The sequence below is a fragment of the Pseudomonas sp. ADAK7 genome (assembly GCF_012935675.1).
Taxonomy (GTDB): Bacteria; Pseudomonadota; Gammaproteobacteria; order Pseudomonadales; family Pseudomonadaceae; genus Aquipseudomonas.
In genome coordinates this window covers 4,582,532-4,638,877 of sequence record NZ_CP052861.1, presented here as the reverse complement: position 1 = coordinate 4,638,877, position 56,346 = coordinate 4,582,532, and the positions used below count along the sequence as shown (strand labels likewise).

At 59.5% G+C, this 56,346-nt stretch carries 57 protein-coding genes (2 of these 57 only partly in view); 20 read left to right on the top strand and 37 right to left on the bottom strand.

Annotated elements, in window-relative coordinates:
- The 18 genes from HKK53_RS21225 to HKK53_RS21140 form a co-directional block, all read right to left on the bottom strand.
- Nucleotides 1–102, bottom strand: the 5' portion of a protein-coding gene (locus HKK53_RS21225) for a hypothetical protein (RefSeq protein WP_169372451.1). 285 nt of this gene lie to the left of the window's left edge; the window shows 102 of its 387 coding nt (coding positions 1–102); it begins with the start codon at nt 100–102; the stop codon falls past the left edge of the window.
- On the bottom strand, nt 99–389 hold the full coding sequence (locus HKK53_RS21220; RefSeq protein ID WP_237150585.1) for a hypothetical protein: 291 nt from the start codon (nt 387–389) through the stop codon (nt 99–101). The genes HKK53_RS21225 and HKK53_RS21220 overlap by 4 nt, the downstream gene beginning before the upstream one ends.
- 62 nt (nt 390–451) lie before the next feature.
- Nucleotides 452–847, bottom strand: a complete 396-nt coding sequence (locus HKK53_RS21215) for a hypothetical protein (RefSeq protein WP_169372450.1) — start codon at nt 845–847, stop codon at nt 452–454.
- On the bottom strand, nt 844–1,200 hold the full coding sequence (locus HKK53_RS21210) for a hypothetical protein (RefSeq protein WP_237150806.1): 357 nt from the start codon (nt 1,198–1,200) through the stop codon (nt 844–846). Before HKK53_RS21210 ends, HKK53_RS21215 begins: the two co-directional genes overlap by 4 nt.
- 118 nt (nt 1,201–1,318) lie before the next feature.
- A complete protein-coding gene (locus HKK53_RS21205) occupies nt 1,319–1,696 on the bottom strand; it encodes a hypothetical protein (RefSeq protein WP_169372449.1) in 378 nt (125 codons plus the stop codon).
- Nucleotides 1,693–2,091, bottom strand: a complete 399-nt coding sequence (locus HKK53_RS21200) for a hypothetical protein (protein WP_169372448.1) — start codon at nt 2,089–2,091, stop codon at nt 1,693–1,695. Before HKK53_RS21200 ends, HKK53_RS21205 begins: the two co-directional genes overlap by 4 nt.
- Nucleotides 2,084–2,884 carry a hypothetical protein gene (locus HKK53_RS21195; protein WP_169372447.1) on the bottom strand — a complete coding sequence of 267 codons (801 nt, stop codon included), beginning with the start codon at nt 2,882–2,884 and terminating at the stop codon, nt 2,084–2,086. Before HKK53_RS21195 ends, HKK53_RS21200 begins: the two co-directional genes overlap by 8 nt.
- Nucleotides 2,881–3,390: a hypothetical protein gene (locus HKK53_RS21190; RefSeq protein ID WP_169372446.1), complete on the bottom strand. Its 510-nt coding sequence runs from the start codon at nt 3,388–3,390 to the stop codon at nt 2,881–2,883. Before HKK53_RS21190 ends, HKK53_RS21195 begins: the two co-directional genes overlap by 4 nt.
- A gap of 58 nt (nt 3,391–3,448) precedes the next feature.
- Entirely contained in the window at nt 3,449–3,832 is a 384-nt protein-coding gene (locus HKK53_RS21185) for a hypothetical protein (protein ID WP_169372445.1), read from the bottom strand.
- The gene (locus HKK53_RS21180; protein WP_169372444.1) at nt 3,829–4,812 is read right to left on the bottom strand and encodes a DUF6402 family protein; all 984 of its coding nucleotides are present in this window, start codon (nt 4,810–4,812) and stop codon (nt 3,829–3,831) included. The genes HKK53_RS21185 and HKK53_RS21180 overlap by 4 nt, the downstream gene beginning before the upstream one ends.
- 10 nt (nt 4,813–4,822) lie before the next feature.
- Nucleotides 4,823–5,347, bottom strand: coding sequence for a PAAR domain-containing protein (locus tag HKK53_RS21175; protein ID WP_169372443.1), 525 nt, complete (start codon nt 5,345–5,347; stop codon nt 4,823–4,825).
- A gap of 10 nt (nt 5,348–5,357) precedes the next feature.
- Nucleotides 5,358–5,765 (bottom strand): type VI secretion system baseplate subunit TssE, encoded by a 408-nt coding sequence (gene tssE, locus HKK53_RS21170; RefSeq protein ID WP_133835348.1) that lies wholly within the window; start codon nt 5,763–5,765, stop codon nt 5,358–5,360.
- Between the two features lie 13 nt (nt 5,766–5,778).
- Nucleotides 5,779–7,254, bottom strand: a complete 1,476-nt coding sequence (gene tssC / locus HKK53_RS21165; protein ID WP_169372442.1) for a type VI secretion system contractile sheath large subunit — start codon at nt 7,252–7,254, stop codon at nt 5,779–5,781.
- 28 nt (nt 7,255–7,282) lie between these two features.
- Nucleotides 7,283–7,786 carry a type VI secretion system contractile sheath small subunit gene (gene tssB / locus HKK53_RS21160; protein ID WP_169372441.1) on the bottom strand — a complete coding sequence of 168 codons (504 nt, stop codon included), beginning with the start codon at nt 7,784–7,786 and terminating at the stop codon, nt 7,283–7,285.
- Between the two features lie 32 nt (nt 7,787–7,818).
- The gene (gene tssA / locus HKK53_RS21155) at nt 7,819–9,375 is read right to left on the bottom strand and encodes a type VI secretion system protein TssA (protein WP_169372440.1); all 1,557 of its coding nucleotides are present in this window, start codon (nt 9,373–9,375) and stop codon (nt 7,819–7,821) included.
- A 646-nt stretch (nt 9,376–10,021) separates the two neighbouring features.
- Nucleotides 10,022–10,297 (bottom strand): HU family DNA-binding protein, encoded by a 276-nt coding sequence (locus tag HKK53_RS21150; protein WP_003213368.1) that lies wholly within the window; start codon nt 10,295–10,297, stop codon nt 10,022–10,024.
- A 192-nt stretch (nt 10,298–10,489) separates the two neighbouring features.
- The gene (locus HKK53_RS21145) at nt 10,490–11,638 is read right to left on the bottom strand and encodes an NAD(P)/FAD-dependent oxidoreductase (protein WP_169372439.1); all 1,149 of its coding nucleotides are present in this window, start codon (nt 11,636–11,638) and stop codon (nt 10,490–10,492) included.
- 21 nt (nt 11,639–11,659) lie between these two features.
- Nucleotides 11,660–11,827: a rubredoxin gene (locus HKK53_RS21140; RefSeq protein ID WP_007954349.1), complete on the bottom strand. Its 168-nt coding sequence runs from the start codon at nt 11,825–11,827 to the stop codon at nt 11,660–11,662.
- Nucleotides 11,828–12,027: 200 nt separating this feature from the next.
- Between HKK53_RS21140 and HKK53_RS21135 the strand changes: the two genes are divergently transcribed.
- Both HKK53_RS21135 and ubiA read left to right on the top strand, forming a co-directional pair.
- Entirely contained in the window at nt 12,028–12,579 is a 552-nt protein-coding gene (locus tag HKK53_RS21135) for a chorismate--pyruvate lyase family protein (protein WP_169372438.1), read from the top strand.
- The gene (gene ubiA, locus HKK53_RS21130; protein ID WP_169372437.1) at nt 12,579–13,469 is read left to right on the top strand and encodes a 4-hydroxybenzoate octaprenyltransferase; all 891 of its coding nucleotides are present in this window, start codon (nt 12,579–12,581) and stop codon (nt 13,467–13,469) included. The genes HKK53_RS21135 and ubiA overlap by 1 nt, the downstream gene beginning before the upstream one ends.
- 159 nt (nt 13,470–13,628) lie before the next feature.
- On the opposite strand, the gene HKK53_RS21125 is transcribed toward ubiA, so the two are convergent.
- Complete coding sequence (locus HKK53_RS21125) at nt 13,629–14,015, bottom strand: COG4315 family predicted lipoprotein (protein WP_169372436.1); 387 nt, start codon at nt 14,013–14,015, stop codon at nt 13,629–13,631.
- 152 nt (nt 14,016–14,167) lie between these two features.
- On the opposite strand from HKK53_RS21125, the gene phoB reads away from it, so the two are divergent.
- From phoB to HKK53_RS21110, 3 genes are all read left to right on the top strand, one after another.
- Nucleotides 14,168–14,857 carry a phosphate regulon transcriptional regulator PhoB gene (gene phoB, locus HKK53_RS21120; protein ID WP_008150066.1) on the top strand — a complete coding sequence of 230 codons (690 nt, stop codon included), beginning with the start codon at nt 14,168–14,170 and terminating at the stop codon, nt 14,855–14,857.
- Nucleotides 14,858–14,931: 74 nt separating this feature from the next.
- Entirely contained in the window at nt 14,932–16,218 is a 1,287-nt protein-coding gene (gene phoR, locus HKK53_RS21115; protein WP_237150805.1) for a phosphate regulon sensor histidine kinase PhoR, read from the top strand.
- Nucleotides 16,219–16,341: 123 nt separating this feature from the next.
- Nucleotides 16,342–17,682, top strand: a complete 1,341-nt coding sequence (locus HKK53_RS21110; protein ID WP_169372434.1) for a hemolysin family protein — start codon at nt 16,342–16,344, stop codon at nt 17,680–17,682.
- A 179-nt stretch (nt 17,683–17,861) separates the two neighbouring features.
- Here the strand turns inward: HKK53_RS21110 and HKK53_RS21105 are convergent, their stop codons facing one another.
- From HKK53_RS21105 to HKK53_RS21070, 8 genes are all read right to left on the bottom strand, one after another.
- Nucleotides 17,862–18,758 carry a peptidoglycan DD-metalloendopeptidase family protein gene (locus HKK53_RS21105; RefSeq protein WP_169372433.1) on the bottom strand — a complete coding sequence of 299 codons (897 nt, stop codon included), beginning with the start codon at nt 18,756–18,758 and terminating at the stop codon, nt 17,862–17,864.
- Nucleotides 18,759–18,928: 170 nt separating this feature from the next.
- Nucleotides 18,929–19,885, bottom strand: a complete 957-nt coding sequence (locus tag HKK53_RS21100; protein WP_169372432.1) for a response regulator — start codon at nt 19,883–19,885, stop codon at nt 18,929–18,931.
- Nucleotides 19,886–20,052: 167 nt separating this feature from the next.
- Nucleotides 20,053–20,814 carry a phosphate signaling complex protein PhoU gene (gene phoU, locus HKK53_RS21095; protein ID WP_008150055.1) on the bottom strand — a complete coding sequence of 254 codons (762 nt, stop codon included), beginning with the start codon at nt 20,812–20,814 and terminating at the stop codon, nt 20,053–20,055.
- Nucleotides 20,815–20,883: 69 nt separating this feature from the next.
- On the bottom strand, nt 20,884–21,717 hold the full coding sequence (gene pstB, locus HKK53_RS21090) for a phosphate ABC transporter ATP-binding protein PstB (RefSeq protein WP_133835332.1): 834 nt from the start codon (nt 21,715–21,717) through the stop codon (nt 20,884–20,886).
- Between the two features lie 84 nt (nt 21,718–21,801).
- Nucleotides 21,802–23,472: a phosphate ABC transporter permease PstA gene (gene pstA / locus HKK53_RS21085; RefSeq protein ID WP_169372431.1), complete on the bottom strand. Its 1,671-nt coding sequence runs from the start codon at nt 23,470–23,472 to the stop codon at nt 21,802–21,804.
- 15 nt (nt 23,473–23,487) lie between these two features.
- Nucleotides 23,488–25,521: an ABC transporter permease subunit gene (locus tag HKK53_RS21080; RefSeq protein WP_178117494.1), complete on the bottom strand. Its 2,034-nt coding sequence runs from the start codon at nt 25,519–25,521 to the stop codon at nt 23,488–23,490.
- Nucleotides 25,522–26,008: 487 nt separating this feature from the next.
- Complete coding sequence (locus tag HKK53_RS21075) at nt 26,009–27,010, bottom strand: phosphate ABC transporter substrate-binding protein PstS (protein WP_169372429.1); 1,002 nt, start codon at nt 27,008–27,010, stop codon at nt 26,009–26,011.
- 154 nt (nt 27,011–27,164) lie between these two features.
- Nucleotides 27,165–28,463 (bottom strand): MFS transporter, encoded by a 1,299-nt coding sequence (locus HKK53_RS21070; RefSeq protein ID WP_169372428.1) that lies wholly within the window; start codon nt 28,461–28,463, stop codon nt 27,165–27,167.
- A 365-nt stretch (nt 28,464–28,828) separates the two neighbouring features.
- On the opposite strand from HKK53_RS21070, the gene HKK53_RS21065 reads away from it, so the two are divergent.
- Nucleotides 28,829–29,233 (top strand): acyl-CoA thioesterase, encoded by a 405-nt coding sequence (locus HKK53_RS21065; RefSeq protein WP_007896491.1) that lies wholly within the window; start codon nt 28,829–28,831, stop codon nt 29,231–29,233.
- A gap of 58 nt (nt 29,234–29,291) precedes the next feature.
- On the top strand, nt 29,292–30,191 hold the full coding sequence (locus HKK53_RS21060) for a D-hexose-6-phosphate mutarotase (protein WP_169372427.1): 900 nt from the start codon (nt 29,292–29,294) through the stop codon (nt 30,189–30,191).
- 82 nt (nt 30,192–30,273) lie between these two features.
- Here HKK53_RS21060 and HKK53_RS21055 read toward each other — a convergent pair whose 3' ends face one another.
- The 5 genes from HKK53_RS21055 to HKK53_RS21035 all read right to left on the bottom strand — a co-directional run bounded on the left by HKK53_RS21055 (nt 30,274) and on the right by HKK53_RS21035 (nt 34,097).
- A complete protein-coding gene (locus tag HKK53_RS21055) occupies nt 30,274–30,810 on the bottom strand; it encodes a DUF3299 domain-containing protein (protein ID WP_169372426.1) in 537 nt (178 codons plus the stop codon).
- 88 nt (nt 30,811–30,898) lie between these two features.
- Nucleotides 30,899–31,144, bottom strand: coding sequence for a GlsB/YeaQ/YmgE family stress response membrane protein (locus HKK53_RS21050; RefSeq protein ID WP_149659419.1), 246 nt, complete (start codon nt 31,142–31,144; stop codon nt 30,899–30,901).
- 118 nt (nt 31,145–31,262) lie between these two features.
- Entirely contained in the window at nt 31,263–32,345 is a 1,083-nt protein-coding gene (locus tag HKK53_RS21045) for a 5-(carboxyamino)imidazole ribonucleotide synthase (RefSeq protein WP_169372425.1), read from the bottom strand.
- Nucleotides 32,346–32,356: 11 nt separating this feature from the next.
- Nucleotides 32,357–32,848 carry a 5-(carboxyamino)imidazole ribonucleotide mutase gene (gene purE, locus HKK53_RS21040; protein ID WP_019694319.1) on the bottom strand — a complete coding sequence of 164 codons (492 nt, stop codon included), beginning with the start codon at nt 32,846–32,848 and terminating at the stop codon, nt 32,357–32,359.
- Nucleotides 32,849–33,188: 340 nt separating this feature from the next.
- Nucleotides 33,189–34,097 carry a LysR substrate-binding domain-containing protein gene (locus tag HKK53_RS21035; protein WP_169372424.1) on the bottom strand — a complete coding sequence of 303 codons (909 nt, stop codon included), beginning with the start codon at nt 34,095–34,097 and terminating at the stop codon, nt 33,189–33,191.
- A 180-nt stretch (nt 34,098–34,277) separates the two neighbouring features.
- On the opposite strand from HKK53_RS21035, the gene aspA reads away from it, so the two are divergent.
- From aspA to HKK53_RS21020, 3 genes are all read left to right on the top strand, one after another.
- Nucleotides 34,278–35,702 (top strand): aspartate ammonia-lyase, encoded by a 1,425-nt coding sequence (gene aspA, locus HKK53_RS21030; RefSeq protein ID WP_133835321.1) that lies wholly within the window; start codon nt 34,278–34,280, stop codon nt 35,700–35,702.
- Nucleotides 35,703–36,168: 466 nt separating this feature from the next.
- Nucleotides 36,169–37,626: an alanine/glycine:cation symporter family protein gene (locus HKK53_RS21025; protein ID WP_169372423.1), complete on the top strand. Its 1,458-nt coding sequence runs from the start codon at nt 36,169–36,171 to the stop codon at nt 37,624–37,626.
- 101 nt (nt 37,627–37,727) lie between these two features.
- The gene (locus HKK53_RS21020; protein ID WP_169372422.1) at nt 37,728–38,732 is read left to right on the top strand and encodes an asparaginase; all 1,005 of its coding nucleotides are present in this window, start codon (nt 37,728–37,730) and stop codon (nt 38,730–38,732) included.
- 55 nt (nt 38,733–38,787) lie between these two features.
- On the opposite strand, the gene HKK53_RS21015 is transcribed toward HKK53_RS21020, so the two are convergent.
- Nucleotides 38,788–39,333: a hypothetical protein gene (locus HKK53_RS21015; protein ID WP_101208123.1), complete on the bottom strand. Its 546-nt coding sequence runs from the start codon at nt 39,331–39,333 to the stop codon at nt 38,788–38,790.
- A gap of 146 nt (nt 39,334–39,479) precedes the next feature.
- Here HKK53_RS21015 and HKK53_RS21010 point away from each other — a divergent pair, with 146 nt between their 5' ends.
- The 4 genes from HKK53_RS21010 to HKK53_RS20995 all read left to right on the top strand — a co-directional run bounded on the left by HKK53_RS21010 (nt 39,480) and on the right by HKK53_RS20995 (nt 47,621).
- Nucleotides 39,480–40,475 carry an AraC family transcriptional regulator gene (locus HKK53_RS21010; RefSeq protein WP_169372421.1) on the top strand — a complete coding sequence of 332 codons (996 nt, stop codon included), beginning with the start codon at nt 39,480–39,482 and terminating at the stop codon, nt 40,473–40,475.
- A gap of 285 nt (nt 40,476–40,760) precedes the next feature.
- Nucleotides 40,761–41,792, top strand: coding sequence for a histone deacetylase family protein (locus tag HKK53_RS21005; protein WP_169372420.1), 1,032 nt, complete (start codon nt 40,761–40,763; stop codon nt 41,790–41,792).
- A gap of 12 nt (nt 41,793–41,804) precedes the next feature.
- Nucleotides 41,805–42,905 carry a polyamine ABC transporter substrate-binding protein gene (locus HKK53_RS21000; protein ID WP_169372419.1) on the top strand — a complete coding sequence of 367 codons (1,101 nt, stop codon included), beginning with the start codon at nt 41,805–41,807 and terminating at the stop codon, nt 42,903–42,905.
- 147 nt (nt 42,906–43,052) lie between these two features.
- Complete coding sequence (locus HKK53_RS20995) at nt 43,053–47,621, top strand: dermonecrotic toxin domain-containing protein (protein ID WP_169372418.1); 4,569 nt, start codon at nt 43,053–43,055, stop codon at nt 47,619–47,621.
- Here the strand turns inward: HKK53_RS20995 and pdxR are convergent.
- Nucleotides 47,618–49,168 (bottom strand): MocR-like pyridoxine biosynthesis transcription factor PdxR, encoded by a 1,551-nt coding sequence (gene pdxR / locus HKK53_RS20990; RefSeq protein WP_169372417.1) that lies wholly within the window; start codon nt 49,166–49,168, stop codon nt 47,618–47,620. The two genes, HKK53_RS20995 and pdxR, sit on opposite strands and share 4 nt — an antisense overlap.
- Before the next feature lie 90 nt (nt 49,169–49,258).
- Here pdxR and HKK53_RS20985 point away from each other — a divergent pair, with 90 nt between their 5' ends.
- Genes HKK53_RS20985 through HKK53_RS20975 form a run of 3 tightly spaced genes read left to right on the top strand, consistent with a single transcriptional unit; the run spans nt 49,259 to nt 51,027 of the window.
- Entirely contained in the window at nt 49,259–49,882 is a 624-nt protein-coding gene (locus HKK53_RS20985; protein ID WP_169372416.1) for an FMN-binding negative transcriptional regulator, read from the top strand.
- 9 nt (nt 49,883–49,891) lie between these two features.
- Nucleotides 49,892–50,338 carry a GNAT family N-acetyltransferase gene (locus HKK53_RS20980; RefSeq protein ID WP_169372415.1) on the top strand — a complete coding sequence of 149 codons (447 nt, stop codon included), beginning with the start codon at nt 49,892–49,894 and terminating at the stop codon, nt 50,336–50,338.
- Nucleotides 50,339–50,355: 17 nt separating this feature from the next.
- On the top strand, nt 50,356–51,027 hold the full coding sequence (locus HKK53_RS20975) for a GNAT family N-acetyltransferase (RefSeq protein ID WP_169372414.1): 672 nt from the start codon (nt 50,356–50,358) through the stop codon (nt 51,025–51,027).
- Between the two features lie 108 nt (nt 51,028–51,135).
- On the opposite strand, the gene HKK53_RS20970 is transcribed toward HKK53_RS20975, so the two are convergent.
- Nucleotides 51,136–52,035 carry a homocysteine S-methyltransferase family protein gene (locus tag HKK53_RS20970; protein ID WP_169372413.1) on the bottom strand — a complete coding sequence of 300 codons (900 nt, stop codon included), beginning with the start codon at nt 52,033–52,035 and terminating at the stop codon, nt 51,136–51,138.
- Nucleotides 52,036–52,146: 111 nt separating this feature from the next.
- Here HKK53_RS20970 and HKK53_RS20965 point away from each other — a divergent pair, with 111 nt between their 5' ends.
- Both HKK53_RS20965 and HKK53_RS20960 read left to right on the top strand, forming a co-directional pair.
- A complete protein-coding gene (locus HKK53_RS20965; RefSeq protein WP_169372412.1) occupies nt 52,147–52,968 on the top strand; it encodes an ABC transporter substrate-binding protein in 822 nt (273 codons plus the stop codon).
- Nucleotides 52,965–53,801 (top strand): amino acid ABC transporter permease, encoded by an 837-nt coding sequence (locus HKK53_RS20960; protein ID WP_169372411.1) that lies wholly within the window; start codon nt 52,965–52,967, stop codon nt 53,799–53,801. Before HKK53_RS20965 ends, HKK53_RS20960 begins: the two co-directional genes overlap by 4 nt.
- Before the next feature lie 90 nt (nt 53,802–53,891).
- Here HKK53_RS20960 and HKK53_RS20955 read toward each other — a convergent pair whose 3' ends face one another.
- Together HKK53_RS20955 and HKK53_RS20950 are read right to left on the bottom strand one after the other, a co-directional pair.
- The gene (locus HKK53_RS20955; protein ID WP_169372410.1) at nt 53,892–54,170 is read right to left on the bottom strand and encodes a helix-turn-helix domain-containing protein; all 279 of its coding nucleotides are present in this window, start codon (nt 54,168–54,170) and stop codon (nt 53,892–53,894) included.
- Entirely contained in the window at nt 54,167–55,519 is a 1,353-nt protein-coding gene (locus HKK53_RS20950) for a HipA domain-containing protein (RefSeq protein WP_169372409.1), read from the bottom strand. Before HKK53_RS20950 ends, HKK53_RS20955 begins: the two co-directional genes overlap by 4 nt.
- Before the next feature lie 197 nt (nt 55,520–55,716).
- On the opposite strand from HKK53_RS20950, the gene HKK53_RS20945 reads away from it, so the two are divergent.
- On the top strand, nt 55,717–56,346 hold the 5' portion of the coding sequence (locus HKK53_RS20945; protein WP_169372408.1) for an autotransporter outer membrane beta-barrel domain-containing protein. Its footprint extends 2,328 nt past the window's final position; only the first 630 of its 2,958 coding nucleotides appear in the window; the start codon lies at nt 55,717–55,719; the stop codon falls past the right edge of the window.

Here is a 56,346-nt window from a genome sequence, read left to right as displayed (position 1 = left end):
GCGCAGCGAGATGAACAGCGTGACCAGCGCGATGATCGTCAACACACCGATGGCGCTCAGCACATGATTGAGCCATTTCCACACCTGCATCGAACGCGTCATGGTGTGCACCAGGTGCGCACATCGCGCTTGTCGAAGCCTGCGCACTGATTGCGCTTGGCGATTGAGCGATAAGGCGTGTCGGGGGTGTAGGCGAAGTAGTAATAGCGCTGCGCGTCTTCGCCATATAGCCAGTAGTTGCTCGAACCCTGGTTGATTTCGTAGGGCTCAAAGGTCCAGATCGACGACTCGCTGGGAATGAAATTCGACCGGTCCATCAGCAACATGAAGGCGTTGGAAAACACAGGCGTCGCCCAGGCCAGGATTACCGTCACAACCGCGACGGCCACAGCGAGTCCTTTGACCAGAGGATGTTTGACGGGCGCACGAGGTCCGGTGGATCGGCTCATCATCAGCGACATGCCGGCACCGTCCAGCTTTCCCAGCCTTGCGCGCCGGGGTACAGCACCATTTCGCCCCGAAACTCAGGGCCCACACCTGCGTTGCCTTCGCGCATCCACACATACCACTCGGACGATTTGAGCAGCACGTCGTCCTTTGTATACACGCGGTAAAAATACTGGCTGCTGTACAACTCGATCACTCGCCCGGCAATGCCCAGTGCCTTCTTGTATCCGGGTAAATATCCAGCGACATAGCAATTACCCGACTCACTCCAAACTTTGTACAAGGGCTGTGCGGCCAAACCGATCACAATCTTCAGGCCAATGAAAACCACCAACACCAAGAGCCCCATCAGGGCTGGGATCAATACGAGAGGCGAGGTCAATCGACGGTTGCGAATCACGATCGGGCCACTCCCTGTGCTGCGCGCCAGCGGGTAAAAGCTGCATTGAGGGCGCGGGTAAGCAGGATGGCGCAAAGGGTCAAACCGCCTGCCAGGGCGCAATACGCCATGGCCCGTACGGGATAGCGCGGCAGCAGGTAAACCAGGATCGAGGCCATCATGAAAATCGCCACGCCAAACTGAGCGGCAAGACGCGGTATGAAGACCAAAACAAGATTCAAGAACACGAAAAAGTAATAAACCAGGTACATGCCCATGCCGATGGCGACGCCACGGGAGGTCAGCCCGCCGACCATGGTTTTATAGATCGGCACGGCGAAGTTATTCATCACGATATAGAGCACGCAGGCCATCCCATGGACGACCAACCCGATCACTCGTTGGCTATTCATGTTCAAACGCTGCCACGCAATGCTTCGCCACGATCAATCACCCAAGATCCCTCTTCCCTTTCATCCTGTAAAAAAAACATCAGCACCGCTTCTGTTCAGCTTTGGCCCGGTCGGCACTGAGCACCTTGCATTGCTGGAGGTAAATAACGCCCTCCCCGGCGAACGCGATCACATCATTCGCCGTGAGCGGCTCGCCGTTTTTCTCGCCAAACTTGAGCCAACCTTCGTCCCATAACGAGCCGTCGTCGTTGCGAACCTGAACGAAGTAATAAGGCGGTTCGGAGCGGGTGACTTCGATGTACTGCCCACCATCAGCACCGCCGCGCCATTTCGCATTGGGGTACTCACTCAACACCCGAGGCTCAGCCTTTGAAAAATCCATTCGGGACACCACCCACACACCGGCGATGCAGGTCAGCAATCCCACCGCCATGAGGAAGCGTTTTACCCAGATCACTGCGATGCCTCGCTCGGGCAAAACGAACGGTCTTCGATCGTCCAGGTACGTACTGCGCGGTCCTCGACCTTCTCAACCCTCGCCAATGCCGCGCGCAACATCTGCGCATCAATGGTTTTCACGGCGCCGGTGGTGTTGATCGACAAGCTGTATCGATCACTTATCTGCCGAACAACGCCCTTCCCGGCCGACCTGTAGTTGGCGATGGAACGACGCTCGCCTGGGCCCAACGTAAAGCGGCGAGGCTGATCGTCGTAGTTGGAGTCATGCGCCAGCGACAGCTCCAACGGCACACCGCAGGTGTTCAGGAAATACACATCGTTGCGATAGACCTGCTGCGCAGACAACGCTGGCAATGACATGGCGCTTGCCAGAAGACCTGTCCACTTAAACATCGAATTCGTCCTTGGGCACTTCCGGGCAGATCGACGTATCGTTAATCGTCCAGGCATTTACATCACCCTGCTTCGAAGGTTTTGTGCCTTCAAGGATCGCCCTCAGCGCAGGTGCGTAAATGACCTTCGAGCCGTCAGTCGTGTTGATCAGTAGTTCGTAGTCATCGTCGATGCGTACCACTGAGTCTTTGTCGTACGAGATATAGCTGCCAATGATTTGCCGGGCGCCGACCTGTGCAACATAGTCGCCAACCACCGGCCCCCAGTTCGAAAAGTGCGAAGCTTTCAATTTCAGCGGGCTCGCACAGCTGTTTTGCAAATAGATTTCGTCGCGGTAGAGCTGCTGCGATGTGCAGGCTGTAAGCGAATATAGCAACGCGGTGCAGCCGAGATACTGAAACATCAAAATGCAGGGGACAGTCGCCTTTTTTGATTTTTGGCCACGATCAATCACCTGACCAACCCACATCGCCGCAATCGTCAGGGAACCGCCCAACAACGTGTAGGCCATCGCGCGAACGGGGTAGTGCGGCATAAAATAAAAAAGAATCACGACCAACATAAAAGAAAGAAAAACAAGCTTGAATTTAAAAACAGGTATAAGAAAGACAATGGCATTCATCAATATGAAATATTGAACCATCAGCTCGCTTGTCATACCAATGCCGATTCCTCTGGACGTTAGCCCACCATACAAATCGATGTAGAGGTCAACACCATAGTTATGCAGAGGAACGTACAGGGCGCACACTATCAAGTGTGGGATCAGCCCAACCAGGCGTCGAATTTTCATTTATTCAATGCCCCACGTTGATCCAAATGCCCCTGCGAAATCGGGTTACCAGAGATACCAGGGACAGCCCCATCTTGCGGAAGAAATCTTTTGATAATTAGATAAATTACAATTGTGACAGCCGAACAAAAATACCCAGCAACGAGCAAGTAAGGGATATACGCCAACCACTCGACCATTAGTCTAAGACCGGCCAAGTCGCCGCTAACCAAATAAATCACGCCGTACAAAAACCACGGCGCGGCATAGAACGGAATAAAAATAACCGGAGCCCAACACGCGAGCCGGACGACTTCACGCTCGGTTTTTCGATCGATGACCCGTGATGCCCAAAATGCAAATATGAAATAGGCGCCCACGCCAAAAGCCAATATGAACATGTGAAAAAATTGCTTCCACCCTCCGAAAGGTGTTGCAGGAGGCAATAGAGTGTCCGCAAGAAATAACAGCGGCAACAAAACGGCGGGCATCCATACCGCCCCCTTGAAATAGCTTGAATAGGTCATTTTCCAGCGGGCTCGTTTGCAGAGATACGAGGGCAGTGGCCTTTTCTAGAAACAGATATCAGCGACATTCTGGAATTATCCAACTTTCCCAGCCCTCAGAGCCAGGATATAGGATCATCTCTCCTTGAAACTCTGGAGCAACACCTGGATTTCCTTCCCGCATCCACAGATACCATTCCGAAGTTTTCAAAAGCTTGCCATCCGTTGAGTAGACACGATAGAAATACTGACTACTGAGTAGCTCAAAAATACCTCCTAAATCGCCCAGCACCTCATAATCAGGCGAATATCTGGATATGTAGCATTTACCAGACTCACTCACATATGTTTTCAACGGCTTTGCAACTAGGGAACTGTGAACTTTCAGTGCGATGAGCAACATCAAAAACAATGACACTCCCATCAAGAGAAAACGCCATCGTTTTACGGCGAAACTGATCATGGAGTTACCTTCGGCGCCTTTGAGCGCGCTGCAAACTCACCAAAATCGGCTTCCATGAAACGGAAGGAAATAGAAGTTGGCAACTTCTTGACCGTGGAATAAACAAATAAATCGCCACCTTTACCATGCTCGACACGGTACCGATTGAAACTCCCGTTCGTTACCTTATGATAAAGCTGACCATCAGATTCATAGGTTTCCCGACCTAACGCACCGAAACCTTTTATGCCACTTTCGAAACTCCAATATCCAAGAGGCTGATCTTTGCTGCTGTCATTTAAAAATTCATAGGTATCACGTATGTAACAACCAATCTCTTCAATATGCACTGTGGCCGGCATTCTCTTGGTCTTTGAGGTAACGGTAAACTTGGTAACAGCAAACTTAACTAGAAACCCACCCAGAGTACCGTAAACATCATCCAGTGGATTAGTAATCCTCTCCCACTTATCAGTTCCGATCGGCCTAAAATTATACTGCGTGGTCACCTCCAACTCTCGCGCACTCATAGAGCTGAAATCATATTCACCTTTTTTGAGATCCTTGTTTTCCCGATCAAGAATTCCAAGATCTCTGAGACGCGACATAAATTGCAAAAGACCAGGTGCCAGTTGATCCAATTTTCTTGCACGACCAATAAGCTCGTTGTACTGACTGGCATATGCCGCCTTTTCGAGCAGCTCTTTTATTTCCTTACCCGTGTCCGGTGACGAACGGGTTAACCAATCAAAGTCCAGATCGTCAAAAAGCTTTTCCTGAGTGATTTTCTTAACGTCCAGCTTCCCTTCTTTTTCATCAACAGTCATTTCGAAAGGTTCGCCATCGAACCAGCGCTGCATCAAACGGGCAGCCTCCACCCAACCCATCTTCCTCATCGCCCCGGGGATATCGGTAATCTGAAACTCGTCTACAGATACCTCTACTGGCGTCTTGTCAGAAGAGGGGGTGAGTTGGGCGGTGGTTGGTGCCGGTGCAGTCATGTGATAACCCTTATGCAATCACGAGCGAAGACTGTGGTTCAAAAGTGAGCGTGACGCTTTCAGCCAAATGGGAAGCGATCGATGCTGTTTTGCCCTGTGCGTCAGTAACGCCTTTGATCTCTTTGCCCGATGCCGTGCACACGGTGTAAGCACGATTAGCAACTGGCGCTCCTGTTCTTGGGTTACGCGCCACAAAGTGCTGAGTAAAAGGCCAATTAATCTCCACCGGCAACGGCGCCACAAACGGCACCGCCGAATGCGAATTCCCGATAATCACCGTCCCGGAACCCGCCGTAACTTTGTTGCCATGCGTCCCCACAGAATCAACCGTGGCCGCCGCTTTCCCATTAATCAAAACCGTCGTCGCCAACCCACCCGACATCGCACCACCACACGCCGAGGCATCGCCTTGGCGGGCGGCCGCGAGGCCGTCGAAGAAGACGTCGCCGGAACCGGCGGCGATCGGGTTGGTGCCGTGGCCGGAGACCGGGCAAGCGGTGGGGTCGGTGAGGCGTGCTGCGGGTTTGCCGGACATTCGGGGCTCCTTAGCTGACCTTGACTTGACCGCTGCCATCCAGGCGCGCGGCGAAGGTGACCTGGCGCTTGAAACCATCAACTTCCAGCAGGCCTTCGATGCTGAAGGACAGGCGAAGCTGATCGTGGTCACGCGGCAGGGAAATGACACGCACATTGCTCAGGCGTGGCTCGTAGGCTTCGATGAAATTTTCGATGGCCAGACGGGCCTGACTCAGGGAGTCGTGCAGGCTCAGACGCATGTCATTGAGATCGGGTAGCCCGTAGTCGGACAGCGTTTGCACGCTGCCCGCACGGGTGCTGAGCATCTTGGCCAGATGGGCAGCCACGGACGCCATGGCGGAGACCTCGCGGCTCCAGCCGACGCGTTTGTCCGCGTCGCCACCCAGGCGTTCGAAAAGGCTGCCGTATCCAGTCATGAGTTAGCTCCGCTTACTCTTTGTCCAGCTTGCCAACCAGCGACAGGGTGAAATCGGCACCCATGTACTTGAAGTGCGGACGCACATTCAGGCTGACGCGGTACCAGCCAGGCTCGCCTTCGACATCGCTGACGATGATCTGGGCAGCGCGCAGTGGACGACGGCCACGGACTTCGGCGCTTGGGTTTTCCTGGTCGGCCACGTACTGGCGGATCCACTTGTTGAGTTCCAGCTCGAGGTCGGTACGTTCTTTCCACGAACCGAGTTGCTCGCGCTGCAGCACTTTCAAGTAGTGAGCCAGGCGGTTGACGATCATCATGTACGGCAGTTGGGTGCCGAGCTTGTAGTTCAGCTCTGCGGCCTTGCCTTCTGCGCTGATGCCGAAGAACTTCGGCTTCTGCACCGAGCTTGCGGAGAAGAACGCCGCGTTGTCGGAGCCTTTGCGCATGGTCAGGGAGATGAAGCCTTCCTCGGCCAGTTCGTATTCACGACGGTCGCTAACCAATACTTCCGTAGGAATCTTGGTTTCGATTTCGCCCATGCTTTCGAAGTGGTGCAACGGCAGGTCTTCAACCGCGCCACCGCTCTGTGGGCCGATGATGTTCGGGCACCAGCGGAACTTGGCGAAACTGTCGGTCAGCTTGGTGCCGAACGCGTAGGCAGTGTTGCCCCACAGGTAGTGCTCGTGGCTGTTGGCGACGGTTTCTTTGTACACGAACGATTTGACCGGGTTTTCTTCCGGGTCGTACGGGTTACGCAGCAGGAAACGCGGCACGGTCAGGCCAACGTAACGGGAGTCTTCCGACTCGCGGAAGCTCTGCCATTTAGCGAATTGCGGGCCTTCGAAGTGATCTTTCAGATCCTTCAGGTCCGGCAGGCCGGTGAAGCTTTCCAGGCCGAAGAATTTCGGGCCGGCCGCCGCGATAAACGGCGCGTGGGACATGCAGGCAACGCTGGACACGTACTGCATCAACTTCACGTCCGGCGAGCTTGGGGACATGTAGTAGTTAGCGATGATCGCGCCTACCGGCTGACCACCGAACTGACCGTATTCAGCGGTGTAGATGTGCTTGTACAGGCCCGACTGCATCACTTCCGGCGAATCTTCGAAATCATCCAGCAGGTCTTCTTTGGAGACGTTGAGGATTTCGATCTTGATGTTTTCGCGGAAGTTGGTGCGATCGACCAGCAACTGCAGACCACGCCACGACGATTCCAGGGACTGGAAGTCCGAGTGGTGCAGGATTTCGTCCATCTGACGGCTGAGCTTGGCATCGATCTCGGCGATCATGCGGTCGACCATGGCCTTCTTGACCGGCTCACCGTTGTTCTGCGGCTTGAGCAGCTCTTCGATGAACGCCGACACACCGCGCTTGGCGATGTCGTAGGCTTCGTCGTCCGGCGTCAGGCGGGTTTCGGCGATGATGCTGTCGAGAATGCTGTATTCGCCGCTCTCTTTGCTCTTTTGCTGTGCTGCGCTAGTGCTCATTGTGTTGGCTTCCTTGGCTGATAGAGACTCAGGCGTCCTGGGCGGCGGCGTTCAAGCCCAGCTCACCCAATACGCGACCGCGGGATTCATCGTCGGCGAGAACGCCTTCGATGGCTTTGCGGAACGCAGGCGCGTTACCCAGCGGGCCTTTGAGGGCCACCAGCGCATCGCGCAGTTCCATCAGTTTTTTCAGCTCAGGCACTTGCTCGACCAGCGAAGCCGGGTTGAAGTCCTTCATCGAGTTGACGCGCAGTTTCACGGCCAGTTCTTCAGTGTCGCTTTCTTCCTGAAGACGGTTCGGCACGCTCAGTGTCAGCTCAAGCTCTTGCTTGGCCAGCACTTCGTCGAAGGTCATTTTGTCGATGCTGATCGGCTTGCGATCTTCGACTTTGCGTTCGTCCTTGCGGTGGGTGTAGTCACCGATTGCCAGTAGTTTCAACGGCAGTTCGATCTCTTCCTGTGCACCACCGGTGGCAGGTTTGAAGGTGACGTTGATGCGTTCCTTGGGGGCTACCGAGCCTTCTTTGGCCATGGCTATTCTCCTTGCGGTTGTGGCCCTGGGGCCTATTCGAGTACCACTTCGAGATCGAGGTGGCACAGCCTGCGATAAATCTCTTCCTTGCGTTCACGCACTGCATGGTTCTGCGGTAACAACTCACAGCAGCTATGCAGCAAATGCAGCACTTCCAGCGCAAGATCGGGCTCCCAGGCGTTCAGGCCTGAGTCCTGTAATGTTTGGTCGAGGGTTTCGAGTTGGGTCTTGGCCAGTTCGTACTTCTTGGCCATGAAGCACAGCCGCGCCAGGGCGAACTGCCAGAAGAACCGCACGCGCCCGCCCTGAGCGGCTTGCAAGCCCTGCTTGAGGACTTGCACGGCGGACTTGAGGCCGTCCTTGCGCAGAATCGGCAGCACTTCTTCCAGCGCCACTTCCCACGCTGGCTGGCTGTCGGTGACTTCGACCTTGCGCGGCGCACTGGCGCTTTGCAGGTGCGGCATGACGTGGGCGCTGACCCAGGCGCGGGTGGCCGGGTCGGCAAACGGCGCGCCGTCATGGAAACGCAATTCGATGATCCCGGGCAGGCGCTGAATCAAAAGCGCGAAGTGGATTTCCACTTCGCGCATGGCCATCTCTGCGTTCAGGCCCTGGAGGCATTCCCAGACCATTCGTTGGCCATCGAACCAGAACGGCGCCTTCGCCAGGCTCGCCTCCAGTTCCACCAGCAGGTCGGCGTATTTCGCCTGGTCGAAACGGTCCTGATAGGCCTTGAGTTTGTCCGCCGGCAACCCGCGCAGCATGGTGATCTGTTCGGCGTTGCGCTCGGGCACCGCGTCGATCGGCAACCACAGCAGCGTGCGATTGAGGCGCAGGGCGCGCAGGTCGGTGGCTTTCTGCTTGAGCCACCAGGCGCACAACGGACGAGCGTTTTCCTGCTGGGCGCGCAGGGCTTTGTGCGCTTCTTTTTCGTTATCGATCGGGGCGCCGGGGGTGAACAGCTGGGTCGCTGCCTGCTTGACCTGGGCGACGGCGGCACCCACCACACCGGGTTCCGGCTGGTTATCGGCGGCGCGCTGCACCATGTTTTTCAGACGGCGGGAGATCGGCAGCAGCAGCGGCGCGTCGTCGCCCAGGTGCTCGGTGCAGGCGGCATCGAGACCTTCCAGATGCTCCACCATCCGGCGGAACATCGGCAGTTGCTCTTTGATCGCGACGTTTTCGGTCAGCACCTGCTCAAGACGCGGCACCAACCAACTGATGGCCGCGGAGCGGGTACGCGCCTTGTTCGGGTGAACTTCGGCCCAATGATTTTCCGTCAAATGGTGCAGCAAACCGAGGCCCGCCAGCAGCCCCTGAAAGGATTCGCGCTGGTACAAAGCCCAGGTCAGCCAGGCGCCGACCCGCAAATCCTTGGACTGGGTGCGCAGCAGATTTTCGCTGTTTTCACGGATTTTCAGCCAGTCGATCTGACCGGCTTCGTGCATCGATTGGGCTTTGGCCAGCTCGCTTTCCAGGGCCTCATATTCGCTCGAAAAGCGAACATCCTCGCCCGCGAAATTCTCTTTGGAAACAGAGGCTTTTGCGAGTTCAAGGTAATGGGCGGAAAGCTTGCTTGAGTAGGACATCCATGGCCTTTATTTAGGATTACGGTCACACGCCATTTGGAGTTTCAACGGCGGCGGACAGTATCAAAGAGCTGCGATTAGTCTCATCCAATTGAGTTCGTGCTCTTTCAAGTCGGCGCATCGTACTCACGATGATGGCCACTAGCAAGCATCCGATTTAACAACAAGAAGAACTGTTCTCTGTTTCTCGTAGGAGATATCCCTATATCCACCAGGGGCTCCCCTGATGCCCGTTTAATATTTCATCTGCCAGGTCCCCGCGCCGGAACCATTGAGCCAGAGCCGTTCCTTGAGCGCCCCACAATCATTGGCGCTTCGATCCATCAGGCGGTGCAAAGCATGACAAGAATAAAAAATGATAAATGTAGGAAATGTCTGAAAGGTGCATTCATCAATGAACAAAGTGACGCGAGACAACAGACAACTTAAAAATGCCATCACAATGATGGCACTTTAATATAAGGGATTCACGAAACGACGTCGCGATAACTCTGGCATTGCACTCAATTTCCAAAGTGTATTAATCAGTCCACAACACTCCGGCATATAAATAGAAGAAGACGCCCATAAAAAATGGGCCTGCGATTTAATCGGCAGGCCCATTTTTCAATACGGTTCTCCCCATTATTCAGGGAGTTCGCCGCAATTATGGATTAACGCTGTCTTTCAACGACTTGCCTGGCTTGAACGCAACAGTGTTGCTGGCCTTGATTTTCACAGGCTCACCGGTTTGCGGGTTTTTGCCGGTGCGGGCACCGCGGTGGCGTTGCAGGAAGGTACCGAAGCCCACCAGCGTGACGCTGTCCTTGCGGTGCAGAGCGCCAGTGATTTCTTCGAGAACGGCGTTGAGTACGCGGTTGGCCTGCTCTTTGGTGAGGTCTGCTTTTTCAGCGATTGCAGCGGCGAGTTCTGGTTTACGCATTAGTGAAGCCCCTTTGACGGTTTTTTGTTGTTATGTCCGTGCTGTTCTCGTTGGAACAGCGCCCAAGGCGCCGCAGGTGCTCTACTCTGCGGCAGACGGGAGTGAGGATGGCACGCACGGAAGAGCCGCGCCAGTCTCGGCGAGACCTTTGTAGGGGCAAAAGCGGGGTGATTCCGACAGAACGACCGGTATTTACGCCAGCAGGGCCGGAAGCTCTTTGTTCAGTGCGAGTTTTTCCATCACCGCCGCGCCTGTCAGGGCATAACCGAGCAATTTGCCCGAGTCATCGCGGCACAGGACCTTGATGTCGGCGCCCTGCCCTTCGACCGTCCAGACGCCCTCGGCACCCCGTGGAGGCGGCGAAACCACCAGCGGGCAGACCGGGGTTTTCACGGTGATCGGCATCGGGCCATAACTCACGGCGGTAGGGTTTCCCGCCAATGTTTGCGCCAGCGCTCTCGCACAGCTCATCAGGGGCATCACGTACAACAGATTCAGCCCATCGACCTCGGCGCAATCGCCCAGGGCGTAGATATTGGCGTGGGACGTCTTCAGGTGACGGTCGACCACTACACCGCGATTGACCTGCACGCCCGCGGCGGCGGCCTGGTCGATGCGCGGACGCAGGCCAATGGCCGAGACCACCACGTCGCACGGGATGACTTGTCCGTCTGACAGATGCGCTTCCAGTCCGTCCGCAACCCGCTGCAACCGGTTGAGTACTGGCCCGAGGTGGAAGCGCGCACCGAGGCTTTCCAGCCCGGCCTGGACCGCTGCCGCCGCCGCTGGGTGCAGCAATGTCGGCATAACCTGTTCGCATGGTGCGACCAGTTGCACTTCGTAACCGCCGAGAATCAGGTCGTTGGCGAATTCGCAGCCGATCAGGCCGGCGCCCAGCAGTAATACCCGACGCTTGCCGGCCGCAGCGGCGCGAAAGCGTGCGTAGTCTTCCAGGTCATTGATCGGGAACACCGCGTCAGCACCATCGCCTTCGATCGGCACCCGCACGGTTTCCGCGCCCCAAGCCAGGATCAGGTCACGGTAGATCACCGCTTCCTCGCCGATCCACAGGCGTTTGTGGCCCGGGTCGATGCCGCTGATGCGGGTGTGGGTGCGCACTTCAGCTTTCAACTGCTCGGCCATGGCGCCCGGCTCGGCCATGCTCAGGCCGTCGGCATCCTTGTTTTTGCCGAAGCCGGTGGAGAGCATCGGCTTGGAGTAGGAACGCCCGTCATCCGCGGTAATCAGCAGCAGCGGGGTTTCGCCATCGAGTTTGCGAAACTCCCGGGCCAGGTTGTAGCCAGCCAGGCCGGTACCGACGATCACGACAGGTGCGTTCATTCCTTACTCCTCTTTTTTGTCTTAGTTGATTTCGATCATTTCGAAATCCATCTTGCCTACGCCGCAGTCCGGGCACAGCCAATCTTCCGGCACGTCCTGCCACAGGGTGCCCGGCGCAATGCCGTCATCCGGCCAGCCGTCGGCTTCGTTATAGATCAGGCCACAGACCACACATTGCCACTTTTTCATTCAGTTACTTCCTCGGGATTCAGGCTTTTGCCGGCGCGAACGGTCGATGGGTAAAGCGCTGCCGTCCGGCTCAGGGCGTTTTGTACTGATCGAACCCGGCAGATGCAAGCCTGTTCGATGCAAGGTCGGGTCGGCTCAATCAAAATCGCCGGCTGACATGGTAAGCTCGCCGCCTCATTTGCTGCCAATAATGACTCACTGTGCCGCACTCAAAACCCCCGTTCTGGCTACCCCAAAGCCGACTCGCACCCCTCCCCGACGCCTCTACCCTCGACTGGCTGTTCGACGAAGGCTCCCTGACCCGACGCCTGATTCGGTTGTCCAATGACCGCTTCAGCGTCACGCCGTTGTTCGAAGGCTGGCAAGCGTTGCGCGCCGACGAATGCGCGGCGCTAAGCCTGGAGGAAGGCAGCGAAGGCTGGGTACGCGAGGTGTATTTGCGCGGCGATGGCCAAGCCTGGGTGTTCGCCCGCAGTGTCGCTGCACGTAGCGCCTTGCAGGGCGATGGGCTGCACATGGATGAATTGGGTAGCCGCTCGCTGGGCGAACTGCTGTTTTGCGATCGAGCGTTCCAGCGCCAGGCCATCGAGGTTTGCCACTATCCTCAAGCTTGGCTGCCGCTCGAGTCCCGGGCGCCCGAGCTGTGGGGCCGCCGCTCGCGTTTCGACCGTGGCGCCCTGAGTGTGCTGGTGGCCGAGATTTTCCTGCCGACCTTGTGGCTCGCCGCTCGCGCCCATCCGGAGAATTGCTGATGTACACCAGCCTGCTCAAGTCCCTGAATCGCTTGAATCCCCGGGCCTGGGATTTCATTCAGCTGACCCGCATGGACAAGCCGATCGGTATTTACCTGCTGCTGTGGCCGACCCTTTGGGCATTGTGGATTGCCGGCAAAGGCTCGCCGTCATTGGTCAACATCGTGATTTTCGTCCTTGGCGTGGTGCTGACCCGCGCCGGCGGTTGCGTGATCAATGACTGGGCGGACCGCAAGGTCGACGGTCACGTGAAACGCACCGAACAGCGGCCATTGGTGAGCGGCAGGATCAGCTCCAAAGAAGCCTTGGTGTTTTTTGCCGTGCTGATGGGCGTGGCCTTTCTGCTGGTGCTGTGCACCAACGCCGCGACCGTCTGGCTATCGTTGGGCGGCCTGGCCCTGGCCTTCAGTTATCCGTTCATGAAGCGCTACACCTACTACCCGCAAGTGGTGCTGGGCGCGGCGTTTTCCTGGGGTATGCCAATGGCGTTCACGGCCGAGACCGGTTCGCTGCCGGCCGAAGCCTGGTTGTTGTGGATTGCCAATCTGCTGTGGACGGTAGGCTACGACACTTATTACGCGATGACCGACCGCGACGACGACTTGAAGATCGGCGTGAAATCCACGGCGATTCTGTTTGGTGATGCGGACCGGGTGATCATTCTGACCTTGCAGGGGTTGGCGCTGGGCTGCCTGTTGCTGGCCGGGTCGAAATTCCAGCTCGGTGGCTGGTTCCACCTCGGGTTGCTGGCGGCGGCCGGGTGTTTTGCCTGGGAGTTCTGGTACACCCGCGGCAAGGACCGGATGCGCTGCTTCAAGGCGTTCTTGCACAACCACTGGGCCGGGTTGGCGATTTTCGTGGGGATTGTGCTGGATTACGCGTTGCGTTGATTTCCACATATTTATGTAGCAGCTGCCAAAGGCTGCGTCCGGCTGCGAAGCAGTCGTAAATGCTGCTCACGCGGTTTACCTGAAACACCGCATGAGTAGATTTTACGACTGCTGCGCAGCCGGACGCAGGCTTCGCCAGCTGCTACAGGTTTGGGTCGCTTACTTCTGCGATTCGTGAACGACGTGCCAGACATCCTTCATGCCGTCACCCTTCATTTCCCCAGGTTTTTCGTCCTTCACAAACGTGTAGAGCGGCTTGCCGTCGTAGGCATATTGCATCTTGCCGTCATCACGCTTGATAACAGTCCATTTGCCTTCGGCCTTGGCACCCGCCGGCGCCATCATCGGCGGCCAGTTCTTGGCGCAATCATCGTTACACATGGACTTGCCGCCACTGTCCTTGTCGAACGTGTAAACGGTCATTCCCTTGTGATCCACCATCATGCCACCCTTCATCATGGCCGGGTCGGCAGCGAAGGCCATTGTCGGCAAAGCCAGAGCAGCGGCCAACATCAGTGCCTTAAGGGAGAACGAATATTGAGTCATGGAAACCTTCTCTTGTGGTTGTCAGGATTCGGAATTAGAGCTTAGCCCAGGATCATGACAATCGCCGGTCGACTAAAATACTGTCACACGACTGCAATAATTCCGTTATCTAATGCGGCGCAAGACAGTTAAATGACAAGAGGAATAAAGGCATGGTTGGCAGGAGCATTCTGATCGTCGACGACGAAGCGCCCATTCGCGAAATGATCGCCGTTGCGTTGGAAATGGCCGGCTATGACTGCCTGGAGGCTGAGAACTCCCAGCAGGCCCATGCCATCATCGTTGACCGCAAGCCGGACCTGATTTTGCTGGACTGGATGCTGCCCGGCACGTCCGGCATCGAGTTGGCCCGGCGCCTCAAGCGCGATGAGCTGACCGGGGATATCCCGATCATCATGCTCACCGCCAAGGGCGAAGAGGACAACAAGATCCAGGGCCTGGAAGTCGGCGCCGACGACTACATCACCAAACCGTTCTCGCCCCGCGAGCTGGTGGCGCGGCTCAAAGCCGTGCTGCGCCGCGCTGGCCCGACCGATGGCGAAACCCCGATCGAAGTCGGCGGCTTGCTGCTGGACCCGATCAGCCACCGCGTGACCATCGACGGCAAACCCGCCGAGATGGGCCCGACCGAATACCGTCTGCTGCAATTCTTCATGACCCACCAGGAACGCGCCTACACCCGTGGCCAGTTGCTGGATCAGGTCTGGGGCGGCAATGTTTATGTCGAAGAACGCACCGTCGACGTGCACATCCGGCGCCTGCGCAAAGCCCTCGGCGATGCCTACGAAAATCTGGTACAAACCGTGCGCGGCACCGGCTACCGGTTTTCCACCAAGGCCTGAGCTGACTGCCCGGCTCGCTGACAAGGACGCAAGTTTCCGTGAACCAAAACTGGCATGGCACCCTGATTCGCCACATGCTGTTGCTGGTCACCGCCTGCCTGGTGATCGGCCTGATTTCCGGCTACTACGGCTGGAGCCTCGCCGCTGGCCTGGGTCTTTACCTGGCCTGGACCCTCAAGCAGCTGTTGCGCCTGCACGAATGGCTGCGCCTGCACAAACCCGATGAAGCGCCGCCAGATGGCTACGGCCTGTGGGGCGAAGTGTTCGACAGCATCTATCACCTGCAACGCCGCGACCAACGGGTACGCGGGCGCCTGCAAGCGGTGATCGACCGGGTCCAGGAGTCCACCGCCGCGCTCAAAGACGCAGTAATCATGCTCGACAGCGACGGCAACCTGGAATGGTGGAACCGTGCCGCCGAAACCCTGCTCGGCCTCAAGACCCCGCAAGACAGCGGCCAACCGGTGACCAACCTGGTGCGTCATCCGCGCTTCAAGGAATACTTCGAGCAGGACAGCTACGCCGAACCGCTGGAAATCCCCTCGCCGATCAATGATCGCTTGCGCATTCAGCTGTACATCACCCGCTACGGCAACAACGAGCATTTGATGCTGGTGCGCGACGTCACGCGCATCCACCAGTTGGAGCAGATGCGCAAAGACTTCATCGCCAACGTCTCCCACGAACTGCGCACGCCGCTGACGGTGATCTGCGGCTACCTGGAAACCTTGCTCGACAACGTCGAGGAAGTGAACCCGCGCTGGACCCGCGCCTTGCAGCAGATGCAACAGCAAGGCGGGCGGATGCAGACCTTGCTTAACGACTTGCTGCTGCTGGCCAAGCTGGAAGCCACCGATTACCCGTCGGATAACCAACCGGTGTCCATCGACGGCCTGCTGAAATCGATCAAAAGCGATGCGCAGCAGCTGTCGGGGCAACGCAATCAGAAGATCACCCTGGACGCCGATCCGACGATTCTGCTCAAGGGCAGCGAAGCGGAATTGCGCAGCGCGTTCTCCAACCTGGTGTTCAACGCGGTGAAATACACCCCGGCCGAAGGCAATATCCGCATTCGCTGGTGGGGTGACGACCAGGGTGCGCATTTGAGCGTGCAGGATTCCGGGATCGGCATCGACAGCAAACACTTGCCGCGCCTGACCGAGCGCTTCTACCGCGTCGATTCCAGCCGCAACTCCAACACGGGCGGCACCGGACTGGGGCTGGCGATCGTCAAACACGTGTTGTTGCGCCACCGAGCGCGGATGGAAATCAGCAGCGTCCCGGGACATGGCAGCACCTTTACCTGCCATTTCGCGCCGGCCCAGGTGACCAAATCCCAGGTTATCAACGCCACCGACTGATACCGGCCGGCACTCGCCCCTAGGCAATCGCCGAGTCAGCCGCTACATTGGCTGACTTGTGCCTGCCCTTCAGGCACCGCATTTCCCCCTTTTTTGAATACACGGAAACCGCAAAACTCCATCATGGACCCATCCCCTGGCTTGACCCTCGCGACACTCTTCGCCGATTTCGGCATGATTCTTTTTGCTCTGATCCTGGTTTTGCTCAACGGATTTTTCGTTGCGGCCGAATTTGCCATGGTCAAACTGCGCTCGACCCGGGTCGAGGCCATCGCTGATAAAAACGGCTGGCGCGGACACATCCTGCGCACCGTGCACAGTCAGCTCGATGCGTACCTCTCGGCGTGTCAGTTAGGTATCACCCTCGCCTCGCTGGGCCTGGGCTGGGTCGGTGAGCCGGCGTTCGCGCACATCCTTGAGCCATTGCTGGAAGCCGTCGGCGTGCAGTCGGCCGAAGTGATCAAAGGCGTGTCGTTCTTCGCTGCGTTCTTCGTCATCTCGTACCTGCACATCGTGGTCGGTGAACTGGCGCCCAAGTCGTGGGCGATCCGCAAACCCGAACTGCTGTCGCTCTGGACTGCCGTGCCGCTGTACCTGTTCTACTGGGCGATGTACCCGGCCATCTACCTGCTCAACGCCAGTGCCAACGCGATCCTGCGGATTGCCGGCCAAGGCGAACCCGGCCCCCATCACGAACACCATTACAGCCGTGAAGAACTGAAACTGATCCTGCACTCCAGCCGTGGCCAGGACCCGAGCGACCAAGGCATGCGTGTGTTGGCCTCGGCAGTGGAAATGGGCGAGCTGGAAGTGGTGGACTGGGCCAACTCCCGGGAAGACCTGGTGACGCTGGAGTTCAACGCGCCCCTCAAGCAAATCCTCGCGCTGTTCCGTCGCCATAAATTCAGCCGTTATCCGGTGTACGACAGTGAGCGCCAGGAGTTCGTCGGCCTGCTGCACATCAAGGATCTGTTGCTGGAACTGGCAGCCCTGGACCACATTCCCGAGTCGTTCAACCTGGCCGAGCTGACCCGTCCGCTGGAACGCATTTCGCGGCACATGCCGCTGTCGCAACTGCTGGAACAGTTCCGCAAGGGCGGCTCGCACTTCGCCGTGGTCGAAGAAGCCGACGGCAACATCATCGGCTACCTGACCATGGAAGACGTGCTGGAAGTGCTGGTCGGCGATATCCAGGACGAACACCGCAAGGCCGAGCGCGGGATCCTCGCGTATCAGCCGGGCAAGTTGTTGGTGCGGGGCGATACGCCGCTGTTCAAGGTCGAACGCCTGCTGGGCATCGACCTGGACCACATCGAGGCCGAAACCCTCGCCGGGCTGGTCTACGAAACCCTGAAACGGGTGCCGGAAGAGGAAGAAGTGCTGGAAGTCGAAGGTTTGCGGATCATCATCAAGAAGATGAAAGGGCCGAAGATTATTTTGGCCAAGGTGTTGATGCTCGATTGACTGCAATACCGGTGGTGAACGGGCTCTTGTGGCGAGGGAGCTTGCTCCCGCTGGGCTGCGAAGCGGCCCCAAACCCTGCAATCGCATTCATTCAGGCACACCGCTTTCGCCGGTTTACGACTGCTGCGCAGCCGAGCGGGAGCAAGCTCCCTCGCCACAATGAATCCCTGTCGACTTAGCTACTGTTTGCCCAACGCAAAATTGGGCAACGCCCCCACCGGTTGATTGAACTGGTACGGAATCGACACCAAGCCCAACCCGGTATTGCGCTGCACCACGAAGTGCAGGTGCGGCCCGCTGCTGTTGCCGGTGTTGCCCGACAGCGCCAGCGCACTGCCGACCGCCACCCGCAGGCCTTCGCGCACGCTCACCGAACCTTGCTTGAGGTGCAGGTAGACGCCCATGGTCCCGTCATCGTGCAACACCCGCACGAAATTGCCGGACGGATCATTGCCGCGGCCGCTCTGGCCATTCTCGGTTTTCACCACCATCCCCGCCCGCGCCGCGATGATCGGCGTGCCTTCGGGCATGGCGATGTCCATGGCAAAACGGTTCTTCGCGCCGAAGTGACTGTATTGGCCGTTGGCGCCCTGACTCAAGCGAAACGGACCACCGCGCCACGGAAAGGGATAACGATAGCTCTGAGCGGCGCCTGAAGGGTCGCCCATGGAGTATTGGAAGCTCGGGGTATACACCAGCGGCTTGCCACTGGTAATCGCCTTGAGCAGCGCCAGGCGCGAGTTGCTGCGCGCCGGCAAGACCCGGCGAATCGGCTGGCTCGGCGCACCCTTCACATTGCTCAACCCGGCAAAGCTCAGCTCCACCTCCACCGGCGCATACAGGTCGTTGCGCACAAACACCACGTCCACGCCTTTCTGCTTCTTGATGTCGAGGTATACCTGCCGCTCCAGGTGCTCGACCATCCGGTCCCGAAAAACGAACACCTGGGAGCCTTTCGTGGGGCGGTCGCTGTAGGAGACCACGCCATTGGCGTCGGTGGACTTGTAAATGGTCATGGCCACAGCCGAGGTGGAGGCCATGAAAAGACCACAGAAAAACAGCAGGCGCGCGAGCATGGGCAAGAGTCTGTCGAGTAAGGCCTGGGAGGAGCCTAGCAGCTGAGATGGACCCGCGTAGTCGGCAGATGTTTCAAATGATCGTCCCCACGCTCCGCGTGGGAACGATCAGATGTGCGGTGAATTTGATGGCCCCTTCGCGGGCAAGTCGGACCGTCAGGCGACGAAGATTACGCGCCCGGTACGAAATGCTTCTGCGCCGTACCACGGGCGATCAGGCGGGAGATGTAGTCGAGCTTCTGCGCATCCTTGTCCACAAACCGGAAGGTCAGTTGCAGCCATTCGCTGTCGGGCTTTTGCTCGTGGGCGACGATGGCGTGCAGGTAGCCGTTGAGGCGCGCGGTTTCAGCGTTGTCGCCCTGCTCCAGGTCGAGCACGGCGCTTTCGAGCACTTGCGGCAGGATGTCGGTGCGTTTGACCACCAACAGCGCTTCCTTGAGGCTCAAGGCCTTGATCACGCATTGCTGGGTGCCACTCGACAGGCGCAATTGGCCCTGACCACGACCACCGGTCGGTGCCGCCGAAGCAGCGCCAGGCGCCTTGACCGGCGGGCTGTTGAGCAAACCACGGGACGGCGCAGCGGCCGGCGCTGGCGCGGCAACAGCGACAGGCTTGGCGAACGGGTTGACAGGGGCGGCCGCTGGCGCGACCACGGCAGCCTTGCCACCGGTCAGTGCGCTCAGGGAATCGTTGCCGAATGCCGAGTTCATTTTGGTCGGGGCGCTGTTCATCAAGGTGTCGAGCTTGCCGACCTTGTTCAACGCCTGCTTGACCTTGGTCAGCAGTTGCTCGTTGGTGAACGGCTTGCTGACGTAACCGGAAACGCCGGCCTGAATCGCCTGGACCACGTTCTCTTTGTCGCCACGGCTGGTCACCATCACGAACGGCATGGTCTTGAGGTTGTCCTGCTCGCGGCACCAGGTCAGCAGTTCGAGGCCGGACATTTCCGGCATTTCCCAGTCACACAGAACCAGGTCGAACGCTTCGCGCGCCAGAATCGCCTGAGCCTTCTTGCCGTTGACCGCGTCTTCGATCCGGATACCCGGGAAGTAGTTGCGCAGGCACTTCTTCACCAGGTCACGAATGAACGACGCATCGTCCACGACCAACACACTGACCTTACTCATCCACAACCCCTTAAAAAAATCCCGGCAAGCATACCGCTTGGCTGATGGCACATTGCCTTAATTCTTCAGTCACGCCGGGACTTTTCGTTCGCGGGTGCTGCTTTCACATTCAAAAACCACAAACAAAAACGCCCGGCCAAAAGGCCGGGCGCTTTTCTCAGGCAATCTTACTTATCGTCAGCTTTGCCCGGAACATTAGCGGTTTCGCCACTTGTGCCTTCAACTTCTTCCTTCATGCGCTTGAGGCCAAGGTGCCGCACATCGGTGCCGCGCACCAGGTAAATCACCAGTTCGGAGATGTTGCGCGCGTGATCGCCGATGCGCTCCAGGGAACGCAGCACCCAAATGATGCTCAAGACCCGCGAGATAGAGCGCGGGTCTTCCATCATGTAGGTGGCCAGCTCACGCAGGGCGGTCTTGTATTCGCGGTCGATGATCTTGTCGTACTGCGCCACCGACAATGCCAGGTCGGCGTCGAAACGGGCAAACGCGTCCAGCGCATCGCGCACCATGTTGCGCACCTGGTCGCCGATGTGGCGCACCTCGACATAACCGCGCGGCGCTTCGCCTTCCTCGCACAACTGGATGGCACGGCGGGCGATCTTGGTCGCTTCGTCGCCGATGCGCTCCAGGTCGATCACCGATTTGGAGATGCTGATGATCAAACGCAAGTCGGACGCCGCCGGCTGACGGCGGGCGAGAATGCGCAGGCATTCTTCGTCGATGTTGCGTTCCATCTGGTTGATCTGGTCGTCGATCTCGCGCACTTGCTGGGCCAGGCCGGAATCGGCCTCGATCAGCGCGGTCACCGCGTCGTTGACCTGCTTTTCCACCAGCCCGCCCATGGCCAGGAGGTGGCTGCGCACTTCCTCGAGCTCGGCGTTGAACTGCGCGGAGATGTGATGGGTAAGGCCTTCTTTACTAATCATGTTGGCGTCCTTGGAGCGTCCGGTAAGGTGCGGTGGACCGCAGCGTCAGTTCAGTGAAACCACAGCTTCCTAGCCGTAGCGACCGGTGATGTAGTCTTCGGTCTGCTTCTTCGCCGGATTGGTGAACAGGGTGTCGGTGTCGCCGAATTCCACCAGTTTGCCCATGTACATGAACGCCGTGTAGTCGGAAACCCGCGCGGCCTGTTGCATGTTGTGGGTCACGATGACGATGGTGAATTTCGATTTCAGTTCGTAGATCAGTTCTTCGACTTTCAGCGTGGAGATCGGGTCGAGTGCCGAGCAAGGTTCGTCGAGCAGCAGCACTTCCGGCTCCACGGCGATGGTGCGGGCGATCACCAGACGTTGCTGCTGACCACCGGACAGGCCGAGTGCCGATTCATGCAGACGGTCTTTGACTTCGTCCCACAGCGCCGCGCCTTTCAGTGCCCACTCGACGGCTTCGTCGAGGATGCGCTTCTTGTTGATGCCTTGGATGCGCAGGCCGTAAACCACGTTTTCATAGATGGTTTTCGGGAACGGGTTCGGCTTCTGGAACACCATGCCCACGCGGCGACGCAGCTCGGCCACGTCTTCGCCTTTGCGGTAGATGTTGTTGCCGTAGAGGTTGATCGCGCCTTCTACGCGGCAGCCGTCCACCAGGTCGTTCATGCGGTTGAAGGTGCGCAGCAGCGTGGACTTGCCGCAGCCGGACGGGCCGATGAAGGCGGTCACGCGCTGTTTCGGGATGTTCATGCTGACGTCGTACAGCGCTTGTTTGTCGCCGTAGAACAGGCTCAGGCCCGGCACTTCGATGGCCACGGTTTCCTGCGCAAGGCTCAGGCTCTGTTTGTCGCGGCCCAGGGCAGACATGTTGATGCCGTGGGTATGTGTTTCGTGCTGCATGGGAGGCTCCCTGTGCTAACAAATTCGGTTCAGTGGGCTGCTGGCATTAAGGCCAGCAACCCATTCAATTTTTTGCGGCAGCTATCAGCTATCCAGCGCTTTGTATTTTTCGCGCAGGTGGTTGCGGATGTAGACGGCCGACAGGTTCAACGTCGCGATCACCAGCACCAGCAGCAGCGCCGTGGCGTACACCAGCGGTCGGGCGGCTTCTACGTTCGGGCTCTGGAAGCCGACGTCATAAATATGGAAGCCCAGGTGCATGATCTTCTGGTCCAGGTGCAAGTACGGGTAGTTGCCGTCCACCGGCAGCGACGGCGCCAGTTTCACCACACCCACCAGCATCAGCGGCGCCACTTCACCAGCGGCGCGGGCCACGGCGAGGATCATGCCGGTCATCATCGCCGGGCTGGCCATCGGCAGCACGATCTTCCACAAGGTTTCAGCCTTGGTCGCGCCGAGGGCCAGCGAGCCCTCACGCACGGTACGAGGAATCCGCGCCAGGCCTTCTTCAGTGGCCACGATCACCACCGGCACCGCCAGCAACGCCAGGGTCAACGAAGCCCAGAGCAGGCCCGGCGTGCCGAAGGTCGGCGCCGGCAGTGCTTCGGGGAAGAACAGCCGGTCGACCGAACCGCCGAGTACGTAGACGAAGAAGCCCAGGCCAAACACGCCGTAAACGATCGCCGGAACGCCCGCCAGGTTGTTCACGGCGATGCGGATAATCCGCGTCAACGCGTTCTGCTTGGCGTATTCACGCAGGTACACCGCCGCCAGCACGCCGAACGGGGTCACGATCATCGCCATGATCAGGGTCATCATCACCGTGCCGAAAATGGCCGGGAAGATCCCGCCTTCGGTGTTCGCTTCACGCGGGTCGTCGCTGAGGAATTCCCAGACCTTGCTGAAGTAGAAACCGACCTTGGTGAAATAACCCATGGCGTTCGGCTGGTAGGCATGAACCACTTTGCCGATGCCGATTTCGAGTTCTTTGCCGTTGGCGTCACGAGCGGTGAGGCTGTCACGGTTGAACTGGGCATGCAGATCGCTGAGGCGCGCTTCGATGTCCTGATAACGGGCGTTCAGTTCTGCCTTTTCTGCGTCCATGTCGGCTTGCGCGGTAGCGTCCAGTTTGCCGGCCAGTTCCAGCTTGCGACCGTGCAGACGGATGCGTTCCAGACCGGCGTTGATCGCGCCGATATCGGATTTTTCCAGGGTCTTGAGCTGTGCCGCGAGCTTGTTGACGCGGTCGACACGAGCCTGCAATTCCGGCCACGCCGCCTCGCCCTCGGCGATCACCTTGCCGTCCTGTTTGACGTTGACCAGATAACCGTAGAAGTTGCCCCACTCGCGACGCTCGATGGTCATCAACTCTGGCGGGGTCTTCTGGTTAGTCAGCCACTCACCGACGATCCAGGTGAAGTCGTTGCCGTTCAAATCACGGTTGCCGACCTTGATCAGCTCGCGGGTCATGAACTCCGGGCCCTGATCGGGCACCGGCAGGCCCGCGCTTTTCAGGCGTTCGCGGGGCACTTCTTCTTTCTGCACCACTTCGCCGATCACCAGGTGATTGGCCTGGCCCGGTACGTCGTAGCTGGCGTGGACCAGGTCCGCAGGCCAGAAGTGACCGAGGCCGCGCACGGCAATCACCGCCAGCAAGCCAATGGTCATGATGACCGCGATGGACACCGCGCCACCGCTGATCCAGACGCCGGGGGCGCCGCTCTTGAACCATCCTTTCAGGGAGTTCTGTTTCACAGACTTCTACCTTTCTTAAAGCGACGAGTATTTCTTGCGCAGACGCTGACGAATCAGTTCCGCGAGGGTGTTCATGACGAAGGTGAACAACAGCAGCACCAGCGCCGAGAGGAACAGCACGCGGTAGTGGCTGCCGCCGACTTCCGATTCGGGCATTTCCACCGCGACGTTGGCCGCCAGTGTGCGCAGGCCTTCGAACAGGTTCATTTCCATGACCGGTGTGTTACCGGTGGCCATCAACACGATCATGGTTTCACCGACCGCACGGCCCATGCCGATCATCAACGCCGAGAAAATGCCCGGGCTGGCGGTGAGGATCACCACGCGGGTCATGGTCTGCCACGGCGTGGCGCCGAGGGCCAGGGAACCGAGGGTCAGGCCGCGAGGCACACTGAACACGGCGTCTTCGGCGATGGAGTAGATGTTCGGGATCACCGCGAAGCCCATGGCCAGACCGACCACCAGAGCGTTGCGCTGGTCGTAGGTGATGCCTACGTCGTGCTGGATCCACATGCGCATGTCGCCGTCGAAGAACCAGTTTTCCATGTATGGGCTCATGTACAGCGAGAGCCAACCGACGAACAGGATCACCGGGATCAGGATCGCGCCTTCCCAGCCGTCCGGCACTTTCAGGCGGATCGATTCAGGCAGGCGGCTGAACACGAAACCGGCCACCAGGATGCCGATTGGCAGCAACATCAACAGGCTGAAGATGCCCGGCAAATGTCCTTCGACATAAGGCGCGAGGAACAGGCCGGCGAAGAAACCGAGGATCACCGTCGGCATCGCCTCCATCAACTCGATCACCGGTTTGACCTTGCGGCGCAGGCTCGGCGCCATGAAGTAGGCGGTGTAGATCGCGGCCGCGACGGCCAGTGGTGCGGCCAGCAGCATGGCGTAGAACGCGGCTTTCAGGGTACCGAAGGTCAGTGGCGACAGGCTCAGCTTGGGTTCGAAGTCGGTGTTGGCGGCGGTCGATTGCCAGACGTATTTAGGCTCGTCGTAGTTCTCGTACCAGACCTTGCTCCACAGCGCGCTCCACGACACTTCCGGGTGCGGGTTGTCGAGCAGCAGCGGTTGAATCTTGCCGCCCGCTTCAACGATCACACGGTTGGCCCGTGGCGACAGACCGAATACACCCTGGCCGTCGACCACCTGATCCACCAGCAAGGTGCGGTGCGCGGTGCTGTGAAACACGCCGAGCTTGCCGGAAGCGTCGAGGGCGATGAAGCCTTTGCGACGTTCTTCAGCAGTGATTTCAACGATCGGTGTGGTGCCCATCTGGAAGTTGCGGATCTGCTTCAGGCGCAGTTCACCATCCGGGTCGCGGGCCATGAACCACTGGGCCAGGCCACCCTTGGAGTCGCCCATGATCAGCGAGATACCGCCCACCAGTTGGGTGCTGGCAGTGATTTCGGCGTCACCGTTTTCGAGCAATTTGTAGCGACCATTTAGGCTCTTGTCGCGCAGGCTGAACACATCGGCCTGGGCGCGACCGTTGATCACATACAGCCACTGCTGGCGCGGGTCGACGAAGATGTTCTTCACCGGCTCGGTCATCTGCGGCAGATCGATGCGCTTTTGCTCGTTGGTGACTTCGCCGGTCATCATGTTTTCTTCGCTGGTCAGCGACAGCACATTGAGTTGCGAACCGGTGGAGCCGACCAGCATTAGCGTGGTGTCGGTGGCGTTGAGGCTGACATGTTCCAGGGCTCCGCCCGCCTCGTTCAGCGCAATCGGGGTTTCGCCGTACGGGAAATCGATGGCCGGCGAGATGGTTTTCTTGTTGTCCGGGTAGCTGACTTTGTAAGTGTGACGGAACACCAGCGCCTGGCCGTTGGACAGACCCACCGCTACCAGCGGATGACCTGGCTGGTCTTCGCCGATGGAGGTCACGGTGGTGCCGGCCGGGATCGGCAGATCGACGCGCCGCAGTTCGGCGCCACTGTCGATGTCAAAGAACAGCGCCTGGCCCTTGTCGGAAACCCGCATCGCGACCTGATTCTGTTCTTCCAGGGAGATCATCAGGGGCTTGCCGGCGTCTTGCATCCAGGCCGGCGTGATGGCGTCCTGAGCCTTGAGGCTGGCACCCTGGAACAGCGGAGCGACGACGTAGGCGAGGAAGAAGAAGATCAGCGTGATCGCGCCGAGGACGGCGAGGCCGCCGATGAGCACGTACCAGCGGGTCAGGCGATCCTTGAGCGCGCGGATGCGGCGCTTGCGTTGCAGCTCAGGCGTATTGAAGTCAATGCGCTTGGGGGGATTGGTAGTCATGGTGGAATTGGCCAGATCATTCATGCGCACACCCTAGCGATCCTGTATGACAGAAAGATGACAATGCAGTGACGCAACAAATCCGCCGCCAGCGGGTACTGGCAGAGGACCGGAAATTTGGGAGCCGGTATTGACCGGCATTTGTAGGATCGAGGCTTGCCCGCGAAGGGGTCGTTACATTCAATATCAATGTTGACTGACCCACCGCTTTCGCGAGCAAGCTTCGCTCCTACAGGTCCGGGTTTACCCCGGACCTAGGGTTTTACTTTTTTGCGACTTCAGAGCCGCCTTCCTGCAGACCCAGGTCAGCCAGTGCTTTTGCAGCAACCTTGGCCGGCAGTGGGATGTAGCCGTCTTTCACCACAACTTCCTGGCCCTGCTTGGACAGAACCAGTTTCACGAACTCGGCTTCCAGCGGGGCCAGAGGCTTGTTCGGGGCTTTGTTGACGTACACGTAGAGGAAACGCGACAGCGGGTATTTGCCGTTCAGTGCGTTTTCTTCGCTGTCTTCGATGAACTCAGTGCTGCCTTTCTTCGACAGGGCCACGGTTTTCACGCTAGCGGTCTTGTAGCCGATGCCCGAGTAACCGATGCCGTTCAGCGAGGAGCTGATCGACTGCACGACCGAAGCCGAACCGGGTTGTTCGTTGACGTTTGGCTTGTAGTCGCCTTTGCACAGGGCTTCTTCTTTGAAGTAGCCGTAAGTGCCGGATACCGAGTTACGACCGAACAGTTGAACCGGCTTGTTGGCCAGGTCACCGGTCACACCCAGGTCGCCCCAGGTTTTGACGTCGGCTTTAGCGCCGCACAGACGAGTGGACGAGAAGATCGCATCGACCTGTTCCATGGTCAGGTGCTGGATCGGGTTGTCCTTGTGCACGAACACCGCCAGGGCGTCCACGGCAACCGGGATTGCGGTTGGCTTGTAGCCGTACTTCTGCTCGAAGGCCGCCAGTTCGGTGTCCTTCATCTTGCGGCTCATCGGGCCCAGGTTAGAGGTGCCTTCAGTCAACGCAGGTGGCGCAGTGGCGGAGCCAGCGGCCTGAATCTGGATGTTTACGTTCGGGTATTCTTTTTTGTAATTCTCAGCCCACAGGGTCATGAGGTTGGCCAGGGTATCGGAGCCGACGCTGGACAGGTTGCCCGATACACCAGTGGTCTTGGTGTAGCTCGGGATCGCAGGGTCAACAGCGGCGAACGCGTTGGCAGTCGCAACGCCAGCAGCGACAAAAGTCATTGCCGCCATCAAACGCTTCAGTTTCATGCCTTACTCCTAGCAGATAGGGTGTGTTAAGTCGGGGCCAAGTATCAGCAGGCCGTGTGAACACTCTATGGCTGAAATATGACAATTGGATGAAAGGCCAGCATGTGGCGATAGATCGTTCCCACTCGGAGCGTGGGAACGATCAGTTGCTGGCTTAACGCCCTTTCTTCCAAAGATAAGCCCCTACCAGAATCCCGACCCCACAAATGATCGCCACATAATAAGCAGGCCCCATCGGGCTTTCCTTCAGCAGCAACGTCACCATCATCGGTGTCAGGCCGCCGAAGATGGCGTAGGCCAGGTTGTAGGAGAACGACAACCCGCTGAAGCGCACCACTGCAGGGAAGGCTTTAACCATCACGTACGGCACGGCGCCGATAGTGCCGACCAGCAGGCCAGTCACGGCGTACATCGGGAACAGCCAGTCCGGATGGTTGAACAGGCTGTGATAGAACGTCCACGAGCTGATCAGCAACGCGGCACTGCCGAACACGAACACCCGGCCGGCACCGAAGCGGTCGGCCAGCGCGCCGGACGCCACGCAACCCAGGCTCAGGAACACGATCGCCAGGCTGTTGGCCTGCAACGCGGTGGTCGGCGAGAAGTGGTAGACGGTCTGCAGCACGGTCGGGGTCATCAGGATGACGACGATGATGCCGGCGGACAGCAGCCAGGTCAGCAGCATGGAAATCAGGATCGCCCCGCGATGGTCACGCAGCACCGCTTGCAGCGGCACTTCTTCGGCCAGGGCTTTGCGCAGTTGCAGTTCGGCGAATACCGGGGTTTCGTGGAGCCAGCGGCGCAGGTAGACCGAGAACAGGCCGAACACACCGCCCAGCAGGAACGGGATCCGCCAGGCGTAATCCGCGACTTCCACCGAGGTGTAAATACTGTTGATCGCCGTGGCCACCAGCGAGCCCAGCAGGATACCGGCCGTCAGGCCGCAGGTCAGGGTGCCGCAGGCGTAGCCGATGTGCCGCTGCGGCACGTGTTCGGAAACGAAGACCCACGCGCCGGGCACTTCACCGCCAATCGCCGCGCCCTGGATTACGCGCATCAGCAGCAACAGGATCGGCGCCCACATGCCAATCTGCGCATAAGTTGGCAGCAGACCCATGATCAGCGTCGGCACGGCCATCATGAAAATGCTCAAGGTGAACATCTTCTTGCGACCCAGCAGGTCGCCGAAGTGCGCCATGACGATGCCGCCCAACGGCCGCGCCAGGTAGCCGGCGGCAAAGATCCCGAAGGTTTGCATCTGGCGCAACCAGTCGGGCATGTCGACCGGGAAGAACAACTTGCCGACCACCACCGCGAAAAATACGAAGATGATGAAGTCGTAGAACTCCAGCGCGCCGCCCAAGGCGGACAGCGACAAAGTCTTGTAATCGTTGCGGGTCAACGGACGTGCGGATTGCGTCGGCTGCGCAGTGCTCGAGGGCGCTGTGGTCATGGCAAGGGCTTCTCTTATAGTCGGATCTGCAACCCCAACAACGCTGGCGGAGGCTTGGGCAGGTCCGGCACGATAGCAAATTGTTCGAAAAAGCACATAGAGGTGCGTATTTGACGGTCGAAATGAGAACCGGACGGTCGTCTCGGAGTCTACCGACCGATATACTCGCGATCTTGCAACAGTTTGAAAGGGTTGCTGTGCGAAAACGCCTGCCAGGCTTCACAGGCGATTTCGCAGAGTTTCCCTTTAGGCGCCTTATGAAAAACGTGACGAACGTAGTATGTTCGGGGCTGAATCGTTTTTTCTGAGACGGCTATTCACCTTGAAGTACTAATGAAGAGTCACGGGTCAGAGGCACCCCCGGCATGATAGAGCTCGAACAAGAAGATCCGATCCCGCAAGGCGACCTGGCCCTGCAAATCACCGCGCTCCCGCGCGAAACCAACGGCTTTGGCGATATTTTCGGCGGCTGGCTGGTGGCGCAGATGGATTTGGCCGGCACCGCGATGGCCAGCAAAGTCGCCGGTGGCCGCGTGGCGACCGTGGCGATCGACCGCATGGCGTTCCTGGTCCCGGTGGCAGTCGGCGCGCAGCTCTCCTTCTATACCCAGGCGCTGGAAATCGGCCGCAGCTCGATCCAGATGATGGTCGAGGTCTGGAGCGACGACCCGCTGTCCAGCGAGTGGCGTAAAGTGACTGAAGCGGTGTTCGTGTTCGTCGCCATCGACGGCAGCGGCCGCACCCGTTCGGTTCCGCCCCGCGCGCGTTAAACACGGCGCGGGTTTTGCGGTCCATTGCAGTCATTGATCCTGATTGAGAGTTGTCCCCATGAGCACGCCCAACGTTGAAGCCGTCAAACTGGATGAACTGAACTGCTGGCGCATCCGCCACGGTCAGGCCGAACTGCTGGTGGCCCAGCAAGGCGCGCACATCCTCAGTTATCAATTGGCCGGGCAACCGCCGCTGATCTGGCTCAACGACGAGGCGGTGTTCAAGACCGGCAAAAGCATCCGCGCCGGCGTGCCGGTGTGCTGGCCGTGGTTCGGCAACTTTGATCGCAACCCGCCGAGCGTCAAGGCCATGCGCGTCAGCAACGAACCGGCTGGCGCCCACGGTTTTGTCCGGGCGACGGATTGGGAGCTGGGTGGCATCGAAACCGAGGGTGAAAGCCTGAAGGTGGAATTTGTCCTGCCCTACCCCGAAGGTGGCTTCCCGGGTTGGCCGCATCAGGTGGATTTGAAGCTGAGCATTCGCCTTGATGAGCAGTTGCACATCAGCCTGACCAGCCACAACCGCGGCGCTGAAACCGTGTCGATCAGCCAGGCGTTGCACAGTTATTTCGCCGTCAGCGATGTGCGCAACGTGCAGGTCGAAGGGCTGGATGGCTTGAGTTACATCGATACGACCAAGGACTGGAGCACGGCCACTCAGGCCGGCGATCTGGACTTTACCGGCGAGACAGACCGTATCTACCTGAATACCCCGGCGAAGCTGAGCATCGTCGACCCGGCCTGGGAGCGGCGCATCGAGCTGACCAGCAGTGGTTCGCGCACGGCGGTGATCTGGAACCCGTGGATTGATCGCGCAGCGGCGTTCAGCGACATGGCCGACGATGGCTGGCAGCGCATGTTGTGCATCGAGACGGCGAATGTGATGGATGACGTGGTGAACCTGGCGGCGGGTGCCAGTCATACCCTGGGCGTCAGCATCGGCAGCACAGCGCTTTAAAAGCTTCGCGGGCAAGCCTCGCGCCTACAGGTCCGAGTGATCTGCAGGAGCGAGGCTTGCCCGCGAATCGATCGACCAAACGCTACAAATCCGACTCTTCGACCGCCCGCACCTTCGCCGCATCCAGCGCATACGCCGCGTCAGCCAGGTCGTTGTTGACCTTCTCGATCTTCAGCGTGCCTGTCACCCACAGCGGTGTGTAGATATCGTCCAGCTTCAGGCCTTTCGGATAACGCACCAGCACCAACTGGTTGGGCGGCGGTGGCGGCACGTGGATGCAGGCGCCCGGGTACGGCACCAGGAAAAACAGGGTGCTGCGACCCTTGGCGTCGGACTCCAGCGGCACCGGGTAACCCCCGATGCGAATGCTTTTGTCGTTCATCGACGGCACGGTTTTGGTCGAATACATCACCGCCGGCAAGCCCTTGCTCTGCTTCATGCCACCCTTAGAGGTAAAGGTGCCATCGCCTTCGGGGGTGTTGTGGTCGATTTCGGGCATGGCCTCGAGGGCTTTCTGGTCCGACTTGGGCATAAGTTCCAGCCAGTCGGTTTCCGGCAGTTCGCCGGCATGGGCAAGGCCCGAGCCCAGTAATAGGAAAGTCAGTAATAGACGGCGCATGGGGTGCTCGGCAAAAGGAAGGATGGTGCAATGGCGAGCATTCTAGCCCTCCCCGCGTGCGCCGCAGAGAGGGCTTTGTCGCTTTGAATCAGTTCTTTTTGATCAGGCCGTAGAGCACCAGCAACACAACGGCGCCAACCAGCGCACCGAGGAAGCCTGCGCCCTGGCCAGCCTGGTAAATGCCCAGAGCCTGGCCGCCGTAAGTGGCCGCCAGCGAACCGCCGATACCGAGCAGGATGGTCATGATCCAGCCCATGCTGTCATCGCCCGGTTTCAGGAACCGAGCCAGCAGGCCAACGATCAAGCCGATAAAGATGGTTCCGATAATTCCCATGGCATTTCCCTCTGATTAATTTGGTGAAGCAGGACACCTAGCCCAAGCCTAGTCAGACTTTGGCATCCTGCCATCAGAGAACGGCGGCCCCTGAAGGTTCCGCCGCTGCCACATGAAACTATTCGGCGATCAGCGCTTCGACCTTGAGGATCTGCGCCGCCAGCGTCTCGCGATCTGCGCAACGCAGATTGGCGTGACCGACCTTGCGCCCGACCTTGAACGCCTTGCCGTAGTGGTGCAAATGGCAGTCGTCGATGGCGATCACTTTCTCTACCGGCGGAACAACGCCGATGAAGTTGAGCATCGCGCTCTCACCGATCTTGGCCGTCGAGCCCAGCGGCAGACCGGCAACGGCCCGCAGGTGGTTTTCGAACTGGCTGCACTCGGCGCCTTCGGTGGTCCAGTGCCCGGAGTTGTGCACGCGCGGGGCGATTTCGTTGGCCTTGAGGCCGCCGTCGACTTCAAAGAACTCGAACGCCATCACGCCGACGTATTCCAACTGTTTAAGCACACGGCTGGAATAATCCTCAGCCAGGGCTTGCAGCGGGTGATCGGTGCTGGCCACGGACAGCTTGAGGATGCCGCTGTCGTGGGTGTTGTGAACCAGCGGATAGAATTTGGTTTCGCCATCGCGGGCACGCACAGCGATCAGCGAAACTTCGCCGGTGAACGGCACGAAGCCCTCCAGCAGGCAGGCCACGCTGCCGAGTTCGGCGAAGGTGCCAACCACGTCTTCCGGTTTGCGCAGGACTTTCTGGCCCTTGCCGTCGTAACCCAGGGTGCGGGTTTTCAGCACGGCCGGCAGGCCGATCGAAGCAACGGCGGCGTCCAGGTCAGCTTGCGACTGAATGTCGGCGAACGCCGGGGTGGGAATCCCCAGGTCCTTGAACATGCTCTTCTCGAACCAGCGATCACGGGCGATGCGCAGGGCTTCGGCGCTCGGGTAGACCGGGACGAACTGCGAGAGGAAGGCCACGGTTTCGGCCGGGACACTTTCGAACTCGAAGGTCACCAGATCGACTTCATCAGCCAGCTGACGCAGGTGATCCTGATCACCGTAATCGGCCCGCAAGTGTTCGCCCAACGCGGCTGCGCAAGCATCCGGTGCCGGGTCGAGGAAAGCGAAGTTCATGCCCAGCGGAGTGCCCGCCAGCGCCAACATGCGACCCAACTGGCCGCCACCGATTACACCGATTTTCATCGTCAACAACCTCAGGCGATGCGTGGGTCTGGATTGTCCAGGACGCTGTCTGTCTGCTCAGCACGGAAGGTTTTCAGCACCGCGTGGAATTGCGGGTGCTTGGCGCCGAGAATACTCGCCGACAGCAACGCGGCGTTGATCGCGCCCGCCTTGCCGATGGCCAGGGTGGCGACCGGAATGCCCGCGGGCATCTGCACGATCGACAGCAGCGAATCGACGCCCGACAGCATCGACGACTGCACCGGAACGCCCAGCACCGGCAGGTGGGTCTTGGCCGCACACATGCCTGGCAGGTGGGCCGCGCCACCGGCACCGGCGATGATCACCTCGATGCCACGCGCCTCGGCCTCTTCGGCGTACTGGAACAGCAGGTCCGGGGTGCGGTGGGCAGAGACCACTTTCACCTCGTAAGGGATGCCGAGCTTTTCCAGCATATCGGCGGTGTGGCTAAGGGTGGACCAATCGGACTTGGAGCCCATGATCACGCCAACCAGTGCACTCATCGTCGTGCCTCTTCTCTCTGGGCGCCCGCAGGCGCGTCAAAAACAACAAGCCACGCAGAAATGCGTGGCTTGATTGTACGAAAAATGGCCGGACGAACCGGCCGAAGGCCGCGCAGTATACCTCAATGAAGCAGATAAACAGCCCCCGGGACGACCATCTGTCATTCGGCGCAAAGTGCCGGTTTTATTGACTCGAAGGTCAGCCAAAAACAGCGTAAATCGATCGTTCCCACGCTCTGCGTGGTAACGCCTCCTGTGACGCTCTGCGTCACGCTTTTGGGGACGCGGAGCGTCCCGGGCTGCATTCCCACGCAGAGCGTGGGAACGATCAAGCGATCAATTAAGTGCCTTGCGCAGCGCCGCCTTCGAGCTTGCGCCACAGCAACCGCACATTCGCCTTGCGCACCAGCGCGCAGCGATACAAACGAATCTCCAGCGGCACATGCCATTGCGGGCCGCCGCACACTACCAACTCACCGCGAGCCAGTTCGGCGCGCACGCTCAGTTGCGGCACCCAGGCGATGCCCAGGCCTTCCAGCGCCATGCTTTTCAAGCTGTCGGCCATGGCGGTCTCATAAATGGTGGTGAAGCGCAGGGCGCGCTGGCGCAGCAGCAGGTTCACCGAACGGCCCAAAAACGCCCCGGCGCTGTAGGCCAGCAACGGCACACTGCCTTCGCCTTCCAGATCGAACAACGGTTTACCATCGGCATCGGCGGCACACACCGGCAGCATCTCGGTATGGCCCAGGTGCAACGACGGGAAAATCTCCGGGTCCATCTGCATGGCCGCGTCCGGGTCGTAGAACGCCAGCATCAAGTCACAGCCGCCCTCGCGAAGCGCATGCACCGCATCGCCGACGTTGGTCGCCACCAGACGCGTGGCAATGTTCAGACCTTCATTACGCAACTGCGCAATCCAGCGCGGAAAGAAGCCCAGCGCCAGGGAGTGAGCGGCCGCCACCTGCATCACTTCGCCCTGCCCGCCTTCCAGGTGATGAAGATGGCGCAGCACTTCACCCAACTGCTCGACCACCGTCCGCGCGGTCACCAGGAACAATTGCCCCGCCGCCGTCAGCTCGACCGGCGTGCGCGAGCGGTTGACCAGTTGCAACCCCAATGCGGCTTCCAAACTGCGGATCCGCCGGCTAAACGCAGGCTGAGTCACGAAACGGCGTTCCGCAGCCTGGGAGAAGCTGCGGGTGGCGGCCAGGGCACTAAAGTCCTCCAGCCATTTACTTTCCAGATTCATCACGTCCTCCCGGACACGCACCAAATTAGGTCACACGCTCGCCGCACACGCGGCGTCACATGGGCATTATGCCGAATGTGCATAGGCCAGCGCTTAACAGCATTGGCCCAAAATTCTCCACAAGCCTAGCATTTGCAGTGTTCCGGCACAGACCGGGTCCCTATCGAGATGATTTCTATCATGTCCTCCGCTGCATCTTTCCGCACAGAAAAAGACCTGCTTGGCGTACTCGAAGTACCTGCTCAAGCGTATTACGGCATCCAGACCCTGCGAGCGGTGAACAACTTCCGTCTCTCCGGCGTTCCGATTTCGCATTACCCGAAGCTGGTGGTCGGCCTTGCGATGGTCAAACAAGCCGCCGCTGACGCCAACCGCGAGCTGGGTCACCTGAGCGAAGCCAAGCACGCTGCCATCAGCGAAGCCTGTGCACGACTGATCCGCGGCGATTTCCACGAAGAGTTCGTGGTGGACATGATTCAAGGCGGCGCTGGCACTTCGACCAACATGAATGCCAACGAAGTCATCGCCAACATCGCGCTGGAGGCCATGGGTCACCAGAAGGGCGAATACCAATACCTGCACCCGAACAACGACGTGAACATGGCGCAGTCGACCAACGATGCTTACCCGACGGCGATCCGCCTCGGTCTGCTGTTGGGTCACGATGCGCTGCTGGCCAGCCTCGACAGCCTGATCCAGGCGTTCGCTGCCAAGGGTGTTGAATTCAGCCACGTATTGAAGATGGGCCGTACCCAACTGCAAGACGCCGTGCCGATGACCCTCGGCCAGGAATTCCGCGCTTTCGCCACCACACTGGGCGAAGACCTGGCCCGTCTGAAGACGCTGGCCCCGGAACTGCTGACTGAAGTGAACCTGGGCGGCACCGCGATCGGCACCGGCATCAACGCCGACCCGCGTTACCAGCACCTGGCCGTGCAGCGCCTGGCCCTGATCAGCGGTCAACCGCTGGTGCCAGCCGCCGACCTGATCGAAGCCACTTCCGACATGGGCGCCTTCGTGCTGTTCTCCGGCATGCTCAAGCGCACCGCGGTCAAGCTGTCGAAGATCTGCAACGACCTGCGCCTGCTGTCCAGCGGCCCACGTACCGGCATCAACGAAATCAACCTGCCGGCGCGTCAGCCAGGCAGCTCGATCATGCCCGGCAAGGTCAACCCGGTTATTCCGGAAGCAGTTAACCAGGTAGCGTTCCAGATCATCGGCAACGACCTGGCCCTGACCATCGCGGCCGAAGGCGGCCAGCTGCAACTGAACGTGATGGAGCCGCTGATCGCGTTCAAGATCTTCGACTCGATCCGCCTGCTGCAACGCGCCATGGACATGCTGCGCGAACACTGCATCGTCGGCATCACCGCCAACGAAGAGCGCTGCCGCGAACTGGTCGAGCACTCGATCGGTCTGGTTACCGCGCTGAACCCGTACATCGGCTATGAAAACGCCACCCGCATCGCCCGTATCGCCCTTGAAAGCGGCCGCGGTGTGCTGGAACTGGTGCGCGAAGAAGGCTTGCTCGACGACGAAATGCTCGCCGACATCCTGCGCCCGGAAAATATGATTGCTCCGCGTCTGGTCCCGCTTAAAGCTTGATCAAACGCTGCACACGCTCACCAGGTCGAGGGACTAGACACCTCTCACCTTTTGAGGGCTTGGGGATTCATTCCCCAAGCCCTTTTTTTTAACTATTTACAGGCCTGACCGTATAGATCGTGCCTGGATCGACTTCTGTAGGAGCAAGGCTTGCCCGCGATGGCGCCCGCAAAATCGCCATCGCGGGCAAGCCATGCTCCTACAAGAGAAAGGACCTCGTTTCGTCGCTTGCACCACAACCGTGCAGACGGACGGCACACTGATAGGTATAGTGCCGCCCCTCTTCGCGTGAGCGGTCGTCGGTAACGAGGCCCAAACCCATGCGAAACCCGAACTAATAACAAACCCGCGATATGGAACCGGGACGAATCCTCGCCTCACCTGTCATGCCTTGCGCAAACCGGTGTAACGCGATGTTTCTGCCTCTCCAGCATTTGCTTAAACAAAAAACAGCGAGGAATAATCCATGCTCGAAGTCATCAACGACTTCCTCTCAGGGAAAGTACTGATCGTGCTCATTGTCGGGCTCGGTAGCTACTTCACGATCCGCTCGCGTTTCGTTCAATTGCGCCACTTCTTCCACATGTTCGCGGTGTTCCGTGACAGCCTCAAAAGCAGCGCCGGGCAACTCAGCTCGTTCCAGGCCCTGATGCTCAGCCTCGCCGGCCGCGTCGGTGCAGGCAACATTGCCGGTGTCGGCATCGCCGTGACCCTCGGTGGGCCAGGTGCGGTGTTCTGGATGTGGGTGACCGCGCTGGTCGGCATGTCCAGCAGCTTCTTCGAATGCTCCCTCGGCCAGCTCTATAAGCGCTGCGATTCCGACGGCACTTATCGTGGCGGCCCGTCCTACTACATCCAGCACGGCCTGCAGAAACGCTGGTTGGGGATGATCATGGCGTTCCTGCTGCTGATCACCTTCGGCTTCGCCTTCAACGGTCTGCAATCCCACGCCGTGACTCACTCACTGCAAAACGCCTTCGGCTTCGACACCGCCTACTCCGGCCTGGCCCTGGCCCTGCTGCTAGGCCTGGTGTTCGTCGGTGGCATCAAGCGCATCGCCAAGGTCGCTGACCTGCTGGTGCCGGTGAAAACCCTGGTGTACATCGGCGTGACCCTCTACGTGATCGTGCTGCAATTCGACCACGTTCCAGCCATGCTGATGACCATCGTCAAAAGTGCCTTCGGTATGGACCAGGCCTTCGGCGGCCTGATCGGCAGCGCCATCGTCATGGGCGTGAAGCGTGGCGTGTTCGCCAACGAAGCGGGCCTGGGCAGTGCGCCAAACGTGGCCGCCGTGGCTTCGGTCGAGCACCCGGTGGCGCAAGGCGTGGTTCAGGCGTTCAGCGTGTTCCTCGACACCTTCGTGATCTGCACCTGCACCGCGTTGCTGATCCTGCTCTCGGGCTTCTACACCCCGGGCTTCGAAGGCGACGGCATTGCCCTGACCCAGAACTCCCTGGCGGCCGTGGTCGGAGACTGGGGCCGCATCTTCATTTCTGTGGCCCTGTCGTTGTTCGTGTTCACCTCGATCCTCTACAACTACTACCTGGGCGAGAGCAACCTGCGCTTCTTGATGGGCGCCAAGGACAGCCGCATGGCCGTGATCACCTACCGCGCTATTGTGCTGCTGCTGATCTCGTGGGGTGCCGTCGAAAACCTCAGCACCGTGTTCGCCTTCGCCGACATCACCATGACCATGCTCGCGTTCGTGAACCTGATCGCGCTGTTCCTGCTGTTCAAGGTCGGCATGCGCATCCTGCGTGACTACGATGACCAGCGTTCTGCCGGCATCAAGACGCCAGTGTTCGATTCGAGCAAGTTCCCGGATCTGGACCTGGACCTGCAAGCCTGGCCCGCCAACCCACCAGCTGCTGCGCCAAAAGCAGCCGTTGAGCCGCAAGGCGTACCCGCAGCGCAACGCTGATCGGTAAAAAACCGGGCGCCTCCCCTGCGCCCGACGTGACACAACGTACGACCGGCGTCATGCTCGGTCGTATGTTGTTTTCGCTTTCGGAGAACCTCCCCATGAATGCCTCGACCTACCCTGCCGCCCAGCACGTCATGGTGCTCTACACCGGCGGCACCATCGGCATGCAAGCCAGCGCCCACGGCCTGGCCCCGGCATCCGGTTTCGAAGTGCGGATGCGCGACTACCTGCACAGCCAGCCTGAACTGGTGGTGCCGCAGTGGCGCTTTCGCGAGATGAGCCCGCTGATCGACAGCGCCAACATGACCCCGGCCTATTGGCAGCAACTGCGCGAAGCGGTGGTCGATGCCGTGGATGTCCAGGGCTGCGACAGCGTGTTGATCCTGCACGGCACCGACACCCTGGCCTACAGCGCCGCGGCCATGAGCTTTCAATTGCTCGGCTTACACGCTCGCGTCTGTTTCACCGGCTCAATGCTGCCGGCCGGCGTGACCGACAGCGATGCCTGGGAAAACCTCAGCGGCGCGCTGGTTGCCCTCGGCCATGGCCTGGCGCCCGGCGTGCACCTGTACTTCCACGGCGAACTGCTGGACCCGACCCGTTGCGCGAAGGTGCGCAGTTTTGGGCGTCATCCGTTCAAGCGGCTTGAGCGTCAGGGTGGCGGCGTGAAGGCGTCGTCCCTGCCGGCGCCGCTGAACTACAGCCAGCCCAAGCAACTGGCGAACGTCGCGGTATTGCCGTTGTTCCCAGGCATCAGCGCCGACGTGCTGAACGGTCTGCTCGACAGCGGCATAAAAGGTATGGTCCTGGAATGCTACGGCAGCGGCACCGGGCCAAGCGACAACCCTGCGTTTCTCGCCAGCCTGGAACGGGCGCGGGACAACGGCGTGGTGGTGGTTGCGGTCACGCAATGCCATGAAGGCGGGGTCGAGCTGGATGTCTATGAGGCGGGCAGTCGCCTGCGCGGTGTCGGCGTGCTTTCGGGCGGCGGCATGACCCGTGAAGCGGCGTTCGGCAAGCTCCATGCGCTGCTCGGCGCCGACCTGGATAACGCCGACGTGCGACGCCTGGTCGAACTGGATCTGTGTGGTGAGTTGAGCTGATCCACCGCGATTTGCCGGCGCCCGCGATGTTGCAGGAGCCGGCTAGCCGCGAGGCTTACTTCTTGACCTGATAATCCTGGCCCCACACACGCACCGTGGTGGACGTCTCGATCGGCCCTTCAAACGTGAATTTCTGCCGTATCGCCGCTTTGGGCGGAACGGTGACCTCATCAGGGTTATCCAGGCTGGCGGTCAGTCCGTTGGCGTAACCGTCCTGATCGATCGCCAGCAAGGCGCCGGTCTGCTTGAGGTTGATCAAGCGCAGTTGGCTGTCGCTGCTGTTCTTGAAGCCCAGGGTGACATTGAACGTGTCGCCGACGGCCTCGGTCTTCAGCACCTGCACATCGACGCGGTCCTTCATTTGCTCGCGAGAGGAAATGATCGAAGCACCGTCAACGCCCTGTGCCGACTGGCGCCCGTCGAGCACCCCTTCACTGACCCCGCCCAACAGGTTCTTGCCGGCCGAAATCGCCGACGAGACCGCGGCCTTGGCCGAATCCTTGATGCTGCTGCCGTCGGCCGGCTCGCCTTCGGCAAAGCACAACGAGCTGAGCAACAGGCTGGAGGCCAGGAGCATGGAGCGCGATGGAGTGAATGTCATACCTAGTCCCTTATGGTTGTGTGCCACGCCACCCGAGGGTGAATGGCAGGCAGGTTGCACCAATCGGCAATCGGCGGCAAGCAGGCGCCAGCCATAACGGCATGCAACTTGCTCCCTTCCGGCAGACCTCATGGACGGAAGCTCCCATGCTCCATTCCCACCTCACCACCCTCAACGCCGTCTCCCTGGTGCTCAACACCTTCAAGGCCGAAGGCCTGTCCAGCGAGGCATTACTCGCGGGAAGCGGCATCAGTGCGGCGGATCTGAGCCGGGCGGACACGCGCATCACCACTAATCAGGAGATGCAGGTCTGCGCCAATGCGGTCGCGCTCAAGCATGACATCGGCCTGGAATTGGGCCGACGAATGCACGTTTCGTCCTACGGCATGCTCGGGTACGCCTTACTCACCAGTGCCACTTTAGGTGACGCCTTGCGGCTGGCTCTGCACTATCCGGCGCTATTAGGAACTCTGTTCGAGTTGAGCTTGGAAGAGGATAACGAACGCATCTGGCTCACCGCTGGCGACTATCGGGAAAACCCTGCGCTGGCGCCATTCAATGTCGAGTTTTGCCTGGTCTCGATGAAGGTCACCTGCGAAGACCTGCTCGGCCATCCGTTACCACTGCTTGGCGCTCGTTTCGAATACCCGGCGCCGACCTATCAGGCCCGGTACGCCGAACGTTTCGACTGCCCGCTGCAGTTCGATGCGACGTCAAACTCCTTTGCCTTCGATAAAGCCTGGCTGGAGCAGCCCCTGCCGCTGGCCGACGCCATCACCCACCAAGCCATGGCCGAACGTTGCCGCAAGCAGAACACCGAGTTCACCGGGCGTCAGGCGTGGCTGGGGCGGATTCGCCAGTTGCTCCGTGCGCAGTTGAATGCGGCGCCGGGGCTTGAGGGGTTGGCGGAGCAGATGAATTGTTCGGCGCGGACTTTGCGCCGGCACCTAAAGGATCTGGGCTGCAGTTATCAGGAACTGCTCGATGAGCTGCGGTTTGAACAGGCCAAGCAAATGCTCTGCGAGGATCATCTGCCGATCTATCGGATTGCCGAAGCGCTGGGGTTTAGCGAGACCGCGAGTTTCCGCCATGCGTTTGTGCGCTGGAGTGGTGTGGCGCCCAGCCAATACCGACCACACTGATTCCCCTTGTGCAGATGATCGTTCCCACGCTCCCGCGTGGGAATGCCTCTTGGGACGCTCCGCGTCCCGGTGACGCGGAGCGTCACGGGCTGCATTCCCACGCAGAGCGTGGGAACGATCAAGGGGTGCGCGCCCAACCCTGGGGCATCGCCGCGCCAATAAGGGGCGAATTTCGGTCAAATCTTTTGGCCATATCGATCCCCTTTTGGCCTTTCCTGCCGTTCTCCCAAACGCCGCGCCCCGCAAGACTGTGTTCAACCGAATCAGCCTGCGGAGAACAAGAAAATGCTGACGATCTACTCGGACGATCACCACCTGCACCACGGCCGTTGTGAATTGATGGACGGGCAACTGATGCCCTGCTTCGAAATGCCGTCCCGTGCCGATCACGTTCTACAGCGCGTGCAAGACCGCGACCTCGGCCCGGTGGAAGCGCCACAGGATTTCGGCCTCGAGCCGATTGCCCGCATCCACAGCCGCGACTACCTCGATTTCTTCAAAGGCGCCTGGGCCCGTTGGACCGAGTTCAATACCGACGGCGACTTGCTGCCCTACACCTGGCCGGCCCGCACCCTGCGGCGGATCATGCCCACCAGCCTGCACGGCCAACTCGGCTATTACAGCTTCGACGGCGGCGCGCCGATCACCGCCGGCACTTGGCAAGCGGCGTACAGCGCAGCGCAAGTGGCATTGACCGCCCAAGCCGCGATCCAGCGTGGCGCCCGCAGTGCTTTCGCGTTGTGCCGGCCACCGGGACACCACGCCGCCAGTGACTTGATGGGCGGCTATTGCTACCTCAACAACGCCGCCATCGCCGCCCAGGCTTTCCTCGATCAGGGCCATAAAAAGGTCGCGATCCTCGACGTCGATTACCACCACGGCAACGGCACCCAATCGATTTTCTACGAGCGCAGCGACGTGCTGTTCACCTCGATCCACGGCCACCCGGAAGCCGAATTCCCGTTCTTCCTCGGCTACGAAGACGAACTCGGTGAAGGCGCCGGTGAAGGTTTCAACTTCAACTACCCGTTGCCCGCCGGTTCCGGCTGGGACACCTGGAGCGCCGCGCTGGATCAGGCCTGCCGGGAAACCGAGAAGTACGGCGCCGACATCGTCGTCGTGTCCCTGGGCGTCGATACGTTCAAGGACGATCCGATCTCCCAATTCAAGCTCGACAGCCCGGATTACCTGGCCATGGGCGAACGCATTGCCAAGCTCGGCAAGCCGACGCTGTTCGTGATGGAAGGCGGTTACGCGGTAGAGGAAATCGGCATCAACGCCGTGAACGTTCTCGAAGGTTTTGAAAGCGCCCAATGAGGAATTAGAACAATGAACAGACTCAAGCGTTTTATCGCTCCAGCGCTGTGCGCGACGGTGCTCAGTGGCGCCGCGCACGCCGAAGAACGAACGTTGCGCGTCTACAACTGGTTCGACTACATCACCCCCAAAGCCCTGGAAGACTTCAAGGCCCAGAACACCCAGACCAAACTGGTCTACGACATCTTCGACACCAACGAAGCGCTGGAAGCGAAGCTGCTGACCGGTAACTCCGGTTATGACGTGGTGGTGCCGTCCAACGTGTTCCTCGCCAAGCAGATCGAAGCCGGGGTGTTCCAGCCGCTGGATCGCAGCAAGTTGCCGAACTGGAATCACCTCGATCCCAAGTTGATGAAGCTGATCGAGGCCAACGACCCGGGCAACAAATTCGCCGTGCCCTACATGTACGGCACCATCCTGATCGGCTTCAACCCGGACAAGGTCAAGGCTGCGCTGGGCGCCGACGCGCCGGTGGACAGTTGGGACCTGATCTTCAAGGAAGAGAACATCAGCAAGCTCAAGCAGTGCGGCGTCGCGCTGCTCGACTCGCCGTCGGAGATCCTGCCGCTGGCCCTGCAACACCTCGGCCTGGACCCCAACAGCAAAAAGCCTGCGGACTACGACAAGGCTGAAGCGCTGCTGATGAAGATCCGGCCGTACGTCACCTACTTCCATTCTTCCAAGTACATGGCCGACATCGCCAACGGTGACATCTGCGTCGCGGTCGGTTATTCCGGCAGCTTCTCCCAGGCCGCCAACCGCGCCAAAGAAGCCAAGAACGGTGTGGTCGTCGACATGCGCCTGCCCAAAGAAGGCGCGCCGATCTGGTTCGACATGCTCGCCATTCCTAAAGGCGCGAAGAACACGGAAGACGCCTACACCTTCATCAACTACCTGCTGCAACCGCAAGTGATCGCGCCGGTCAGCGATTTCGTTGGCTACCCGAACCCGAACAAAGACGCCACGGAGTTGGTCGACCCGGCCATCCGCAACAACCCGAACCTATACCCGACCGAGTCGGCAATGAGCACGCTCTACACCCTGCAACCGCTGCCTCGCGATGCCGAACGCGCACGGACCCGGGCCTGGACCAAGATCAAGTCCGGGACCTGATTGCGACGTCCCGCCCTGTCAAAGACCCGCCGAGTGCGGGTTTTTTAATGTGCGGTAAATAATTACCACCTTGTCGAATGTCGGTTTTTTTATCTTCCGGGGTACCAGGGACGGTGACCTCCTCCGCCCGACCGGAAGGAACCGCCCATGATGATCGACCCTACGCCAGCACTACAAAATACCGGCCACCTGCTTCAGGAAAAAAGCAGTCTGATCATCCAGACCAGCCTCGGCCCCAGTCTCAGTGAAGTGGCCGCGAAGGTGTTGCGCGAGGCGTTGAAACAGCAGTATCCGGAACTGAACATCGATCCGGACGAGACCTTGATCGTCACGCCCCAATGGAAGTGGCAGGGCGAATCACTGGTCAGCGCCCACCCGCACGTCGAGATACTGACCCAGGCACTGGTGCGTCAGGGGCAATTCGGCAGCGTGGCGAATTTCATTGAGGCCGAACACTTTCTGACGTCCGCGCCCCTGAGCCAATCGCCGTTGCACCTGGCCGTCAGCGTCGAGGATATCGCCGCCACACTGAATAACTTCGCCCCGCTGTTGTTTATCGAATTCCAACAGCAGCAACTGGATTTCTGGAATGAGACGGTCGAGGGCAAACCGCGCTGGCACGAGCTGAGCGACACACTGAAAAAAGCGCTGGATATCCGCCAAGTCAAAGGCTGGGATACCGATCAATGCGCAGTGGCCCGTGCCGTCTCCCAGCATCCGGACAAGACTGAGCGAGCGAAAAACAATCTGGAGATTCCCGGCATCCAGGCCTGCCTGATCGATATCGACTACAACGAAACCAGCAACACCCGCCACCTCCTGCTGGGCGGCGCGATTGTCATGAAGGCGACCTACAAGCAACGCGACATCCTGTTGCTCTACACCATCGAGGACGGCTATGAAGCCTTCGACTCCATGGATCGGCTCGGCGCCTCGTTGCCCCGGCGGATCGACATGGAGCCCACCGGACAATCGCTGCAATGGCGACTATACGAGCCCGACGGCAATATTTTCGATCACATGGCCGGGGCATTGATTGGCGGCCAGATGGAGGCCATCGCCGCGATCAGACCCTTATCCCCGCTACCGCCCCTACCCTTTGTCCCGGCGCCTTCTGGCAGTGGTGCCGGGCACTTCAGCGCCGAAGAACAACGCCACGTCGACGACCTGGAAACGGCCATTCCCGAGTGGCTGGCAAATGCGTCGGCCACCGACTTGCTGGACTATGGCAGCTACCTGTCCAGCCAGGGCCGACTGCGCAATGCGTCCGGGCTCAACGATATTCCACTGATCGGCCAGTACGCCCAGGACAAGATGATCGAAGCCATCATCGCCGATAAAAACCTGCAAGGCGCCACGCTATTGCCACTCCCAGAACTGCGCATCACCATCACCAACAGCTTTACGGTCGGCGCCTTCACCCTGCCCAACCCCCACGACCAACACCGCGAAACCCTCGGTGAGTTCGCCCTGCAAAATACGCCACCCTACAAAGCTGAACTGAATTTCACGAACCGGGAAAGATGCCCCGATTGGCTGACCGTCGAGTACCTGACCCGCATGGCGGAACAGGTCAACGTCGGCAAGACCTACCCGGAACTGCTGCGAAAAAAACTGATCGATAATGCCGACCAGGCCAGGCTGCAGAAAAAGCGCTACGTCGAGCTGCTGCCGGACCTGCTCAGGCTCAAGGCGCTGGAATGCAAACTGCGCCATGAAGGTGGTGTCGATGACACAGGCTATCGCTACGTTTGCGAACTCATGCGCGTCGCCCTCGGCAAGCGGCGCAAGCATTCGCTCACCATCGTCATTCGCCCGCTGACCTTTGTTCCCCGGCATCGGCTGCTCTCGGGCGGCGACACCGTGGCCAACATGTTCATCATCGGCCCGCGCCAACAACGTCAGGGACCGTGCCTGTTGTATCGTCCGGCACTCGAACAGCCGTTGCTGCAATTCGCCTCGGTGCAAAACATGATGTACGCCATGCACCAGCCCGGCGAATTGCGTGACTCGGTGTTGGCCTGGCTGCCGACGCCCACCCTCAGTTTCGAGTATTCCCAATACGTCTTTCCGGTGGGTTTGCCGTCGCCCTGGCTGGCGGTGGAGTCGGGTATCGAACTGTTGCTCAATCACGACTTGAGCGGCCCCATCGGCCTCGGCCAGCAAGAGATCACCGATGACCTGTTGGCCACGCTGTTTACCAGCAACGCCAATACCCTGGTGCAGAAAGCCGAGCGCCAGTCCCTGTCCAATGGCGAGCGGCGCTGGGCGTTGCTGCGTGACAGTGGCTGGGCGATTTTCAATGCGGCCTCGACGTTTTTGAGCGGGCCGGTGGGGACCGCGGCCTGGGTCTGGCAATCCATCGCCGACCTGCAGCAGGGCCTGGATGCTCATGAACGCGGCGACAGCCTGGTGCAATGGACGTCCCTGGGTGATGTGTTGATGACGCTGGGCATGGTGCTGATCCACCGGGCGGGTCAGCGGCGTAAAACCGCAGAGACCGAGTCCTTGCCCGGGACACGCGACACGGCTCACGCCAGCGACGTCCCACCGCGTCCAGTGCCTGTGCCTACCACCATAAGCCTGTCTGCCGAACCGGTCTTCGGCGAGCTGCCTGCCGAACATGCCACGGCGCTGGAAACCGCCGAATCCTTGCCCCGTCGAACCCCTTCGTCACTGGGTATGTACCTGGACAGCGTCAAGGTGAGCGCGCCGGACCTGACCAGCAAAAACCTGAACACCCTCAACGTCACCCCGCCGCACCTGTATCAACTCGATGACAAACAGTACGCCCAAGTGGGTAACCGTTGGTTTGAGGTACTGATCGATGAAGATGAACACGTGCAGATCTTCAACCCGGACAGCCCCTCTCGCAGTGGGCCGTTATTGACCTCCGATACCCGCGGTCACTGGATCGTCGACCTACGCCTGCGATTGCGCGGCGGCGGGCCGAAGCGCCGTTTGAAAGCGCTGCAGCAACAAAAGGAAGTGCGCAGGGATGCACTGCAGCAACTGATTCAAGCGTTCAAACTGCAGGAGAACATCATCAAGGAAGAGGTCACGCGGCTGCACAACGAACTGGTACAAAGCACCGGTGATCGCTTCGAACAGCACTGCAAAGTGTTCACCGACAAACTCGAAGCGTTGATCAAAAACCACCTTGAAGTCATCGAACACCTGAACGAGTGGCGCACGCTGGGCGGCACACTCGGGTACACCTATGACTTGCTGCGTCTGACCACGTTGCTGGAAAAATACCTGTCGTACTGGCTCACGGTAAAAACCAACCAATACACGCAAGCCATTGCCCCCTTCGCAGGAGAAGGCAGCATCAACACGGCCACTGCTGTGGGTGAAAATGTGGCGTCCCTGCAAACGGCCAGTGACCTCAGCGACACCATCGTCGAGCGGATGGACCAGGCTCAAACGTCCCTGGAACGCCTCAATGTCCTGGGTCGGGCGGGACGCATCGAGACTCGACGCCTCGCCAAACTGTTGCCTCGGCTCACGGTTCAAGACTTCAAGGCCAACCAGATCGGCATGTCTTACGAGTTGTGCGTCCAAGAGCAGGCCTCAGCGCAGATGCCACAGGCGCGGGCGGCGGTCGCGGGCATCGTCATCGATGCCGCCGACGCCAGTCATAAACTCACCGACCTGATGAAACAGCTGCAGGTCACCGAGACGACCGACCAGCGCATCGCAACGTATTCGGATTTGACTGACACCTATGCCGACACCCTCCAGCGGATTGAAGACTTGCCAGCTCGCTATCCCGGAATGACTCATCCGCAAGCACTGGAACGCCTGGCGACACTCATCAAGGAATTTCAGGCGCTGGCCCGGGAGCGACTCGATGCACTGCTGCCCGAGAGAGAAGAAAACCTGTCACAGCAAACGCCGGAACCGGCTATCGCCGGGCCATCGCGCCCACAGATCAAAGTGACCAAGACTCGCCCGCGAGAACCAGCGGCGGACAGCGAACAAAAGACTGAAGAGCAGGCCTTCAAGAAACTGCAGCCCGTAAGTGAAGGCGCAGGCAAAGCGGCGATGGACGACATCGACGTCATTGACGAAGGCCTGACACTCAGTATCGACGTGAATGATTTCATTACCCGCACCCGCAAAGATGCGCAACGTCCCAGCCGTATTCCGGCGGACATGCAGCATTTGTTTGATCAACAGGCACAGAAACTCGAGAACGCAGCAGCCAGCGTCGACAAAGCCATGAACAACATTCGCGCCGCCCAGGGCAGCCCGCCGCCAGTGGCCCGATTGAGCCAGGAGTTGCGCGAGGCCGTCATCCTGCTGCGTGTCACGGGCGTCAGCGTGCGCGCGGCCATGCTCAAGAAGCGCAAACCCCGGCAGGAATATTTCCAGTGGTTGTACAAGCAGGATCAACTCAAGGTTGTGCGCAATGATCTGGGGCGTCTCAAAACCCGACAACGCGCGGACTACTTCCAGGAGTACCGGATACTCGACGCTACGGATAACGATCAGGACCTGTGGGTGGCGCACTTCCACTATCCGGCTCCCGACAGTCCCGCAGACCAACCCACGGCAGCCCATCTGAAAGTGGCGGATAAATACCTGGACAGACTGGAACCGGACCTTCGGCAGACATTGGCGGCCATCGAGCCAATCGACTATGTGTTTCGCCGCATCAGCGACCCGGCGACGCGCGACGTGTTTCTTGCGCTGGAACCCACGCTCCCCTAGGCATTCCAGGCCTGGCGCAAACGCATCAGGGCCGATTCGATATCGGCCTCTGGAACAGCGGCAAACCCCAGCACCAATCCGGCACGCTGATCCGCTGGGCGGGTCGTGTCCGGCAGCCAATAGCTGCTCAAGGCGTTGATCTCGACGCCCACCGCTTCGGCTTGCGCTACCAGTTCGCGTTCGCGGGCCACACTCTCGACCGACACCGTCAAATGCAGCCCCGCCGCCACACTGGGCAGGCTGCCGACGCCGGGAATATCCTTCGGCCAACCAGCCAGCAACGCATTGCGTCGGCTGAGTGCCGCACGGCGCATCCGCCGGATGTGGCGCTGAAAATGCCCGGCGGCCATGAACTCGGCCATCACTGCCTGGGTGCTGACTTCCGAATGCCGTACGTCCACGGCGCGACGGCGGGCGAAGGCGTCCACCAGCCCGGGCGGCAATACCAGATAACCGAGGCGCAATGCCGGAAAAGCGACCTTGCCGAACGTCCCGACATACAACACCCGTCCCTGCCGATCCAGCGCGGCCAACGGTGCCAGCGGCGCACCGCTGTAACGGTATTCGCCATCGTAGTCGTCTTCGACGATCCAGCCTTGGGTGCGCTCGGCCCACGCCAACAATTCAAGGCGCCGCGCCAGGCTCATCACCACTCCGGTCGGGTATTGATGCGACGGGGTCACGTAAGCCAGTCGGCAATCGCTCAGCCCTTCCAGTTCGGTGCAATTGATCCCTTCGCTGTCCACCGATACGCCGTGCAGTCGGCCCCCGGCCACGGCGAATGCATGACCCGCCGCGCGATACCCCGGATTCTCAATCGCCACCCCGTCGCCGGGCTCCACCAGCAGCTGTGCACAAAGGCTGATTCCCTGCTGCGCGCCGCTGGTGATCACAATTTGCTCAGCCGTGCACTGCATTCCGCGAGAACTGCGCAAATACGCAGCAATCATCCCGCGCAAGCGCGCATCGCCAGCCGGATCGCCGTAACACAACTGCTGCAAATCCGGTTTGCGCCAGAAAGCCGCGTTCAGCTTGGCCCAAACCTCGAACGGAAACAGATCGAAGGCCGGCACGCCCACCCGAAAAGCCTTGGGCGGACCACTCGGCGGCAAGGCCAAATGGTTCTTTTCAACCCGCTCCAAAGCGCCGCTGTGGATAACTTTACTGGATGAAATCACAGGTAAATCCAGCCAATTTGTGGATAAGGCTGTGGGTAACCCTGTTGATATCCCTGTGGATAGTTTTGTGGATAGTTTTTTTGCCGGCAGCGCGGTTTGCGGCAGTTGCGCGACGTATGTGCCGTCGCCAACCCGTCCTTCAATAAAGCCTTCGGCGTATAGCTGATCGTAGGCGCGGACCACGCTGTTGCGGGAGATCGATAACGCTGCCGCCAGGTCGCGACTGGCCGGTAATCGAGTGCCGCTGGCCAATCGTCCGTCGAGTACCCGCACCCGCAATGCCTGGTAGAGCTGACGGCTCAACCCCTGGCGGCGATCAAGTTCGATGCCGGCCGGGTTGAAGGACAGGGACAGCGGAGCTTCAGTCATCGCAATGGACCTATGAAATTGGTCGGTAATGGCTCTTACAACAGACCAATAGCCTGCCTAGGATGAAGCCATTCGCCAAGGGATATTTCCATGTACAACCCCAGCTCATTTGCCATCAAAGATTTGCCGGACTTGCAGCAGCAGATACTCGCCACCCGGCTCGCCATCCTGGTGACCCACGGCGAGCAAGGCCTGCAAGCCAGCCATATCCCGCTGCTGCTGGACACCGAACAAGGACCCAATGGCACCCTGTATGGACACTTCGCCAAGGCCAATCCGCAATGGAAGGACCTGCAGAACGGCGCCGAGGCGCTGGTGATTTTTGCCGGTGCCGATGCCTACGTCAGCCCCGGGTTTTACCCGAGCAAAGCCGAGCACGGCAAAGTGGTGCCGACCTGGAACTACATGGCCGTGCACGCTTATGGCGTGGCTGAAGTGTTCAGCGACGCCCATCGTCTGCTCAACCTGGTCAGTGCCCTCACCGATCGCCACGAAGCGGGCCGCGACCAACCATGGAAAGTCGCGGACGCCCCCGCCGACTACATCGACGGTATGCTCAAGGCCATTGTCGGTTTCGCATTGCCGATCCAGCGCCTGGAAGGCAAACGCAAACTGAGCCAGAACCGCAGTGCCGCAGACATCGCCGGTGTGCGCGAAGGGTTGGCTGCCAGCCCCTACGCGCAGGACCAGGCCCTCGCCCACTTGATGCGTTAAGGAATGAACATGAGTCAGATCGAGATTCGCCAGGTCACCGCCGACGACCACGCCGCATGGTTGCCGCTGTGGCAGACCTACTTGAGCTTCTACAACACCGAACTGCCGGAAGCCGTGACCCCTAGCACCTGGCTGCGCATGCTCGACCCGAACGAACCGACCCACTCCGCCCTCGCCTGGGCCGATGGCAAAGCCGTGGGCATGGTGAACTTCATCTACCATCGCTCGAACTGGAGCATCGAAAACTCCTGCTACCTGCAAGACTTGCTGGTAGCGTCAGAAACCCGTGGCACCGGCGTCGGGCGCAAGCTGATCGAATTCGTCTACGCCACCGCCAAGGCGGATGGTTGCTGCAAGGTTCACTGGCTCACCCACGAATCCAATGCCACCGCGATCCAGCTCTACGAGCGCATCGCCGAACGCCCCGGTTTGATCCAGTTTCGCAAAGCCCTTTAAGGTTCAAGGAGAGCAACATGACCACTTCACTCGCGGACTGGAAAGGCGCGCCAGCCCCCACCGTTCAACTGATCGAAGGGCGCTTCATCCGCCTGGAAAAACTCGACCCGGCACGCCACGCCGACGGCTTGTTCAAAGCCCTGCAAGGCCCCGGCGCCGACCCGAAACTCTGGGATTACTTGCCTTACGGCCCGTTCCCGGAACGCAGCGTGTTCAACGATTGGCTGAACAACCACGCGGCCAACAGCGATCCGTATTTCTTCACCGTAATCGACCGTGCCAGCGGTGATGTGCAAGGCATCCTCAGCCTGATGTCCATCGTCCCGGCCCAGGGCCGGATCGAAATCGGCCACGTCACGTTTGGCGCATCGATGCAGCGTTCGCCAAAAAGTACCGAGGCGGTATATCTGCTGGCCAAAGAGTCGTTTGCCCTGGGCTACCGGCGCCTGGAGTGGAAGTGCAACAACGGCAATGCCCGCTCCAAATATGCGGCTGAGCGGTTGGGTTTCAGTTTTGAAGGGGTGTTTCGCCAGCACATGGTGGTGAAGGGACAGAATCGTGATACGGCTTGGTATTCGATTCTGGATTCGGAATGGCCGGAGGTTGGGGCGGGGTTTGAGCGGTGGCTTTCAGATGAAAACCAGACCGATTCGGGCCAAGTGAAAACCCTGGCCGAGTGCCGCGCCTAGTGATCGTTCCCACGCTCTGCGTGGGAATGCAGCCCGGGACGCTCCGCGTCCCATCGAATGCAGAGCGTCCGTAGAGGCGTTCCCACGCAAAGCGTGGGAACGATCTTCTCAGTTGAGTCTCTGGGCAAGCACCGCAATATGCTCCGGCCCAATCCCGCAGCACCCGCCCAAATGGCTGGCCCCACGTTTCTGCCAATCGGCCGCCCAATGCAGGTAACCCGGCGGATCGAGATCGTCGCGCAACGGGTCGAGCCCGTCGTTGGCCGTGGCCTCTTTCGGTTGCGGCGGGAAGGCATTGGCGTACGCGCCGATGTGAATATTCACACCCAGCCGCTCGAACGTTTCCCGCGCCGCATCAATCGCCGCGCCAATCACTTCGGGCTGGCTGCAATTGAACAGTAATGTCTCGACACCCAGCTCAGCGGCCACTGCCGCCGCCTCGGCCACCGGCTCACCGGAACGCAAACGCGGCACGTCGTCGGTGTCTTCATCCTTCAAGGTAAACGACAGCCAGAACGGCTTGCCATCCTTCGGCAGACCCGCGTGGATCGCCCGCGCCTCAACGATCGAGCTCTGGGTTTCCGCCAGCCACAGGTCAACGTGCGGCGCGAGCCCTTTCACCAGTGGCGTCAGCAGTTCCGTCACCCGCGCAGCGTCGAACAAGTCTGGACGATAGGAACCAAACAACGGAGGCAATGAACCGGCCACCCGCACCGGTTTGCCCGCCGCCTCCACCGCACGCCGTGCCAACTCGCCGGCCAACGCCGCGAGCGCCTGGCCCTCGGCAGCAAAACGCTCCTCACCGATATGGAACGGCACCACCGCGTAGCTGTTGCTGGTGATGACATTTGCACCGCTTTCGATATAAGCCGCATGCACCGCCTCGACCGCTTGCGGCGCTTCGCTCAAGGCCAGCGCCGACCACTCGGGCTGCCGGAACGGTGCACCTGCGCGTTGCAGTTCACGACCCATGCCACCATCCAGAATTACTGTGCTTCCTGCGCTCATATGCTTTTTACTCATATGCTTATGAAAATAACTCACTATCAGAGTCGTTCTTATAACTATTTAATACGCACCATTCGGTTAATAACAACCATTTTTTATCAGGGATCGACTGTGAAATTTCAACCGCTACTGGCCCTGGGCCTGACGATTCTGGCTGCCTCCACTCAAGCCTTTGGCGGCGCCACGCTGGACCGCGTCGAGCAGAAAAAAGAACTGGTGGGCGTGTTGATGGAGAGTTATCCACCGTTCTCGTTCCTCAATGACCAGAACCAACTCGACGGTTTCGACGTCGATGTGGCGAAAGCCGTGGCCGAGAAACTCGGCGTGAAGCTGCGCCTCGAAACCCCGTCCTGGGACGTGATCGCCGCCGGCCGCTGGAGCGGGCGCTACGACATCTGCATCTGCTCCATGACCCCGAGCAAGGCCCGCGCCGAAGTCTTCGATTTCCCGGTTGAGTACTACGCCTCCCCGGCCGTGATCGTGGTTAACGCCAAGGATGATCGCATCCACAACGCCAAGGACCTGAGCGGCAAGAAAGTCGGCCTCACCAGCGCCTCCAGCTACGAAAGCTACCTGAACAAAAACCTGGTGATCGAAGGCGCTGAAGACACGCAGTTGCAGTACCCGTTCGAGGATGTGCAGATCGCCCCGTATGACACCGACAACGTGGCCTTCCAGGACTTGGGCCTGGGCGCGGGCGTTCGACTGGATGCGATCCTCACCAACCTGGTGACCGCGCAACCGCGCCTGAACGAAGACAAGCGCTTCAAACTGGCCGGCGAAACGTTGTACTCGGAGCCGAACTCGGTGGCCATCGAAAAGGGCGACGCGCAGTGGGACGGCAAGGTGCGTGAAGTCTTCGCGCAGCTGAAACAGGACGGCACGTTGAGCAAGCTCTCGCAAAAATGGATCGGCGCCGATATCAGCAAATGACTTCTTTCCCCACACCTCCAAAGCCGCCGCAACCGGTGGTTGAGTCACGATTGCAACGGATCTTCGGCTTCCGCACGCGGCTGTACCTGACCTGGGCGGCGATGCTCGGCTTGTTCGCCAGTTTCTTCCTGAGCTTCGACCTGAAGTTCTCGATCATCCTCGACAAACTGCCGAACCTCGTCGGCCTGCACCTGGCACCCAACGGCTTCCTGCAAGGCGCGGCGCTGACGTTATTTCTCTGCGCCTGCTCAATCGTCGCCTCATCGCTGCTGGGCTTCATCACTGCTTTGGGACGGCTGTCGAAAAGCGCCGTGGCGTTCGGCATCGCCAGTTTCTACGCCTCGTTCTTTCGCGGCACGCCGCTGCTGATCCAGATCCTGCTGATCTACCTCGGCCTACCGCAACTGGGCATCGTGCCCGGCGCCATCGCTGCGGGGATCATCGCCCTGTCGCTGAACTACGGCGCTTACCTGAGCGAGATCTTCCGCGCCGGCATCCTCGGCGTCCCCCACGGCCAACGCGAGGCATCACTGGCCTTGGGCATGCGCGAAAGCGTGATCTTCTGGCGCGTCACCCTGCCCCAAGCCATGCGCACCATCATCCCGCCGGCCACCAACCAATTCATCTCCATGCTCAAAGACTCGTCGTTGATCTCGGTGATGGGGGTGTGGGAAGTGATGTTTCTGGCGCAGTCGTATGGGCGGTCGAGTTATCGGTATATCGAGATGCTGACGACCGCGGCGGTGATTTACTGGGTGATGTCGATTGGGTTGGAGCTGATTCAGGCGCGGATGGAGCGGCATTACGGTAAAGCCTATGTGAGCCGTAGCTAGGTTGAAACACGACTCCCTGTATGCGTTGCCGAAGGCTGCGATCTTTTGATCTTGAAAGCATTCAGCCTTCGGTAACACCTTGCTGCCGACTTAGCTGAAATCCCGTCGAATCCGCACCACGCCCATCTTCAAGCCAAACGGTTTGAACACAGAATTGAGCGATTTCAGCGTCTGATTCCCTTCCCCATGCTCGATATGCACCAGCGTGCGCACAGAGATTTTGCACATCTTCGCGAACTGGGTTTGGTGCAGGCCGGTGACTTCCACACGCAAGCGACGAATCGCTTCACCAATTTCAAGAGTACCTTCGGCCAGAGCCTCTTGAATGCTTTCTATGAGCACAGTGCGCTCGGCAACGGTCATGCTCATATCAGATCCCACTCTTTCAAGCGCCGCGCCAGATTTTTCAAATCTATTCGCGGGTGATTCATTGTCACATCAGGTAATCCGCTGTCGGCCAGAATATCCGGGAGTGCCATCAAACGTGTGGCATCCTCACGCAATCGCTCAAAAGATCCCGACCAATCACTCAGCGCTGCAAGTGGGTCATCCGGATCAGCAATGTCAGCCAACGCCTGGCACACGCCACGCCAATTTACGTCCCCGGCCCTCTCCAACTCTTTTGGCCACTTGGTGGTTCGTGTTACGCCTTCTTCGTCCATCACCATTGGTGCCAAGTCATAAATCGGTGCCATGCGGAACGAGGCCGTATCGCGAATGATTGCAGTGTTGCGTCCATGGTTATCTGAATTGCCGAGGATTTTGTTGATCAGATCCCGGCGTAAATAATCGGCAACAAGATCCGGGATCTGATTCTCTTGCGCCCCATCACGCCAGAGCTCTGCAAGCAGCCGAATAACCTCCATGTGATTCATTGGACTACCAGGCGTGGTTACTTGGGCTAGCGAGTAGATCGACTCCACAGCAAAACGCTCAACTCCCTGAGGGGTTACTCGACGGTCAAAACGCTGCATCCACAGACTGGGTTTGGTCGCTTCTTCAAGGGCCAGTCCCTCTACCGCCACCGTTTCGATACCCAGTGTTTGCAGTGCCTTGTAGTAGTGGTACTCACTTCTGAGGATGTCCTGATCGTTCTGGGTTCCTTTGTTACGAGAGAACTTCACGAACCAGTGCTGGCTGACGTCTGCGTCGTCCAGTACCGCATCGGGGTATAGATCTCCGTCCTTATCCTGAGCCAGCAAGAGTTTCGGTGCCTCGCCGCCAGCCCCCGTTGCCCCGCCAATTGCAGCACCCTGCTCGTAGGCATATTCAAGAAACCGGTTATCACGACTAATGACATCCTGACGCTTAAACCCTATCACTTCACGCTGCCCGACTACATCGACAGACTCCTTTATCCGCATATTGCCAATCGGCGCCGGAGTACTTGTGGACAGAAGGAAAAGATCCTCACTGATACCAGCTGGTTTTTCTCGGCCTATCCGTTGCTGAAGAAATCGTTTGGCCGCACCTGCTGGCGCGATGTCGTGCAGAAATGCTGGCGCATTGGATCGCTTTCCGTCCCACTCCAGGGGAAACCTGGCACTCACTGCCTTCGCAAAAGGAGTTGGGATGTCCGCATAGTTATCGACCAGGTAGCTCTGTTCGTAGCCGAAGCTGCAGCGACTTTCAAAGCCCTTTTCAGGATTGTCGAAGCTTAAGACCATAGCGTCGTGCCAATTCCCTGCCGTATAGACCTGTAGGGTCAGGTTGTACATGTCGTCACCTGCATTTAAATGCATTTTTTGAAGAGCAGTTCGCATCTAATATGCAATATAGTGCATTTACAGCACGATAAGTGTTCTTATAGACGCAAAATAATGCAGATGCGTCAGCTATTGAGCTCATACATCATTCTGTAAAAACCCTCCGCTATACAAGACGGCCTGCTTATAACAAAAAGGACCGTCCACCCATGCCCTTCTCGCCCCAGCGTCTTGCCCTGACCATCGCCCTGCTGATCAGCGCTACCACCGCCCACGCCAAAACCGTTCAGATCAACACCGCCACCACCGCTGCGCAAACCCTCGGCGGTAGCGACACCCTGACGATCTCGGCCCCCGGCAGCATCACTAACAGCGGCAAGACCGTGAGCCTGAAGGACAAGACCAGCGGCGCCGGCGTGGTGATCGATAACTCGGGCAAGATCATCTCCACCGGTGGCCGGGCGATCGACAGCAGTGGCGACCTGACCCAGGCGCGTAACTACAGCATCTATAACCGCAGCGGCGGGCAGATTCTTGGATTCAACGACGCGCTGCGCATCGACAGCAACTTCGCCAGCGGCAGTTTGTTGATCGATAACAGCGGCATCATTCGCTCCACCACCGGCCAGGGGCTGGACCTGGATGCCTTGCGCAGCGACGGGGTCAAAACCACGATCATCAACCGCGCGGGCGGGCTGATTCGGGGGGATGCCAGCGACGGGATGAAGACGGGCGCCAACGCGACAATCACCAACTACGGCGAGATCTCGACCGGCGATTCGCACAATGCTGACGAGAAGTTCGACGGCATCGACATTGATACAGCGACCGGCGTAACG

Coding starts and splice junctions, on each gene's coding strand:
- HKK53_RS21210 (WP_237150806.1), bottom strand. CDS start 1,200: ATGGCCTGCGTGCTCTATATCGTGATGAATAACTTCGCCGTGCCGATC.
- HKK53_RS21200 (WP_169372448.1), bottom strand. CDS start 2,091: ATGTTTAAGTGGACAGGTCTTCTGGCAAGCGCCATGTCATTGCCAGCG.
- HKK53_RS21195 (WP_169372447.1), bottom strand. CDS start 2,884: ATGAAAATTCGACGCCTGGTTGGGCTGATCCCACACTTGATAGTGTGC.
- HKK53_RS21190 (WP_169372446.1), bottom strand. CDS start 3,390: ATGACCTATTCAAGCTATTTCAAGGGGGCGGTATGGATGCCCGCCGTT.
- HKK53_RS21185 (WP_169372445.1), bottom strand. CDS start 3,832: ATGATCAGTTTCGCCGTAAAACGATGGCGTTTTCTCTTGATGGGAGTG.
- HKK53_RS21180 (WP_169372444.1), bottom strand. CDS start 4,812: ATGACTGCACCGGCACCAACCACCGCCCAACTCACCCCCTCTTCTGAC.
- HKK53_RS21175 (WP_169372443.1), bottom strand. CDS start 5,347: ATGTCCGGCAAACCCGCAGCACGCCTCACCGACCCCACCGCTTGCCCG.
- tssE (WP_133835348.1), bottom strand. CDS start 5,765: ATGACTGGATACGGCAGCCTTTTCGAACGCCTGGGTGGCGACGCGGAC.
- tssC (WP_169372442.1), bottom strand. CDS start 7,254: ATGAGCACTAGCGCAGCACAGCAAAAGAGCAAAGAGAGCGGCGAATAC.
- tssB (WP_169372441.1), bottom strand. CDS start 7,786: ATGGCCAAAGAAGGCTCGGTAGCCCCCAAGGAACGCATCAACGTCACC.
- tssA (WP_169372440.1), bottom strand. CDS start 9,375: ATGTCCTACTCAAGCAAGCTTTCCGCCCATTACCTTGAACTCGCAAAA.
- HKK53_RS21150 (WP_003213368.1), bottom strand. CDS start 10,297: ATGCGTAAACCAGAACTCGCCGCTGCAATCGCTGAAAAAGCAGACCTC.
- HKK53_RS21145 (WP_169372439.1), bottom strand. CDS start 11,638: ATGAACGCACCTGTCGTGATCGTCGGTACCGGCCTGGCTGGCTACAAC.
- HKK53_RS21140 (WP_007954349.1), bottom strand. CDS start 11,827: ATGAAAAAGTGGCAATGTGTGGTCTGTGGCCTGATCTATAACGAAGCC.
- ubiA (WP_169372437.1), top strand. CDS start 12,579: ATGTACACCAGCCTGCTCAAGTCCCTGAATCGCTTGAATCCCCGGGCC.
- HKK53_RS21125 (WP_169372436.1), bottom strand. CDS start 14,015: ATGACTCAATATTCGTTCTCCCTTAAGGCACTGATGTTGGCCGCTGCT.
- phoB (WP_008150066.1), top strand. CDS start 14,168: ATGGTTGGCAGGAGCATTCTGATCGTCGACGACGAAGCGCCCATTCGC.
- phoR (WP_237150805.1), top strand. CDS start 14,932: ATGCTGTTGCTGGTCACCGCCTGCCTGGTGATCGGCCTGATTTCCGGC.
- HKK53_RS21110 (WP_169372434.1), top strand. CDS start 16,342: ATGGACCCATCCCCTGGCTTGACCCTCGCGACACTCTTCGCCGATTTC.
- HKK53_RS21105 (WP_169372433.1), bottom strand. CDS start 18,758: ATGCTCGCGCGCCTGCTGTTTTTCTGTGGTCTTTTCATGGCCTCCACC.
- HKK53_RS21100 (WP_169372432.1), bottom strand. CDS start 19,885: ATGAGTAAGGTCAGTGTGTTGGTCGTGGACGATGCGTCGTTCATTCGT.
- phoU (WP_008150055.1), bottom strand. CDS start 20,814: ATGATTAGTAAAGAAGGCCTTACCCATCACATCTCCGCGCAGTTCAAC.
- pstB (WP_133835332.1), bottom strand. CDS start 21,717: ATGCAGCACGAAACACATACCCACGGCATCAACATGTCTGCCCTGGGC.
- HKK53_RS21080 (WP_178117494.1), bottom strand. CDS start 25,521: ATGCAAGACGCCGGCAAGCCCCTGATGATCTCCCTGGAAGAACAGAAT.
- HKK53_RS21075 (WP_169372429.1), bottom strand. CDS start 27,010: ATGAAACTGAAGCGTTTGATGGCGGCAATGACTTTTGTCGCTGCTGGC.
- HKK53_RS21070 (WP_169372428.1), bottom strand. CDS start 28,463: ATGACCACAGCGCCCTCGAGCACTGCGCAGCCGACGCAATCCGCACGT.
- HKK53_RS21065 (WP_007896491.1), top strand. CDS start 28,829: ATGATAGAGCTCGAACAAGAAGATCCGATCCCGCAAGGCGACCTGGCC.
- HKK53_RS21060 (WP_169372427.1), top strand. CDS start 29,292: ATGAGCACGCCCAACGTTGAAGCCGTCAAACTGGATGAACTGAACTGC.
- HKK53_RS21055 (WP_169372426.1), bottom strand. CDS start 30,810: ATGCGCCGTCTATTACTGACTTTCCTATTACTGGGCTCGGGCCTTGCC.
- HKK53_RS21050 (WP_149659419.1), bottom strand. CDS start 31,144: ATGGGAATTATCGGAACCATCTTTATCGGCTTGATCGTTGGCCTGCTG.
- HKK53_RS21045 (WP_169372425.1), bottom strand. CDS start 32,345: ATGAAAATCGGTGTAATCGGTGGCGGCCAGTTGGGTCGCATGTTGGCG.
- purE (WP_019694319.1), bottom strand. CDS start 32,848: ATGAGTGCACTGGTTGGCGTGATCATGGGCTCCAAGTCCGATTGGTCC.
- HKK53_RS21035 (WP_169372424.1), bottom strand. CDS start 34,097: ATGAATCTGGAAAGTAAATGGCTGGAGGACTTTAGTGCCCTGGCCGCC.
- aspA (WP_133835321.1), top strand. CDS start 34,278: ATGTCCTCCGCTGCATCTTTCCGCACAGAAAAAGACCTGCTTGGCGTA.
- HKK53_RS21025 (WP_169372423.1), top strand. CDS start 36,169: ATGCTCGAAGTCATCAACGACTTCCTCTCAGGGAAAGTACTGATCGTG.
- HKK53_RS21020 (WP_169372422.1), top strand. CDS start 37,728: ATGAATGCCTCGACCTACCCTGCCGCCCAGCACGTCATGGTGCTCTAC.
- HKK53_RS21015 (WP_101208123.1), bottom strand. CDS start 39,333: ATGACATTCACTCCATCGCGCTCCATGCTCCTGGCCTCCAGCCTGTTG.
- HKK53_RS21010 (WP_169372421.1), top strand. CDS start 39,480: ATGCTCCATTCCCACCTCACCACCCTCAACGCCGTCTCCCTGGTGCTC.
- HKK53_RS21005 (WP_169372420.1), top strand. CDS start 40,761: ATGCTGACGATCTACTCGGACGATCACCACCTGCACCACGGCCGTTGT.
- HKK53_RS21000 (WP_169372419.1), top strand. CDS start 41,805: ATGAACAGACTCAAGCGTTTTATCGCTCCAGCGCTGTGCGCGACGGTG.
- HKK53_RS20995 (WP_169372418.1), top strand. CDS start 43,053: ATGATGATCGACCCTACGCCAGCACTACAAAATACCGGCCACCTGCTT.
- pdxR (WP_169372417.1), bottom strand. CDS start 49,168: ATGACTGAAGCTCCGCTGTCCCTGTCCTTCAACCCGGCCGGCATCGAA.
- HKK53_RS20985 (WP_169372416.1), top strand. CDS start 49,259: ATGTACAACCCCAGCTCATTTGCCATCAAAGATTTGCCGGACTTGCAG.
- HKK53_RS20980 (WP_169372415.1), top strand. CDS start 49,892: ATGAGTCAGATCGAGATTCGCCAGGTCACCGCCGACGACCACGCCGCA.
- HKK53_RS20975 (WP_169372414.1), top strand. CDS start 50,356: ATGACCACTTCACTCGCGGACTGGAAAGGCGCGCCAGCCCCCACCGTT.
- HKK53_RS20970 (WP_169372413.1), bottom strand. CDS start 52,035: ATGAGCGCAGGAAGCACAGTAATTCTGGATGGTGGCATGGGTCGTGAA.
- HKK53_RS20960 (WP_169372411.1), top strand. CDS start 52,965: ATGACTTCTTTCCCCACACCTCCAAAGCCGCCGCAACCGGTGGTTGAG.
- HKK53_RS20955 (WP_169372410.1), bottom strand. CDS start 54,170: ATGAGCATGACCGTTGCCGAGCGCACTGTGCTCATAGAAAGCATTCAA.
- HKK53_RS20950 (WP_169372409.1), bottom strand. CDS start 55,519: ATGTACAACCTGACCCTACAGGTCTATACGGCAGGGAATTGGCACGAC.